Annotated in this window: 35 protein-coding genes (1 of these 35 only partly in view); 13 read left to right on the forward strand and 22 right to left on the reverse strand. The window is 75.8% G+C overall.

What is annotated here, in order from left to right:
- Window positions 1-469, reverse strand: the 5' portion of a protein-coding gene (locus ACIPYS_RS33165; protein ID WP_400753219.1) for a class I SAM-dependent methyltransferase. Its footprint begins 269 nt before the window's first position; the window shows 469 of its 738 coding nt (coding positions 1-469); its start codon is at window positions 467-469; its stop codon lies beyond the left edge, outside the window.
- Between the two features lie 309 nt (window positions 470-778).
- On the opposite strand from ACIPYS_RS33165, the gene ACIPYS_RS33170 reads away from it, so the two are divergent.
- The 3 genes from ACIPYS_RS33170 (at window position 779) to ACIPYS_RS33180 (ending at window position 4765) form a co-directional block, all read left to right on the forward strand.
- Window positions 779-2233: an MFS transporter gene (locus ACIPYS_RS33170; RefSeq protein WP_093859718.1), complete on the forward strand. Its 1455-nt coding sequence runs from the start codon at window positions 779-781 to the stop codon at window positions 2231-2233.
- A gap of 56 nt (window positions 2234-2289) precedes the next feature.
- On the forward strand, window positions 2290-3651 hold the full coding sequence (locus ACIPYS_RS33175) for a cytochrome P450 (RefSeq protein ID WP_093859719.1): 1362 nt from the start codon (window positions 2290-2292) through the stop codon (window positions 3649-3651).
- Window positions 3652-3766: 115 nt separating this feature from the next.
- A complete protein-coding gene (locus ACIPYS_RS33180; RefSeq protein WP_093859720.1) occupies window positions 3767-4765 on the forward strand; it encodes an L-tyrosine/L-tryptophan isonitrile synthase family protein in 999 nt (332 codons plus the stop codon).
- On the opposite strand, the gene ACIPYS_RS33185 is transcribed toward ACIPYS_RS33180, so the two are convergent.
- From ACIPYS_RS33185 to ACIPYS_RS33195, 3 genes are read right to left on the reverse strand one after another with little or no spacing between them, the layout of a single operon-like run.
- Window positions 4750-5703: an ABC transporter ATP-binding protein gene (locus ACIPYS_RS33185; protein ID WP_093859721.1), complete on the reverse strand. Its 954-nt coding sequence runs from the start codon at window positions 5701-5703 to the stop codon at window positions 4750-4752. The two genes, ACIPYS_RS33180 and ACIPYS_RS33185, sit on opposite strands and share 16 nt — an antisense overlap.
- Complete coding sequence (locus ACIPYS_RS33190) at window positions 5700-6797, reverse strand: iron ABC transporter permease (protein WP_093864771.1); 1098 nt, start codon at window positions 6795-6797, stop codon at window positions 5700-5702. The genes ACIPYS_RS33185 and ACIPYS_RS33190 overlap by 4 nt, the downstream gene beginning before the upstream one ends.
- 42 nt (window positions 6798-6839) lie before the next feature.
- The gene (locus ACIPYS_RS33195) at window positions 6840-7931 is read right to left on the reverse strand and encodes an ABC transporter substrate-binding protein (protein WP_400753225.1); all 1092 of its coding nucleotides are present in this window, start codon (window positions 7929-7931) and stop codon (window positions 6840-6842) included.
- 293 nt (window positions 7932-8224) lie between these two features.
- Here ACIPYS_RS33195 and ACIPYS_RS33200 point away from each other — a divergent pair, with 293 nt between their 5' ends.
- Entirely contained in the window at window positions 8225-8977 is a 753-nt protein-coding gene (locus ACIPYS_RS33200; RefSeq protein WP_400753286.1) for a helical backbone metal receptor, read from the forward strand.
- Between the two features lie 36 nt (window positions 8978-9013).
- Here ACIPYS_RS33200 and ACIPYS_RS33205 read toward each other — a convergent pair whose 3' ends face one another.
- The 4 genes from ACIPYS_RS33205 to ACIPYS_RS33220 all read right to left on the reverse strand — a co-directional run bounded on the left by ACIPYS_RS33205 (window position 9014) and on the right by ACIPYS_RS33220 (window position 15862).
- Window positions 9014-10021 (reverse strand): LD-carboxypeptidase, encoded by a 1008-nt coding sequence (locus ACIPYS_RS33205; RefSeq protein WP_400753228.1) that lies wholly within the window; start codon window positions 10019-10021, stop codon window positions 9014-9016.
- 205 nt (window positions 10022-10226) lie between these two features.
- Window positions 10227-12569, reverse strand: a complete 2343-nt coding sequence (locus tag ACIPYS_RS33210; RefSeq protein ID WP_400753231.1) for a hypothetical protein — start codon at window positions 12567-12569, stop codon at window positions 10227-10229.
- Between the two features lie 262 nt (window positions 12570-12831).
- The gene (locus ACIPYS_RS33215; protein ID WP_400753289.1) at window positions 12832-14349 is read right to left on the reverse strand and encodes a lipase maturation factor family protein; all 1518 of its coding nucleotides are present in this window, start codon (window positions 14347-14349) and stop codon (window positions 12832-12834) included.
- Window positions 14350-14785: 436 nt separating this feature from the next.
- Complete coding sequence (locus ACIPYS_RS33220; RefSeq protein ID WP_159424839.1) at window positions 14786-15862, reverse strand: GAF domain-containing protein; 1077 nt, start codon at window positions 15860-15862, stop codon at window positions 14786-14788.
- A gap of 547 nt (window positions 15863-16409) precedes the next feature.
- Between ACIPYS_RS33220 and ACIPYS_RS33225 the strand changes: the two genes are divergently transcribed.
- The 5 genes from ACIPYS_RS33225 (at window position 16410) to ACIPYS_RS33245 (ending at window position 22085) form a co-directional block, all read left to right on the forward strand.
- Entirely contained in the window at window positions 16410-17687 is a 1278-nt protein-coding gene (locus ACIPYS_RS33225; RefSeq protein ID WP_093864774.1) for an acyl-CoA dehydrogenase family protein, read from the forward strand.
- Between the two features lie 532 nt (window positions 17688-18219).
- On the forward strand, window positions 18220-20598 hold the full coding sequence (locus ACIPYS_RS33230) for a sensor histidine kinase (RefSeq protein WP_400753234.1): 2379 nt from the start codon (window positions 18220-18222) through the stop codon (window positions 20596-20598).
- Window positions 20598-21029 carry a roadblock/LC7 domain-containing protein gene (locus ACIPYS_RS33235; protein WP_030391836.1) on the forward strand — a complete coding sequence of 144 codons (432 nt, stop codon included), beginning with the start codon at window positions 20598-20600 and terminating at the stop codon, window positions 21027-21029. Before ACIPYS_RS33230 ends, ACIPYS_RS33235 begins: the two co-directional genes overlap by 1 nt.
- Window positions 21026-21406, forward strand: coding sequence for a DUF742 domain-containing protein (locus tag ACIPYS_RS33240; RefSeq protein ID WP_030391835.1), 381 nt, complete (start codon window positions 21026-21028; stop codon window positions 21404-21406). Before ACIPYS_RS33235 ends, ACIPYS_RS33240 begins: the two co-directional genes overlap by 4 nt.
- 106 nt (window positions 21407-21512) lie before the next feature.
- Window positions 21513-22085: an ATP/GTP-binding protein gene (locus ACIPYS_RS33245; RefSeq protein ID WP_231978505.1), complete on the forward strand. Its 573-nt coding sequence runs from the start codon at window positions 21513-21515 to the stop codon at window positions 22083-22085.
- Between the two features lie 54 nt (window positions 22086-22139).
- On the opposite strand, the gene ACIPYS_RS33250 is transcribed toward ACIPYS_RS33245, so the two are convergent.
- The 9 genes from ACIPYS_RS33250 to ACIPYS_RS33290 all read right to left on the reverse strand — a co-directional run bounded on the left by ACIPYS_RS33250 (window position 22140) and on the right by ACIPYS_RS33290 (window position 40243).
- Window positions 22140-22607, reverse strand: coding sequence for a MarR family winged helix-turn-helix transcriptional regulator (locus tag ACIPYS_RS33250; protein WP_093859727.1), 468 nt, complete (start codon window positions 22605-22607; stop codon window positions 22140-22142).
- A 221-nt stretch (window positions 22608-22828) separates the two neighbouring features.
- Window positions 22829-24868 (reverse strand): hypothetical protein, encoded by a 2040-nt coding sequence (locus ACIPYS_RS33255; RefSeq protein ID WP_400753241.1) that lies wholly within the window; start codon window positions 24866-24868, stop codon window positions 22829-22831.
- A complete protein-coding gene (locus ACIPYS_RS33260; protein WP_400753244.1) occupies window positions 24865-29178 on the reverse strand; it encodes a DUF5682 family protein in 4314 nt (1437 codons plus the stop codon). The genes ACIPYS_RS33255 and ACIPYS_RS33260 overlap by 4 nt, the downstream gene beginning before the upstream one ends.
- 116 nt (window positions 29179-29294) lie before the next feature.
- Window positions 29295-30479 (reverse strand): AAA family ATPase, encoded by a 1185-nt coding sequence (locus ACIPYS_RS33265; protein WP_400753247.1) that lies wholly within the window; start codon window positions 30477-30479, stop codon window positions 29295-29297.
- Entirely contained in the window at window positions 30476-35671 is a 5196-nt protein-coding gene (locus ACIPYS_RS33270; RefSeq protein ID WP_400753250.1) for a hypothetical protein, read from the reverse strand. The genes ACIPYS_RS33265 and ACIPYS_RS33270 overlap by 4 nt, the downstream gene beginning before the upstream one ends.
- Window positions 35668-36522, reverse strand: coding sequence for a DUF4132 domain-containing protein (locus ACIPYS_RS33275; protein ID WP_093859731.1), 855 nt, complete (start codon window positions 36520-36522; stop codon window positions 35668-35670). Before ACIPYS_RS33275 ends, ACIPYS_RS33270 begins: the two co-directional genes overlap by 4 nt.
- A gap of 159 nt (window positions 36523-36681) precedes the next feature.
- Complete coding sequence (locus ACIPYS_RS33280) at window positions 36682-37974, reverse strand: PQQ-dependent sugar dehydrogenase (protein ID WP_400753253.1); 1293 nt, start codon at window positions 37972-37974, stop codon at window positions 36682-36684.
- Window positions 37975-38139: 165 nt separating this feature from the next.
- Window positions 38140-38931 carry an ABC transporter ATP-binding protein gene (locus ACIPYS_RS33285; RefSeq protein ID WP_093859733.1) on the reverse strand — a complete coding sequence of 264 codons (792 nt, stop codon included), beginning with the start codon at window positions 38929-38931 and terminating at the stop codon, window positions 38140-38142.
- Between the two features lie 256 nt (window positions 38932-39187).
- Complete coding sequence (locus ACIPYS_RS33290) at window positions 39188-40243, reverse strand: ABC transporter substrate-binding protein (RefSeq protein WP_093859734.1); 1056 nt, start codon at window positions 40241-40243, stop codon at window positions 39188-39190.
- 164 nt (window positions 40244-40407) lie between these two features.
- On the opposite strand from ACIPYS_RS33290, the gene fhuB reads away from it, so the two are divergent.
- Both fhuB and fes read left to right on the forward strand, forming a co-directional pair.
- Window positions 40408-42579, forward strand: a complete 2172-nt coding sequence (gene fhuB / locus ACIPYS_RS33295; RefSeq protein ID WP_093859735.1) for a Fe(3+)-hydroxamate ABC transporter permease FhuB — start codon at window positions 40408-40410, stop codon at window positions 42577-42579.
- A gap of 19 nt (window positions 42580-42598) precedes the next feature.
- Window positions 42599-43771: an enterochelin esterase gene (gene fes / locus ACIPYS_RS33300; protein ID WP_400753257.1), complete on the forward strand. Its 1173-nt coding sequence runs from the start codon at window positions 42599-42601 to the stop codon at window positions 43769-43771.
- Between the two features lie 54 nt (window positions 43772-43825).
- Here fes and ACIPYS_RS33305 read toward each other — a convergent pair whose 3' ends face one another.
- Together ACIPYS_RS33305 and ACIPYS_RS33310 are read right to left on the reverse strand one after the other, a co-directional pair.
- Window positions 43826-44323 (reverse strand): carbonic anhydrase, encoded by a 498-nt coding sequence (locus ACIPYS_RS33305; RefSeq protein WP_093859737.1) that lies wholly within the window; start codon window positions 44321-44323, stop codon window positions 43826-43828.
- 426 nt (window positions 44324-44749) lie between these two features.
- Complete coding sequence (locus ACIPYS_RS33310) at window positions 44750-45307, reverse strand: hypothetical protein (protein ID WP_400753261.1); 558 nt, start codon at window positions 45305-45307, stop codon at window positions 44750-44752.
- A gap of 108 nt (window positions 45308-45415) precedes the next feature.
- Here ACIPYS_RS33310 and ACIPYS_RS33315 point away from each other — a divergent pair, with 108 nt between their 5' ends.
- Window positions 45416-46399 carry a GNAT family N-acetyltransferase gene (locus ACIPYS_RS33315; RefSeq protein ID WP_400753264.1) on the forward strand — a complete coding sequence of 328 codons (984 nt, stop codon included), beginning with the start codon at window positions 45416-45418 and terminating at the stop codon, window positions 46397-46399.
- A gap of 82 nt (window positions 46400-46481) precedes the next feature.
- On the opposite strand, the gene ACIPYS_RS33320 is transcribed toward ACIPYS_RS33315, so the two are convergent.
- Genes ACIPYS_RS33320 through ACIPYS_RS33330 form a run of 3 tightly spaced genes read right to left on the reverse strand, consistent with a single transcriptional unit; the run spans window position 46482 to window position 55416 of the window.
- Window positions 46482-47939 carry a DHA2 family efflux MFS transporter permease subunit gene (locus tag ACIPYS_RS33320; protein ID WP_093859740.1) on the reverse strand — a complete coding sequence of 486 codons (1458 nt, stop codon included), beginning with the start codon at window positions 47937-47939 and terminating at the stop codon, window positions 46482-46484.
- Window positions 47936-48133, reverse strand: coding sequence for an MbtH family protein (locus tag ACIPYS_RS33325; protein WP_030391819.1), 198 nt, complete (start codon window positions 48131-48133; stop codon window positions 47936-47938). Before ACIPYS_RS33325 ends, ACIPYS_RS33320 begins: the two co-directional genes overlap by 4 nt.
- 38 nt (window positions 48134-48171) lie before the next feature.
- Complete coding sequence (locus ACIPYS_RS33330) at window positions 48172-55416, reverse strand: amino acid adenylation domain-containing protein (protein ID WP_400753269.1); 7245 nt, start codon at window positions 55414-55416, stop codon at window positions 48172-48174.
- A 128-nt stretch (window positions 55417-55544) separates the two neighbouring features.
- Between ACIPYS_RS33330 and ACIPYS_RS33335 the strand changes: the two genes are divergently transcribed.
- A complete protein-coding gene (locus tag ACIPYS_RS33335) occupies window positions 55545-56729 on the forward strand; it encodes an amidohydrolase (protein WP_093859742.1) in 1185 nt (394 codons plus the stop codon).
- Window positions 56730-56841: the final 112 nt, after the last annotated feature.

Consider the following 56841-nt stretch of genomic DNA (forward strand, 5'->3'; position numbering starts at 1 on the left):
CCCGGTGGGACTTCTCCCGGGTCCAGTCCTCCCAGGCGCGCGCGGCCGGGTCACGGGTCTCGAAGAGCAGATGGCCGCCGGGCCGCAGTGCCTCGAAGGCCCCGTGCAGCGTGCGCCGCCAGGCCGCCGCACCCGCGATCGCCTGGGCGACGTTGGCGGTCATCGTCACCAGGTCGACCCGCAGTGGCGGGAGGTCCGCGGCGTCGCCGTGGAGCCAGCGCACCCGCCCGCCGCCCGGCTTGGCCCGGGCCACGTCCAGCGAGGCCCGGGCGGGATCGACACCGACCACCTCGACCCCGCGGTCGGCCAGGAGGAGCGCGAACACCCCCGTCCCGCAGCCGATGTCCAGCACCCGGCGGGCGCCCAGCTCTCCGGCCAGCCGGAGGTAGGGGCCGAGATCTCCCCGGTCGGGGTCGAGCGGGTCGTAGATCGCGGCCAGCCTGGGATGTCCGAAGCATTCGTCAGCCATGCACTCGAACATATGACGGTGCGGACCCGACGCGGGCGGCAACGGCACAGGCCGCCCGCCGGGAGCCGGCGGCGGGCCATGGGCAACGCCGCACAGCCGGCAGCCCACAGCCGGCAGCGCACAGCGGGCAGCGCACAGCGGGCAGCGCACAGCGGGCAGCGGGCAGGATCGGCCACCGTGGGCATGATCCGGCCAAGCCTGAAAAATCCCCCACTTGTTCGGAACTCGAGCCGGGGTGTCTCCGACTGCTGTACCGGACGCCGCCGCCGAGGTGGTGTCCGGACAGCGCGGGGGAACGGAGGATGACCGATGGCAGCGCAGCAGTCGCCCGCCACCAGTACGTCGGGTGACGGCCCGGTCCGGTCGGAGGACCGGTGGAGTCTGGTCCTCGCCGCAGGGCTGATCTCCTTCGTCGCGATGCTCGACATGAACGTGGTCAACCTCGCGCTCACCGACATCGCGGACGCCCTCGACGTCTCCCCGACCACCGCCCAGTGGGCCGTGCTCGGCTACCAGCTCCCCCTGGTGGCCCTGCTGCTGCCCGCCGGACGGTGGCTGGACCAGGTCGGCATGCGCGCCGCCCTGCTGCTGTCGGTCGGCGGCTTCGCGCTCTGCAGCGCGCTGGCCGCCGTCGCGCCCTGGGCGAGCTGGCTGATCGCCGCCCGCCTCGCCCAGGGGGCCTTCGGCGCCGTGCTGTTCGTCCTGATGCCGGTCCTCGCGGCCACCGCCGTCCGCCCCGAGCTGCGCGGCCGCGCGATGAGCGTGCCCGCCACGCTGGGACCGCTGGGCGCCGTCACCGGCCCGGTCGTCGGCGGACTGCTGCTCGACCACGTCGGCTGGCGGGCGATCTTCCTGGTCAAGCTGCCGATCTGCCTGGCCGCCTGGCTGATCGCCCGCAAGGACGCCCCGCGCGGCGGCAAGCGGCTGCGGCTGCCCGACCGCTCCTCGCTCGGCGACGCCGCGCTGATCGGTTCGGCCGTCGCCGCCGTACTGCTCGGCCTCACCCTCGCGCCGGACGCGCCGCTCTGGCTGCTGCTCACGCTGCCCTCCGTGCCGCTGGTGCTGTTCTGGCTGCGCCGCCCCGGCGGGCGGCCGGTCGCCGGAGTGCTGCGCGCCTCCGGCACCGCCGCCGTCAACGGCTCGGTGCTGGCCCTCGCGGCCGGCTTCGCCGCCAACCACTACCTGCTCGCCCAGTACCTGCGCCGCGACGACGGCGAGAGCGCCACCAACACGGCTCTCACGATGCTGGCGTTCCCGCTCGGCATGGTGCTGGCCGGCCGCTTCGGCGGGCGGCTCGCGGACCGCTGGGGCGCCCGCCCGACGGCGCTGACCGGCGCCGCCGTGACGGCGTTCGGCCTGCTGCTGCTCGTCCCGGTCGACACCGCCTGGTCCCCGCTCGACATCGCCTGGCGGCTCGCGGTCGCCGGCGTCGGCATGGGCCTCAACGGCGGTCCGGTCCAGGCCCTGGTGATGAGCTCCGCCCCGCCCGACCAGCTCGCCACCGCCGGCTCGGCCGTCCAGCTGGCCCGCAGCCTCGGCTTCGCGCTCGGCCCCGCGCTGGGCACCGCCGCCACGCTCTACGGCACCACCGAGGTCGCCGGCATCCGGGCCGGGCTCACCCTGGCCGGAATCGCCGCCGCCCTCGCCGTCGGCCTCCTGACCCTGCACCACCGCAACAACCGCACCAAGGACGCCGCACCCGGCGGCAGCACCGGCGGCGGGAGCACCACCGGAACCGACCGGACGATCCGCAGCCGCGTGTGACCCACCGTCACACCTCTCCCAACGCACGGCAGATCCTTACCGGAGGAACAACCGCAATGACCGACACCGTCCACGACCCGACCGCGGCGGGCGAGACGCCCGACGGGGCACGCTGCCCGTTCGGGTACGACGAACTTCCAGATCCGGTGCCGCTGTTCGGACCGGAGTACAAGAGCGACCCGTACCCGCTGTACCGGCAGATGCGGGCCGCGGGCCCCGTCCACCGGGTGACCTTCCCGAGCGGCGTCGGCGCCTGGCTGGTCACCGGCTACAAGGCGGCCCACGCGGCGCTCAACGACCCCAGGCTCGGCAAGAACCACTCACTGGGCAACGAGGACTGGCGCAAGCTCGCCTCGATCATGCCGGAGCCGCAGCACTCCCAGCTCCAGGTGCACCTGCTGCACCAGGACCCGCCGAAGCACACGACGATGCGCAAGCTCGTCCTGGACGCCTTCGCACCGCGCCGGGTGGAGTCGCTGCGCCCGCGCATCCAGGAGCTGGCCGACGCCCTGGTCGACGAACTCCCGCCGACCGCCCCGGCCGGCGGCACCGACCTGGTCGAGGGCTTCGCGGCCCACTACCCGTTCCGGGTGCTGGCGGCCGTGATCGGCCTGCCCCAGGAGCTCGCGGTGCGCTTCGACCGCGACTGGGGCAAGGTGGTGCAACCGGTCGGCCCGCAGGACCCGGGCCGACCGGCGTACGAGGGCCGGCTGCACGGCCTCCAGGGCTACATCGCCGACGTGGTCGCCCACAAGCGTGCCACCTACGACCCCGCCGGGCCCGACGTGGACCTGCTCGGCCGACTCGTCGCCGCCTGCGACGCCGGCGAGTTGAGCCCCGAGGAGCTCGACTCCATGGTGTTCCAGCTGCTGGTCGCCGGCCAGGAGCCGGTCACCAACCAGATCACCACCATGCTGATCACCCTGCTGCGCCACCCGGAGCAGCTCGACCGGCTGCGGGCGAGCCTCGACCCCGACGCACCCGGCGCCGAGCCGGGCCTGCTCACCCGGGCGATCGAGGAACTCCTCCGCTACGACGGCGCGTTCGAGCTCACCACCTGGCGGTTCTTCGGGGCCGACAGTGACCTGCACGGCACCACCGTGCCGGCCGGGGACTCGGTGATCGTCTCGCTCGGCGCCGCCAACCGCGACGAGGAGCAGTTCCCGGACACCGACGTCCTGGACTTCGACCGCTCCCCCAACGCCCATCTGGCCTTCGGCCACGGCATCCACTTCTGCCCCGGTGCCGCCCTGGCCCGCGCCGAACTCCAGATCGCCATCGGCACCCTGCTCACCCGGCTGCCCGGGCTGCGCCCGTCCGTCGCCGAGGGAGAGCGGATCGACTCGCTCGCCTGGGTGCCCGCCGTCCTCGCCCGTGGAGTGAACCGGCTCCCGGTCGCCTACGACCGGCGGCACTGACCGCCCCGAGGACGCAACGACGCGTCTCCCCGCACCACCACAGCGTCCCGGCGACCGCCGCCGGGGCGTGGCTCCGCCTGCCCGAAGCCCGTACACCGTTCCGTGGAGGACAACCATGCCGCCCGCCGGCACCACCGTCACCAGTGACTCCCAGGCCGACAGCAACGAGAGCACCGGCACCGCCCACACCGTCCCGGACCAGCAGACCGTGGCCCGGCTCTCCGCCGAGATCCTCGACCTGCTGCTCCCGCACCGCCGCGCGTCCGATCCGGACGCCGAGGCCACCCCCGCCGACTTCCCGCTCCAGCTGGAGCAGTTGGCGGACTTCATCACCGCCGGGGACCAGATCCTGTTCACCCTGCCCGGCTTCCCCTGCAAGTCGCCCAACCTCGCCAAGGTGCTCAGCCACCTGCCCGACGAGGGCGAGCGGCTGTCGCTCACCTTCCTCAACCGGCTCGCCGAGGAGATCGGCAAGATCTACGAGCCCGGCGCCAAGATCCTGATCTGCTCGGACGGCCACATCTTCGGCGACCTCATCCACGTCCCCGACGACCACATCGACCAGTACTCCGACGAGTTGTCCGCGCTCATCGAGCGCGAGGGCCTGACCAATCTCGACACCTTCGACCTGCGGGCCGTGCTCGGCGACCTGCCCTTCGACGAGAAGCGCGCCCGGGTGCACGCCAAGTACGCGCCGACCAAGGAGGAACTGCGCGAGCAGGTGCTGACCGACGAGGAGACCGCCAAGCTCTACCGCGGCATCACCCGCTTCCTCACCGAGGACACCTTCGGCTGGACCGGCACCAAGTCCGCCCTCCAGAAGGACTGCCGTCAGCGCGCCTACGGCGTGATCCAGCGCAGCCGCGCCTGGGGCGACCTGATCGCCGAGCAGCACCCCCGCTCGTTCCGGCTCTCCATCCACCCGCAGAAGGTCGGCGTGCTGAAGTTCGGCATCCGGCTGCTGGAGCACACGGACATGTGGATGACCCCGTGGCACTCCTCGGTGCTCCACCGCCCGGACGGCGAATGGGAGCTGATCCGCAGCGAGGAGGCGGCGAAGGTCGGCCGGCTGGTCGAGCGCAACGGCCGCCCGAGCCACTACGAGACCTCCTGACGTTCGACGGAGACCGGGGTGGGGAGAGCGGTCGGGACGGTGACTCCGGTGACAACCGGCTTCACCGGGGGCGGGGCGATCACGCCTGCCCTCGTACCCGCGGCACCCCCCACCCCCCTGCCCGACGGCGGCGCGACCGGACCCGGCACCCCCGGGTCCGGCGCGCCGACCGGCGCACGGTGGTCGAACGCGATCAACGGGTCCCCCGTGAGCGGATGTTCGATCACCGCCGCCCGCACCCCGAACACCTCGGCGAGCAGCTCGGCGGTCAGCACCTCCCTGGGCTCCCCGGAGGCGACCAGCGTGCCCCGGTGCAGCACGTGCAGCCGGTCGCACACCGAGGCCGCCGCGTTCAGGTCGTGCAGCGCGACCAGCGTCGTGCGGCGCTGCTCCCGCAGCAGCGCCAGCAGCTCCACCTGGTGCCGGACGTCCAGGTGATTGGTCGGTTCGTCCAGCACCAGGACGTCCGGCTGCTGCGCCAGCGCCCGCGCCAGCAGCACCCGTTGCCGCTCCCCTCCGGAGAGCTGGGCGAACCCCCGGTCCGGCGCGTGCGCCATGCCGACCCGGGTCAGCGCCTCGGCCACCAGCCGGTGGTCCTCGGCGTCGTCCTTGGCGAACGCCCGCTTGTACGGGGTCCGGCCCATCGCGACCACCTCGCGCACGGTCAGCTCGAAGTCGCCGCCGCGCTCCTGCGGCAGCGCCCCGATGTGCCGGGCCGACTGCGCCGGACTCAGCTCGGACAGCTCCCGCCCGGCCAGCAGCACCCGCCCGGCGCTCGGCCGCAGATGCCGGTAGACGGTGCGCAGCAGACTGGACTTGCCGCTGCCGTTGGGACCGACCAGGCCGGCGATCTCGCCCTCCTTGGCGACCAGGTGGACACCGGCCACCACGGTCCGCCCGGCGAGGGAGACGCTCAGGTCTTCGACGGCGATTCTCAATTCCGCTCCAGTCGTCGGTCCAGCAGGTAGAGCAGGGTGGGCGCGCCGAGCAACGCGGTGACCACGCCGATCGGCACCTCCTGGCCGTCGAGCGCGACCCGGGCGATCAGGTCGACGACGACCAGCAGGACGGCGCCGGTCAGGGCCGACAGCGGCAGCAGCCGCCGGTGGTCGCCCCCGACCAGCAGCCGGCACACGTGCGGCACCATCAGGCCGACGAAGCCGATCGCACCGGAGACGGCGACCAGCACCCCGGTGAGCACACTGGTCACGGCGAAGATCTCACGGCGCAGCCGGGCCACGTCGACCCCGAGGCCCGCCGCCGTCTCGTCGCCCATCAGCATCGCGTTCAGCCCCCGGGCGCGGCCCTGGAGCAGCACCAGCCCCAGGGCCACGGCGGCGGCAGGGACGGCGAGCTGTCCCCAGGTGGCGCCGCTGAGACTGCCCATCAGCCAGAACAGCACGCCCCTGGTCTGCTGCTCGTCGCCGGTCTGGAGCACGAGGTAGCTGGTCAGGCCGGTGAGGAACTGGCCGATGCCGATACCGGCCAGCACCAGGCGCAGCGGGGAGAACCCGCCGCCGCGCCGGGCCAGCAGCCACACCAGGGAGAACGCGGCGAGCGCGCCGAGGAAGGCCGCCACCGAGACGGTCAGTCCGGCGATCCCGCCGACGGACAGCGACAGGCCCAGGCCGGTGCCGAGCACGATCACGCCGACCGCTCCGAGCGAGGCCCCCGAGGAGATGCCGAGCAGGTAGGGGTCGGCGAGCGGGTTGCGGACCAGGGCCTGCACCGCCGTGCCGACCAGACCGAGCCCGGCCCCGACCGCCGCCGCCAGCAGCGCGCGCGGGACGCGCAGCTGCCAGACGATCAGGTCGCGGGTGCCGGGCGCCGGGTGCTGCCCGGTGAGCCGTCGGCCGACCACCGACCACACCTCGCCGGGCGGGATGTCCACCGAGCCGAGCGAGACGGCGGCGGTCAGCGCGACGAGCAGCGCCGCGGTCAGCAACGCGGCCAGCGGCCCGGGGCGCAGCGCCCGGGCCCGGCGCCGGGGCCGCGGCCCGGGGGCGGCCGGGTCGGCGCCGGGGCCGGGCACGGCCTCCGTGGCGTGGGTGGTGGTGGCGGCGCGGGCCACGGCCTACTGCCCGTTCTTGACGAGCGTCGGGTGGACGGTCGCGGCGATCTGCCGCACGGTGTCGGCGTTGCGGATCCCGGCGATCGTGGTGACCTCGGAGCCGATCCGCAGGAAGTGCCCCTCCTGCACGGCCTTGAGCCCCTGCGTCGCCGGGAAGCCCTTGAGGAACGCCTCGGCCTCGTCGAAGGCCTTGCGGTCGGCGTCCGCGCTGCCCCGGTTGCGCACGGCGAGCTGGATCCAGTCCGGGTTCTTCGCCACCACGTCCTCCCAGGAGACGGGCCGGAAGTCGGCGTCGCAGTCGGAGAACACGTTGCGCGCGCCGGCCAGGGTGATCACCGCGTTGGCGATCTGCTTGCCGCAGACGGCCATCGGTTGCTTTGTACCGGCGTCGAAGTCGAAGAGGAAGTACCCGGGACGCTGCGCCTCCGGTACGCCCGCGGTGGCGTTCTTGACCTCATTGATCTGCTGGTCCATCGCGGCGACCAGTTCTCCGGCCCGGGCGGCCGTCCCGGTGACCGCGCCCAGGCGGCGCACGTCCTCCGCCACCCCGGCCAGGTCGGTGCGCGGCCCGGCGGCGGCCTTCGGACCGGTCGCGCAGGCCGTGGAGAGCAGCAGCACGTGCTGCATGCCGACCGCCTTCAGCTCCTCCTCGGTCGGCCCGGCACCCGCGGCGCCCATCATCGGCATCGGTCCGAAGGTGTCCACGTAGAGGTCCGCGCCGGAGCCCAGCAGCTTCTCCTTGGGGATCAGGGTGTCACCGAGCACCGGCACCTTGGCGCCCTGCTCGGCCACGGCCGCCGGCAGGCTGCCCTTCCCGGGCGGGAACCCCGTCCCGATGACCCGGTCACCGGCCCCCAGCTGGAGCAGCATCTCCAGACCGGCGGCGTCGGTGGTGACGATCTTCTGCGGTGCCCGGGCGACCGTCGTCTCCTTGCCCGCGCAGTCGGCCACCTTCACCGGAAACGCGCCGGCGGCGGACGCCTGTGGGCTCCCGCCGCCGTTCGTGGTGTCGCCGCTCCCGTCACCGCCGCTGGAACAGCCCGTGGCGAACAGGGCGACGGCTGCCGCGATACCGCAGAAGACGCGAGGGCGCATCAGTAACTCTCCTGGTCAATGGTCGTGCTCGGGTTCGTCCTGTGAACCCGGACCAGTAGTCGGCCGCTGTGCCCGGACGGTTCCCGGAACTTTGCCCTCCCGGCCACCGGCGGGGCGGTTAGGGTTGCGCGGTGAGTTTCCATTCGACGGACGGGACGCCGGGGGACGGTGCGCCGGGGAACGGTGCGGCAGGGGACGGTACGGCGGGGCACGGTACGGGAGGTCGTCCGGTGGTCGACGATCTCGGGCTGGTCGTGCCGCTTCCCGGGGCAGGGGCGGGCGGCGAGGCCGGGGTGGTGCGGCGGGTGGTGTCGCTGGTGCCCTCGCTCACCGAGGCCGTGGCCGCCACCGCGCCCGAACTGCTGGCCGGAGTCACCGACTGGTGCAGCCATCCGGCCGACCTGGCCGTCCCCCGGATCGGCGGCACCAAGAACCCAGACCCGGCCCGGATCGTCGCGCTCGCGCCGGACCTCGTGATCGCCAACGACGAGGAGAACCGCCGGCCCGACCTCGACGCGCTGCGGGCGGCCGGACTGCCGGTCTGGGTCACCGACATCCGCACCCTCGACCAGGCGTTCCGCTCCCTGGACCGGCTGCTCACCGTCGGCTGCGGCCTGCCCCGCCCCGCCTGGCTGGACGCCGCCGAGGCCGCCTGGGCCGAGGTCCGGCCGCTGCCGGGCCCGGCCCGCCGGGCGGTCGTGCCGATCTGGCGCCGCCCGTGGATGGTGCTGGGCCACGACACCTTCGCCGGCGACCTGCTGCGCCGCCTCGGTCTGCTCCTCCCGCACGCCGAGGACCCGGCCCGGCCGGAGCGCTACCCCGCCGTCCCGCTGCCGGAACTGCTCGCCGGCCGCCCCGACCTGGTCGTCCTGCCCGACGAGCCCTACCGGTTCACCGCCGAGGACGGCCCGGAGGCCTTCCCGGGCGTCCCCGCCGCACTGGTGAGCGGACGCCACCTCACCTGGTACGGGCCGTCCCTGGTGGAGGCTCCGGCGGTCCTCGCGGAGCAGCTGGCACGCGCGCTCCCCGGCCGGTCCCCCGGGTAACCGGTCCCCCGCTCAAGGGGCGGGGCAGCCGGAGGGTCAGGACAGGGTGATGGCCGCCTCGTCCAGGGTGAGGGTACGGGCGGTGGCGTCGACGGTCGCCCGGACACCGAGCGGCAACGGCGGATTGGGACCGGCGTGGCCGAGTTCCACCCCGCCGAGCACCGGGATCGGCCGGGCACCGAGCACGTCGAGCACGACCTCGCGCAGCGACGGCGCCGGGACCCCCTCCCCGCAGCCCGCGGCGGTGACCCGGAGCGGCACCCCGACCACCATCGCCGAGATCCGGTCGAGCACTCCTGCCAGCCGGAGCAGGTGCAGGTCCTGCCAGACCGCCGACAGCGGACGGTCCACCTCCTCCCAGAACAGCACCGCACCGTCGAAGCGTTCGACCGGAAGCGCCAACGGCGTCGCCTGGAGCGCGGTCAGCCGGCCGAGCAGACCGCCGATCAGCGGCCCGCCGGCCCGGCCGGGCCGCCAGCACTCCCGGCCTCCGGGCGGCAGCCGGAGCCCGGGGAGCGGGCCCAGCGGCGCGGGGTCGGTGAGAACGCGGCGGTACAGGTCGGCCAGGACCTCGGCGCTGCCCCCGGAGGGTCCGGTGTGCCAGGAGCCGCCGAGCCCGTAGGTGGCCATGTCGCCGTGCAGACCGACGAGACCGGTCCTGGCATGCAGTGCGAGCAGGAGCAGGGACACGTCGCTGCATCCCAGTACCGGCTTGGGATCGGCGCGGACGGCGTCGAAGTCCAGTCGGTCCAGCCAGCCGGCCACCGCCTGCCCACCGGTGTGCGCGACGATCGCCCGGACCTCCCGGTCCCGCAGCAACCGGTTGAACTCCTCGGCCTGTTCCTCCGGCGCACCGGCCGCCCACCAGCGGCGGCGCCCGGGCTCCGTGAGCGGTGCGCGGCGGACCCGGAACCCCATCGCCGTGAGGGTCCCGACACCCCGGTCCAGCAATGGCAGGGCGTCACCCTCCAGCGGTCCGGCGGGCGCCGCTACCGCGACGAGGTCCCCCGGAGCGAGGGCACGGGGGCGCAGGACGTCCAGCACCAGCGGACTCCGGTCGGTCGAGGCGGGTCCGGCCGTACGGCGTCCGGACGGTCCGTCGGGGGGTTCCGGCGGATGTGCCGAGTCTCGATCTCGAACGTTTATTCGACAACTGGTTTTCCGGGGCCTTTGCCGCTTCGGGCAGCACGACGGCCCGGGCGGTCGCGGTCGGTGCCCCGCGCCCACCCGGGCCGTCGTCGTCCGGGCGTCAGGCTCGGGCGGCGGTCACGGCGGCGCCCAGCGCCTCCTTGATGCGCGGGCCCAGTCGGGCGAAGCCCAGCTCCTTCATCGCCGCACGGAGCAGCTCCTCGTCACTGCGCGCGACGCCGTCCGCGTCGATCCAGCGCACGACCGCGAGCAGTTCCTCCGCCGAGTACGCGGTCACCGGTCGGCCCGGCGTGAACTCCGGCTTCGCCGGGGGCACGGCCGCTGCGGTCTCGGCAGCAGGCTCCTCGACGACGACGGCCGGTGCCTCCGCAACCGGCTCGGCCTCGACGACGGGCTCGCTCTCGACGGCGACGACCTCGGTGACGACTGCCTCGACTGCCTCGACGGTCTCGGTCTCGGTCTCGGTCTCGGTCTCGGCAGCAGGCTCCTCGACGACGACGGCCGGCGCCTCCGCAACCGGCTCGGCCTCGGCGACGGGCTCGCTCTCGACGGCGACGACCTCGGAGACGACTGCCTCGACAGTCTCGGTCTGAACCTCGGCCTGGACCTCGGTCTGCGCCTCGGCGGGCGCGGGCACCTCGGCAACGACCTCCGCCTCCGGCTCGACCTCGGGCTCGACGGTCGGCGCGACCTCCGCGACCTCCGCGACCTCCGCGACCTCCGCGACCTCCGCGACCTCCGCGACCTCCGCGACCTCCGCGACCTCCGCGACCTCCGCGACCGGAGCCTCGTCCACCGTCTCGACGACCGGCTCCTCGACCACGGCCTCGGTAGTGGCGGTCGGCTCGGCGTCGACCGGGGCCTCGGCCACCGGCTCGATCTCGGCGGGAGCCTCCAGGACGGGCTCCTCCTCGACCTCGACCGTGGCCCCGGTGACGGCCTCGACCACGGGCTCGGGCTCGGCGATCGGCTCAGGGGCCTCTTCCACCGTGCTCGGCTCGGCCTCGGCCTCGATCTCCGGCGCGGTGGCCTCGACCACGGGCTCGACGACGACTGCCTCGGCCTCCGGCGCGGCCTCGACTGCGGCCTCGACTGCGGGCTCCGGCTCGACCACCGGCTCCGCCTCGGTCACGACCTCGGCCACAGCCTCGACCTCGGCGGGGGCGATGGCCTCCACCTCGGGGGCGGAGGGCTGGACCGGCGGGGCGGGGGTGGCGCCGAGGAGATCGTCGGCGGCGGGCGAGGGGGCCGGGAGGGCGACGACGAGCGGCTGCTCCTCGACCGGGGCCTCCGGGCTGTCCGCCTCGGCCACGGGCTCGGCGGTGACGGCCTCGACCTCGGCCTCGACCTCCGGCGTCTCGGTGTCCGCCTCGGTGCCCACCTCGGCGGCCGCCCCGGTCTCCTCCGTACCCGTCACATCGGCCGTCGTCCCGGCCGTCGTGTCGGCCGCCGCATCGGCGGCCTCCTCGACCGGCGGCACCAGACCGTCGCGCTGCCCGCCCGCGAGCGCCTGGCGGGCGGCGTAGGCGGCCTCGGCGGCGCGGCGGTCCGCGCGGGCGGCGGCGAGCTCGGTGAGGAGCTCGCCGAGCCCTGCCTCCTCCAGGGTGCCGCGCAGCCCGTTGACGGTGGGCAAGCGGTAGAGGGTGCCCTCGTCGGCGGCGAGGCGGTCGACCAGGTCGACGAGGTCCGGGAAGGACAGCGCGTCCAGGTCCTGGCCGGGCAGCAGGCGGGCGAGCTCCCGCACTCCGGTGTTGATCGCCTCGAAGGCCTGCGCCGTGCGGTGGGCGAGGGCGGCGTCCGACGGCGCGGTGGGCAGGGTGCCGGCCGGCGCGAGGGCGGCCCAGGCCCGGCGCTCGACCGCGGCGGAGGCGAGTGCCTCGTGCAGGTCCTGGCCGCGGGGGCGGCCGCTGGTGACGGCGAGGGCGGCGGCCTGCTTGCGCAGCGACCGGCCCCGCAGCCAGGACAGCTTGACGCCCTGCTCGCGCCGCCACGTCCGCTCGGCGGTGGCCGCGATCAGCGAGTCGAGGTCGGCCTCGTACGCGGCGGGGGCGAGCACGGTCGAGGTGCGGCGCAGGAGCTGGAGCATCTCGACGAGCACGGCGGTCTTGCCGACGGTGTCCGGCGCGTCGATCCGCACGTCGGCGGCGAGCGCGGTGACGTCGTCCCAGACCTGCTGGAGGTCGTGTCCGCGCAGCTCGGCGAGGACGGTCGACGCGGCGCGGGCGTCCTCGGGGGTGGCGACGGTGTCCAGGGCCGCGTACCAGGGATGCGTGTCGGCGGTCAGGGTGAAGGCACCGAGTTCGGCGTAGCGGCCGAGTTCCTCGCGGAGGTCGGTGTCGGTGGTGGTCGCGGCGGCCGCGGTGTCCGTGGCCGTGGTGTCCTTGACGTCTGCGGAGCCGGCTGCGTCGGCCGCGTCGGCGTTGCGGGAATGAAGCACTGTCATGTGAGGTCCGGTTCTGGGCGGCTGCGGCGGGGGCGTGGGCTGGCGGCGAGGGGGCGGCGGTCCGGGTGCGCGGTGCGGCCCCGGCGGATGGGGCTGAGGGGGCGCGCGGTAGGGCTGCCGGTCGGAGGCCAAGAATACGGGTGCCCGTTCGAGCCATGCACGCACCCACCGTCCCTCGGGGCGGTGTGGCGTGCCACGGCGCCCGGCCGGGCGCCACCGGGGAGGGCCGGTCGGGTGGTCGGCGTCACCGGCCGTCATCCGGTCATCGCCCGTTCGGGGCACGCCGGGAACGGCCGTCCGGGTCCGTACCGTCCGCCCCGGCCGTGCCCGGGGCCGGTGGCGGATGGTGTCCCGCGCGGGCGAGGGCGGCGAGGTCGACCGGCGCGAGGTACTCGGTCAGCGGTGTCCGGTGCCACCAGGCGCGGGTCTGCCGCAGTTCGCGCCAATCGGTGAACCGGTAGCGGTGGAGGGTCGCCCGGACGTGGGTCGGCGGGGTGTCCGGGAAGGGGTTGTGCCGGAGCAGTCGCAGGGTGTCCCGGTCGTTGACGAGCAGCCGGGCGACGAACGGCAGGAACCACGGCCGGGCGTACCCGGTGGAGATCGCGGCGAACCACATCAGCCAGTCCAGCCGCAGGTGGTAGGGGGCGTACTGGCGGGGGCGGCGGCGGACGTCGCCGGGTTTGCCCTTGAACCCGTACTCCTTCCACACGGTGTGCCGGGTGACCACCGCCTCGTCCGTCCCTTCGAGCACGACCTCCTGCCGGACGCGGCCGACGCTGCCGAACGCGCCGTACGTGTTGACCAGATGGAGGCGGTTGAAGGAACGGTTCATGACCTGCCGGGGCGAGACCATGTTGCGGACCGGCCAGTAGCTCAGGACGAGCACGGCGGCGGTGAGTGCCAGTGCCAGGGCCTCGAACCAGACCGGGGCGGCGGGGTAGGCGCGCGGGTGGACCGGCAGGCCGAGGCGGGCCGGGTCGACGGCGGCGAGGGCGAGCGCGACGGTGAGCCAGTTGAGCCAGGCGAAGTTGCCGGAGGCGACCAGCCAGAGCTGGGTGGCGACGACGACGCAGGCGGCGAAGGTCGCCACGGGCTGCGGGAGGAGCAGGCAGACCGGGACGAGGAGTTGGGTCAGGTGGTTGGCGGCCGCCTCGACGCGGTGCAGCGGCCCGGGCAGGTGGTGGAAGAACCAGCTGAGCGGACCGGGCATCGGCTGGGTCTCGTGGTGGTAGCGCAGGCAGGTCAGATCGCGCCAGCAGCTGTCGCCGCGCAGTTTGATCAGTCCGGCGCCGAACTCGACCCGGAAGACCAGCCACCGCAGCAGCCACAGGACGGGGGCGGGCGGTGCGGTGTCGGCGTTGCCGAGGAAGGCGGCCAGGAAGCCCGCTTCGAGCAGCAACGATTCCCATCCGAACGAGTACCAGGTCTGCCCGACGTTGACGATCGACAGGTAGAGGACCCAGAGCACCGCCCAGCAGAGCATCGACACCCCGAGCGGGACGGCGTCCCCGAGGCCGCCGAGGAGGGCGGCGGAGAGCGCCGCGCCGGTCAGGGCCGCGGCGGCGAAGAAGCGGTCGCTGTAGTGGAGGTGGAAGAGTCCGGGCGCCTGCCGGAACGGGACCCGGGCGGTGAACCGGGGGACGGGGAGCATGCCGCGGCTGCCGATCAGCGCGCGGAACTGCCGGGCGGCGGCCAGGAACGCGATCAGGTAGAGGGCGGCCAGCATCCGTTGCACGAGCAGTCTGCTGAGCCAGTACTCGGGGGCGGCGAACCACTGCATGCGGCCCATGCCTACCACCGGCGGCGGCCGCGGGGGCCGGTCCGGCGGGACGGCGGCGGGCGGTTCACCCGGACAGCAGCGCGGCGGGGAGCCTCTCCTCGGGGGTGAGAGGCGCCCCGCCACGGTGGGACGGCTCGCCGTCGCGGACGGCCGGCGCCGCGGTCCCGCCACGACGCGCGGTCGGGGCGCGTCCGGGACCTGGCCGGTGCGTGGTGGTCGGCGCTCGGTGGTCGGTGCTTGACGATGGGTGCTCGGTGGTCGGTGCGGCGGTCGGACTGTCTGGCTGTCTGGCTGTCTGGCTGTCTGGCTGTCTGGACATGGTCGGGGCGCGGTGCCGCCGCGGTGGCGGCCGGTGCTGCGCCGTACGGAACTCCGGTGGTGCGTGCGCGGTCCGGGGGGTGACCCGCACGCGGTCCGACGGCCGGGCCGGTGGTGATCAGCCCGGCAGGACGAGGCCGGTCTCCCCCGCTCCGAGGCCGGGGCGGCCGACCGGGGCGGTGCCGTTCTGCTGAAGGCGGTCCACCAGGAGGGCCGCGAGCGTGCCGAGTTCCTCCTCGGTGCGGGACTGCGCGGTGACGTCCATGCCGACCGTCAGCACGCCGGTGACCTGGCCGGTGCGGGCGGTGCGCAGCGGGGTGCAGGTGAAGCTGAAGATCTGCTGCCCGCGCTGGGCCTCGGGGCGCAGGGACTGGACCCGCACCTCGTTGAGGACGGTGGCGCGGCCGGTGTGGTAGGCCTCGGAGACAGCCTGCTGGAGACCGGCGGCGCCGAGCTGGGGGTAGGCCAGGCCGACGGCGCCGTACGCCGCCGGGGCGCCGAAGGTGTCGGCGTGCTGGGCGTTGGCGTAGCGGATCTCCTGGCCGGGCCCGTCGGTGAGCATGATCGGGAACGGCGAGCCGTCGAAGGCCGCGAACATCTCCTGCTGCTGGGCGAGCAGGTTGTCGCGCAGGCGGATCTCGGAGAGCAGCGCCTCGGCGAGGTGCTGGATGTCGCGGAGCCGCTCGCGGCCCCACTGGCGGGGTTCGCGGTCGAGCACGCAGACGGTGCCGATGACGGTGTTGGTGTCGTCGACGAGCGGGGCGCCGAGGTAGGCCCGGACACCCAGTTCGTCGACGACCGGGTTCCCCGCGAACCGGGGGTAGGCGAGGATGTCGTCGAGCGCGAGGGGGGAACGCTGCGCGACGACGTGGGGGCAGAAGCCGTGACTCAGCGGCATCTCCCGGGTCGGAAGGTCGAAGGCGATGCCGCGATCGGCCCACGAGGAGCCTTCTTCGGCCACCGCGTCGGTGGAGTTTGGCGGGATGTAGAGCCCCCGGAACATCTGGCGCTCGTCGTTGATGAAGTTGACCATCGCGATGGGGGCGCGGGTGATGCTGGCGGCCAGGTGGGCGAAGCGGTCGAAGGCCTCGTCCGCGGTGGGCTCGTTGAGTCCCAGGCTGCGCAGCCTGCGGGCCCTCTCGGACTCGCCGGCGGCACCCGGGAACTGGCCTTGAGTGCTCATCACATCAGTCATGGCGCACATGTAATCAGACATGCGGCGCCTTACGCGCTCCCGACCCCTCCCCTTACTCACTGCTGATGCTCAGTCAAAGCCGCATGTCGGCGGCGAGGCGGCGGGCGGCCCACCGGCGGGCGGCGGCGGACGGCCCGGCGGGCCGCCGGGCGGGAACGGATCGGGAACCGCCGGGCAACGGGCACGGGAAGCGGCGGACAACCGGAACGGGACCCGACGGAAACCCTGGATCCCAAAAGCGGGACAGGTCACTTCCCCGCCTCGCGTCCCTCTAATCCCCGACTGTCCGCGAACGGCCCGAATCGCGCCAATCCAAGATCCACTGTAGAGCGCTTCCGACGCACATATGACAATGAGCCCTGCCGAAAAACGGCGGTCCCCAAGGGCAGCGTGGGCCACCGCCGGCACATCCGCACGCACCGGCTGCAACTCAGGGGCAACCGGCCGCCACCGTCACTCCCCCACCCCTCGGCGGCCGAAGCGGATCGGCTGCACGGACGGAGGCACATCCACCGAACCACCCGAACCGAGAGGACCTGGCATGGCGATGGACTACTTCACCGACGAGCGACACGAGAGCCTCCGAGCGGAGGTACGCGAGTTCGCGGAGAAGGAAGTACGCCCTCAGGTGGCCAGAATGGAGGCCGAGCGCCAGGTCGAATTCGAGCTCGCGCGGGAGATCGCCCGCCGTGGCTGGATCGGCGTCACCATCCCGCGGGAATTCGGCGGACTGGGGCTGGGTCACCTGGCCAAAACCGTGATCGTCGAGGAACTCTCACGCGTCAGCGGCGCGATGGGTGCGATCGCGCAGGCCTCGCAGCTCGGTGTCGCCAAGGTCATCCACTTCGGCAGCGACTCCCAGCGCCGTCACTGGCTGCCCAGGTTCGCCAACGGGACGGCGCTGCCCACGATCGCCGTCACCGAACCGGAGTCCGGTGGCCATGTGCTCGGCATGAGCGGCACCGCCCGGCGCGAGGGCGACGAGTACGTGCTCAACGGCCGCAAGTGGTTCGTGGGCAACTCGCACATCGGCGACGTGCACGGCGTGGTGCTCCGCACCGGCGAGGGCAGCAAGGGGCTGTCCGCGTTCCTGGTGGAGAGCGACCGTCCGGGCTTCCGCACCGGCGAGCTGGGCTCGCAGAGCGGTCTGCACGGCTTCAGCTTCGGCGAACTCGTCTTCGAGGACTGCCGGATCCCGGTCTCCAACCGGCTCGGCCTGGAGAGCCAGGGCCTGGACGTGGCCTACTCGTCCTCGACCCTCTACGGGCGGCTGAACCTGGCGGCGGTCGCGCTCGGCATCCACCGGGCGATCGTCGAGGACACCGCGCGGTTCGCCGAGGAGCGCATCATGTACGGCAAGCCGCTGTCCCAACTGCCGAACATCGCGCTCAAGCTGGGCGAGATGCAGTCCCGGCTGATGACCGCCAAGCTCGCCGCGTACCACGCCTCGCACCTGCTGGACCACGGCCGGCCGTGCGACGCCGAGCTGATGAACGCCAAGCTGATCAACACCGAGTACACGCTGGACTCGGCGCGCAACGCGATGGAGATCCACGCCGCCCGCGGCCTGCACGCCGACTTCCACATCGAGCGCTACCTGCGCGACGCCACCCACGTCTACCCGCCGGCCGGCACCTCGGACGTCCAGCGGCTGCGGCTCGGCCAGGTGGCCTCGGGCACCTACGGGAAGCAGTGGTCGGCCGAACTCTCCGATCTGGCCAGTTGGGCGTGGACCGAGCTGGCCGAGCGCGAGAACCGGGCGGAGACGGAGGCGCAGGCGCAGGGTGCGTCGGCGTCCGTGCTGCGGATGCCGCTGGCGGGCTGAACCGGGCGGCGCCGGGACCTCCCCACGGGTCTCTCCGTCGTTCTCCCCCGGTTCCCCCGTTGATCCCCCGGCCGTTCCCCGGCGGTTCCCCAGCGATTCCCCGGCGCTGCGGCAGCGCTCCGGCGGCGGTCCTCCCGGTGCTTCCCGGTCGCTCCGACGTCGGGCGGCGTCCCGTGGAACCCTTGCTCTTGACACGTCCCTGACGGCTTTCCGGAGGCCGAACCCCGGCCTCCGGAAAGCCGTCAGGCCCGTCCCGCACCTCCTCCGACCTGCCGCGACGACCCCCGGCGTCCACCCCGGGCGGCCCCGCCTCCCCGTCATCGCCCGTTCACATATCGTCAGTTGATGTTGCCCAGAGGGCACCTGAGGCTGGTAGCGTGCCTGCAGTCGGCGGCCGTGCAGCATCCGTCCGGACGGTGACCACACGTCACCACCTCCGGCAACCCTCCGGGCACCGCCGGCCGTGGCGCCCCGCGACCGCGGTCGGACCGCACACGGACAACCGCCGTTCGGCCCTGCTACAAGGAATCAGATGCCAGGCATATCGGCCCCCCGGACGGGCCACCGCGCCGGCCGGTCCGGCTCCCTCCGCAGCTCGCTCCTCGCCCTCGCGGTGGTCCCCTGCCTCGGCCTCGCCGCCGCCTGGGGCTACGCCGCCTACCTGCTGCGCGACGCCGGGGAGCGCACCGCCGTCTACGGCGGCACCGCGGTGGTCGCCGCCGTCCTGCTCTGGAGCCTGGTCCGCGGCCTGCGCGCCGCGCGCACCCTCCCGGGCCGGCTCGCCGACCTCCACGCCGAGACCCTGTCCCTCGCGCAGCACGAGATCCCGCAGGTCGTCGGCCGGCTCCAGGCCGGCGAATCGGTCCCGACCCCGCCCGCCTGGACCCCGTCCCGGCGGATCGGCGACGAGGTCCAGCAGACCGCCGACGGCCTCGCCGCCGTCCGGCAGGCAGCCGTCGCCGCGATCGTCCACCAGGCCCAGGGCCGCGAGGGGACGAAGAAGGTCTTCCTCAACATCGCCCGGCGCACCCAGATCCTGATCCACCGCCAGATCAGCATGCTGGACGCGCTGGAGCGCGAGCACGAGGAACCCGAGCTGCTGCGCGAACTGTTCGCGGTCGACCACCTCGCCACCCGGATGCGGCGCAACGCCGAGAACCTGGTCATCCTGGGCGGCGCCCTGCCCGCCCGGCGCTGGCGAAACGCCGTCCCCATGGTCAACGTCCTGCGCAGCGCCGTCTCGGAGACCGAGAACTACTCGCGTGTCGTCGTCCAGGGCGTGCCCCGGGCCTCGCTCAGCGGCCAGGCCGTCGCCGACGTGATCCACCTCGTCGCCGAACTGATCGAGAACGGCACCACCTTCTCCCCGCCCTACACCCAGGTGCAGGTCTCCGCGCAGGAAGTGCCCAAGGGCCTGGCGGTGGAGGTCGAGGACCGCGGTCTCGGTATGGCCGAGGACGAGTACGAGCGGCTCAACGACTACCTGGCCAACCCGCCCGAGCTGGACGTCTCCGCGCTCGGCGACGACCTGCGGCTCGGCCTGTTCGTGGTCGCGCGGCTCGCCGCGCGGCACGACATCCAGGTCACCCTGCGGCCCTCCCCGTACGGCGGGACCAGGGCCGTGGTGCTGGTGCCCGCACTGCTGCTGGAGCAGGCCGGACAGCCGGCCGCCCTTCCCGGCCTGCCGTCCGGCGCCCGGGTCACCCGGACTCCCGTGCCCGACCTGCCGCCCGGCGGCGGGGCGGACGCGGACGCGGAGCTCGGCGAGATCGACCAGGAGCTGTCCGGCGCGCTCGCCGGGGTCCTGGGCGGGCTGCTGGGCACTCCCCGGCCGGGGGCGGAACAGGGGCCCGGGCAGGCGCAGGGTCCGGCGGGTGCCGGCGTCGACGCGGGGACCGAGTACCCCGCGGTCGGCCGGGCGGTGGCCGGACAGGCAGTGGCCGGGCAGGCGGTAGGCGGGCAGGCAGTGGGCGGTGGCGGCGAGGCCGCCGCGATCGAGGCCGCGGTGGGCGGGCTACCGGCCCTCGGTGCGGCGCCGGCTCCGGCCTTCGCTCCGGCTCCGGGCCAGGCCTTCGCTCCGGTACCCGCCGCGGACCCGGTGCCCTACGCCGACGACCCCGCCGGAGTGCTCGGCGGTACGGCGGACCGGTTCGACGGCAGCGTGGTGATCGGCGAGCTGCTCGCACGCTACCCCCAGGGCGGCACCCGCGACGAGGACGACCCGACGGTCAACGGCGGTCTGCCGGTGGGCTCGTCGATCCCCGGTCTGCCGGGCGCCGTGGTGGTGGCCCGACCGGCCATGCCCCGGCCCTACGGCGAGCCCGGGGACGAGCCCGGCCCGGACGGGGCCGCGGCGGCGCCCGGGACCCCGGAGCCGTCGACGGGCAGTGACGGGCCGGCGGCGACCGCACTCGCGGCCGCCACGGCGGCGGCAGCGACGCCCACGCACCAGCGCGCCGAGGAGACCGCGCCGGAGCACGGCCCCGACGGTGAGCTGCGCACCCCGCGCGTGCTGCCGCAGCGGGTCCGCAACGCCAGCCTCGCCGAGCAGCTGCGCGAGGCCAACGCGCCGGGCGCGGCGTTCGGCCACCCCGGCGCGTACGGACGGCCCGGCGCCCCCGCCCCCGCGCCGTACGGCCGCACCGGCCCGACGGCTCCCGACGGGACCGACGGCGTCGGCAGCGTCGGCGTCGGAGTCGGCGTCGGCGTCGGCGTCGGCGTCGGCGTCGGCGTCGGCGGAACCGGATCCCTCGGACCGGCCGCGGACGACCCCTCGCCGCAGCGCTCGCGGGCCACCATGGCCGCCATCCAGCGTGGCACCCGCACCGCCCGTGCGACGACACCCGACGCGGACGCGCCGGCCGCGCCGTCAGCGCCGGCCGCACCTTCCGCAGCTAAGGAACAGCAGTGATGACGCAGTACACCGATACCCAGCGCGACCTCAACTGGCTGCTGGACCAGCTGGTGGCGCGGGTCCCGGAGACCCGGCACGCCATCGTCCTCTCCGAGGACGGCCTGCTGATCGGGCTCTCCCAGGACCTCGACCGGGCCGACGCCGAGCACCTGTCGGCGGTGGCCTCCGGTCTGCAGAGCCTCGCCCGCGGCGCCGGCCACCGGTTCAACGGCGGGCGGGTCCGGCAGACCGTGATCGAGATGGACCAGCTGTTCCTGTTCGTCACGACCGCCGGCCAGGGCGCCCGGCTCGCCGTGCTCACCAGCGAGGCGGTCGACGCCGGGCTCATGGCCTACGAGATCAACATGCTGGTGAAGCAGGTCGGCCAGTACCTCACCGCGGCGCCGCGCAGCGACGCCGGCCAGCCGGGCGTGGGTGGCGGTGCGTGACCGTCGACGCCGACGAGGCCTGGTTCTTCGACAAGGACGCGGGCCATCTGGTCCGCCCTTACGCCATCACCAACGGGCGTACCGGACCGGTCCGTGACGGATTCGCGCTGATCACCCTGGTGGTCACCGCCGACCCGCGCACGGACACCAGCCGGTTGACGCCCGAACCGGCCGCGATCCTCGACCTCTGCCGCGAACGCCCGCTGGCGGTGGCCGAGATCGCGGCCACCATGGACCTCCCGGTGAGCGTGGTCAAGGTCTTACTGGACGACCTGGCCGAAGCCAGGATGATCCTCACCCGGGCACCCGTCCAGCTCGCCGAGGCACCGGACATCGCGTTGATCCGGGCCGTGATCGAGGGTGTCCGGCGGCTCTGACCGGCTCGGGCCGCTCCCAGCGCGTCGGGACCGTTCCGGCGCCCTCCGCTCCCCTGCTGTTCCGACTTTTCGCTCCTCCGCTCAGTTCCCCTCCAGGAGACCAGACGTGACGACCCAGAGCCTGGTGCCGGGCGCGGTCAAGATCCTCGTGGCCGGCGGCTTCGGCGTCGGCAAGACCACCATGGTCGGCTCGGTCAGCGAGATCGAACCGCTCCAGACCGAGGAACGGATGACCCGCGCCAGCATCGGGGTCGACAGCCTCGACGGCGTCCAGGGCAAGTCGACGACCACCGTCGCGATGGACTTCGGCCGGATCACCGTCCGGCAGGACCTGGTGCTCTACCTGTTCGGCACCCCGGGACAGTTCCGGTTCTGGTTCATGTGGGACGACCTCGCCCTCGGCGCGCTCGGCGCGATCGTGCTGGCCGACACCCGCCGACTGGAATCCAGCTTCGCCGCCGTCGACTTCTTCGAGCAGCGCGGCATCCCGTTCGCCATCGGTGTCAACTGCTTCCACGGGCGGCGCGACTGCACCCCCGACGACGTCCGGCGCGCGCTCGACCTCGACCCGGGTGTGCCGGTCGTGCTCTGCGACGTCCGGGAACGCGCGTCCAGCAAGGAACTGCTGCTCGCCCTGCTCGACCGGGTCCACGAGGACGCGCTCACCTCACGGCGCTGAGCGCGGCGCGGCGCGGCGCGGGGGAGCAGGGCGTTCCGCTCCCCCGCGCCGCGCTCAGGCGCCGGACGGGGCGGCGGAAGCCGGCTCCAGGTCGTGGAGGGCACGGACCAGCGGCGCCAGTTCGGGGACGTCGGCGGCCCCGGTGAGCGTCGCCTCCAGCGTCGCGTCGTGCAACGGCCGCGCCGCCCCGAGCAGTTCGCGGCCCTGCGCGGTCAGCTCGGTGTAGATGCCGCGCCGGTCGTCCGCACACAGGTAGCGGCAGAGCAGCCCGCGTTCCTCCAGCCGGCTCACCAACCGGGTGGTGGCGCTGCTGCTCAGCGCCGCCGCGCGGGCCAGCTGCTGCATGCGCATGTGCCAGCCGTCCTGCCTCGACAGCGCCTCCAGCACCGTGTACTCGACCACGGAGAGGCGGTACTCGGCCTGCAGCGCCTTCTCCAGGGCCGAGTCGATCAGCCCGTGCAGCGCGGCGAGCGTGCGCCAGCCGCTGGCACGGATCTCCGCGGCGTCGTCCTGGATCCCCATGGCTCGCGTCTCCCTGCTCGGGTCATGTGCTCGTACGGTGCTGCGGCCCGCAGCCCCCCGGTGCGGCAGTCCTGCGGTGCGGCAGTCCTGTGGTGCGGCAGTCCTGCGGGGTCCTGCCCCGGGGGCCGGCCCCCTCCGGCAGGCCACCGACCGTTCGAACGTTCCGCTTCGTTCAAGTATGCCATTCGGCGCGGCATATCTGCTTGTGCAAATAGTTCTCCTTATGGCTGATTGCCGGGAACCTCCAGGGTCCAGGCGGTCGCGCAGAGTGCCGAGGCCAACTCCTCCTCGTACCAGGCCGCCGCCGACCAGGCGGCCGCGAAGGCCCTGTGGTCGTCCGTGACCACCCGGCCGAAGACATCGCGCGGCTGGTCCATCGCCGCCCCGAGCAGACCCTCCAGCAGCGATGCGCCGGTGGCCAGCCCCGCCGACCGCAACCGGGCCCGGTCGGCCTGCGCCGCCCCGGTGCCCAGTGCCAGCACCGCCCGGCCGCCGGTCACCGCCTGCTCCACCCGCCGGGACAGCAGGTGCACCGGCGTGGTCGGCGGGAGCGGCCCCGCCGGCAGGGCCGTCAGCGGCGAGGCCGCTTCCTGGGGCGGGAGGGTCAGGTCCGCCGTCTGGAGCCGCTCCAGGCCGAGATTGACCCGGCCGGCGCGATCGGCGGGCAGGGCGAGGGAAGGGGAGGAGGACGGGGGTCGGGCCTCCATGGGTCCGGCGTCGGTGGGTCCGGCGTCCGTGGGTCCGACGTCCGTGGGTCCGGCGTCGGCGGGTCGGGTGGACGGGGGCTCGCCGACGGCCAGTAGGCGCAGCTCGGGACGGGCCGAGCGCTCCAGCCGGCCGATCACCCGCAGCCGCAGACCCGGGGCGGTCGCGAGCAGGGCGAGGTTGCCCCGGTGGGCTAGTCCCGGGTGGTCGTGCGCGGCGCGCAGCGCCACCACCGTTCCCCCGCAGTCCGCCAGCAGACTCGGCTCGCCGCCCGGCCTGTGCGGGACCGCCCCGAGCAGCGTCACGTCCAGGAACAGGAGTTCTCCCCCGGCGGGCCGGACCTCAGGGGGCAGTGCGGCCGCGCCGAGCGCCCGCGCCACCTGGGCGGCCGGCGGCTCGGTCCAGAGCCGGGCCGCCGGCTCTGCCGTCCAGGCCGCCCCCGCCGCGCGCACCGCCCGGACCGAGGCGCCCGCCCCGAGCCGCCCGGCCGCCGACCTGGTCGCACCCTGCACGACCAGCCCGGCCCGGGTGAACTCGCGGTGGCTGAGCATCGCGTCGCCCAGCCGGACCGCGCGGTTGCCGGCGCCGACCGCCTGCGGCGCCGCCGCGGCCGCGTCGCTGTGCGGCATGATCTCGGCCATCGTGTGCAGGCCGCCGCCCGCGTCGACCGCCCAGGTGAGCACCCCCGCGTGGGTGGCCGTCAGCACCGGTTCGGAGAACAGTCCGTAGAGCCGCAACCCGCCCGCTGCCGCGTACGCCTGGCGGGCCGTCCCGCGCAGGGCCGCGACGCCCGGACCGGCGGTGTCCGCCGCCGCCGCGGCGGTCAGGGCCGCGCCGAGGCCGAGCAGCTCGCGCAGACCGGCCACCAGGTCGGCGAGCCGGTGGTCCGGCTCGCCCGACCGGGCCGCCCGGATCCGGGTGACCACCGCCACCGCGGCGGCGGCCGGCCGGTGCAGCCCGGCCAGCCGGGCCCGGTGGGCCGCCCGCAACAGCTCCGCCTGGAGCACAGCGCCCGCACCGCCCACGCCAGCCGCGAGTGCGGCGGAGGCCACCCGGTGCAGTTGGTCGACGGCGGCGCGTTCGGCGGCGCCGAGCGTCCCGGCGGCCGCCACGGGCTCCGGCGGGCCGTCGGGGAGAGGGGCCGGGGCGGAGGTCGGGACGGAGGTCCGGGCTCCGCTGTCGGCCACCTCCGGTTCAGCCCGGCCGGCCGGGTCGGCCTGGTCGACCGGGGGTTCGCCGTCGGCCAGCGGGCAGACCGTGACCGCGGCCGCCCGGTGCACGCACGCGGGCGCCAGCAGGCAGCCGCAGCGCACATCGCCGGACGTGGCGACCACCCCGCCCGGCGCGTGCAGGACGAGCTCCGTCTCCTCGTCGACCGCGATCCGCCAGTCCTCGCCCGTCCGTTCCACCGGCCGCTCGGCCAGTTTGGCGGCGGCCCCGTCCAGGCGCTTCTGCAGGCGCGCCGACAGCCCCGCCACCACCTCGGCGACCACCTCCGGTCGCACCGCCGGCCACGGCACCCGCGTCCCCGTCATGTCCTGCACCGTCTCCGTCATCGGACCTTCTCCCCCACCCAGCGGGCCAGTTCGAGCGGGCTGAGCGCCGCCACCGGCATCCCGGCCGCGACCAGTCGGCTCGCGATCGCCTTCGAGTACCGGGCCGTCCCGGTGTCGTCCAGTGCGGCGCAGCCCAGCAGGTGGCACCCGGAGTCGACCAGCGCCCGGGTCTGCGCGAGCAGCCCGCCCACCGGACCGCCCTCCTCGAAGTCGCTGACCACCGCGATCAGCGTGCGGGAGGGCACCGTCACCAGCTCCCGCGCGTACTTCAGCCCGGCGGCGATATGGGTACCGCCGCCGATCCGGACCTCGAGCAGCAGGCCGAGCGGATCCGTCACCCGGTCGGTCAGGTCGACCACCTCGGTCGAGAAGGCGACGAAGTGCGTGCTCAGCGAGGGCACCCCGGCCAGGATCGACGCGGTCAGCGCCGCCCAGACCGTCGACGACTCCATCGAGCCGGAGACGTCCACGACCAGGATCAGGCGCCAGTCGGACGCCTGCTTGGCCCGGGTCCGGAACACCGGGCGCTCGGGCACGATCACCATCCGGCCCGACTCGGTGCCGCCGTCGGTGCCGCCGGTACCGGTGCCGGCGGCGGTGCCGCTGCCACCCTCGGCCCAGGGGGCCGCGGGGCGGGCGGTCGCCAGGTTGGCGCGGATGGTGCGGTGCAGGTCCAGGCCGCCGCCGGGGCGCCGGCTGGGCCTCGGCACGCTGATCCCGGTGAGGGCGGGGCGCAGCCTGGTCGCCAGCTCCCGGCTCAGCTCGTCGACCAGGCGCCGCACCAGCGGCCGCAGCGCGGCCAACCGGGCCTCGGGCAGACCGCCCGCGTGCTCCAGGACGGTGCGCAACAGGTCGACCGACGGCCGGACGGCACCCGGGTCGATCGCCTCCAGGGCATCGCCGCGCCCGTGCGCCACGGCCGCCGCCAGCACCTCCTCCCGGATGCCGGGTCCAAACAGGGCCGTCAGCTCCTCGGACCACTCGCGCACGCCCGGGTAGGGCGCCTCGCGGCCGCCCCGGTTGCCGCCCGCCCCGCCCCGGCCGTCCAGGCCGGGGCCGGAGCCCTCGCCCTGCCCGGTGCCGTAGAGCTCGTCCAGCGCGGCCGCGAGCCGCGAGGCACGGCCGCCGGGGCGGCCGCTGCCCGGGCGGCCGAGGAGCAGCCGCCAGCGCTCCGCCGCGCCGAGGGCGTGGGCGCCGGACGACTCGGGGGCGGGTTCGGGGGCGGCTGCGGGGACCGGTTCGGGTACGGGTGCCTCGTCGGCCCGGACCCTGTCGGTGCGGCGCGCCTCGGTGGGTGGTGCCTGGAGGGGTGGCGCCTGGACGGGTGGCGCCTCGGTGGGGGCCGGGAGGTCCGGTGGGAGCAGTCCCCGGCGGGCGAGCGCGGAACGGGCCGCGAGGTCGGCGCGGGACCAGTCCGCGAACAGGGCGGGCGGCACCTCCTCCGGCAGCGCGTCCAGCCGGGCTCCCAGCCGCTCCTCGACCAGGGTCAGCAGCCGGTCCCGGGCCGCCGGGCTGAGCGTGTCGAACCCGCCGCGCAGGGCGGGCAGCCGGTCCAGGAAGGCGCTGTCCGGGAGGGTGACGATCCGCTCCAGCAGCGGTTCGAGCACCTCGGGGGCGGTGGAGAGCAGTCCCTCGGCGGCCGTCAGCAGACCGACCAGCGACCGGCCCAGGGCGTGCCGGGCGTCGGGGCCGGTGGCGCCGTCGACCCAGGAGGCGGCCCGGTCCCCGAACACCACCGGGACCTCCTGCCGGAGCAGCACCCGCACCGCACCGGCCGCACCGCGCACCATCGGGCTTCCCCGGTCGGCGAGTTCGGCCAGCGCGTGGCGCAGTCGCAGGCCGCCGGAGAGGTCGGCCCGCCGGGCCAGCTCGACCAGCGCCCTGGCGTCGTCGGCCTCGTCCGATCCGCCCAGCCCCTCCAACTGCCGCACCGCCGCCACCGTCACCACCTCCGCGGCGGCTGCCACGGCCGTCAGGAAGGCGTCCCCGGAGCCGGTGGCGGCGGGGAGGTGGGGAGGGACGGCCACGGCGGAGGCACCGCCGGCGGCGGGGCGGTCCGCAGCGCCGGACCCCGGGGCCGAGGGACGGCCGGTGCCGCCCGCCCCTGACGCGAGATCGGCGGAACCACCACCGAGGGCCGACGGCGGAGCCGCCGGGCCCGCGGCCGGGACCAGGTCCGTGCCAGGGCGGTCGGACGGCTCGGGCGGGGTGACGCCCTGCGGAGCGCCAGCGGTGAGCTCGGCGCGGCCGGCGTCGGCAGGGACCGGCACAGCACACGGCACACCCGGGCTTCCACCGGCGCGCAGGGACGGGAGGGCCGCCGCGGGGGCGGCCACGGCAACAGCGGCGCCCGGGACCGGGCCGCCGGCGAGGTCGACGGGGCCGGACGCTCCGGGTGCGGAGCCCCCGGCGGGAGCCGGCGGCGTGGCCGCCGCACCCGGGCGGTGGGTGGCGGTGAGGCGGTCCAGCAGGGCGAGGCCGTCGAGGAGTTCGGGCAGGGTGCCGCTCTCCGGAAGGACGGCCGTGAGCTGAGTGAGACGGGTGGCGGTGAGGGCCGACAGGCCGCAGGCATCGGCGTCGGCGAGGCCCCGGAGGACCTCGCGGGCGGTCGGGCCGTCGGCCTGCCGCTCCCGCCGCAGCCGCTCGCGCAGGGCGCCCTCGGCGGCCTGGGCCGGGGTGACGCCCTGGGTCCCGGCAACGGTGAGCATCGCGGCGACGGTCGGGGTCCAGCGGACCCGCCAGCGGGTGGTGAGGGTCTCCGTGCCGCCCGCGCCGGTCGACTCGACCGGTTCGGCGTACGGGACGCCGCAGGCCGTGAGCCGGTGGAGCAGGAGCTCGCGGCGGCGGTCGAGGGCCGAGCGGAGCGGGTCGAGGCGCAGCTCGCGCGGGGCGGGCTCGGCGGTGTCGCCGGGGCCGGGCAGGCCCAGCTCGGCGAGGAGCCGCTCCACGGCGGGGGCGAGGCCGCTGCGCGGGGCGGCCGGGGTGGGCGCGCCGGTGCGGGTGCCGACCAGGACCCGTTCCAGTGCGCGGGCCACCGCCCGGCCCCGGCCGAGCGGTTCGCCCTGGGCGAGGGCGGTCTGGACGGCCTCGACCAGCTCGCCCCGGCCGGGCGCCGCGAGGCCGCGCAACCGGGCGAGGTCACCGGCGAGGCGGACGATCTCCCGGGCGTCGGCCGGGCCGGACGGGTGGTCCTGGCCGCGCAGGGCCTCGCAGATCCGCACGGCGGTGGTGATCAGCGCCTCGGCCAGCCGGTCCTGGTCCCCGGCGGCGTCGAGCACGGTGTGCTGCCACTCGGGGTCGCGGATGCCGGCCGGGTAGCCGGAGCGGGCGTCGAGCAGCGGGTAGGTGTAGGGGATCAGGGAGACGACGTGGCGGCCGGCCGGCACCCGGTCGGGGGCGAGGCCGGGGTCGGGGTCACGGCCTGGGTCGGGGTCACGGCCGGGATCGGGGTCACGGCCTGGGTCGTCGCCGGGCCCGGGTGTCCCGGTGGCGGAGGCCGCGGCCGGGACGAGCGCGGGCGCGTGGAAGGCTCCGACGACGGCGGCGACCCGGCGGCCGCCCTCGGCCGCCTCCTCGATGCGCGCCCGCATCCAGGCCTCGCGCCGCAGGTCGTACGGGTCGACGCCGGTGGCGTCCCGGGCGTCGCGGCGCAGCGCCCAGCCGACCAGCAGCGCGGCGCGGCGGACGGCCTCCGGGGTGGAGCCTGGGGCGGCGGTCTCGACGAGGCGGTCCCAGAGGTCCTCGTCGTCCTCGCGGCCGGTGAGGCGGTTGCGGAGGGCATCGGCGACACCGGGCCGGGGGACGCCCGGACCGGCGGTGTCCCGGTCGGCGCGGCCGGCGTGGTCGCCGCGGCCGGTGTACCGGTCGCGGACGGCGAGGGGCAGGTCGCAGGCGATCGTCTCGACGCCGTGCCGGCGGGCCCAGCGCAGGGCGGCGAGTTCGGGCGAGAAGTCGGCGAACGGGTAGAACGCGAGCCCGGCGCCGTCGCCCGCGTCGGTCGCGTCGTCCGGGCGGTCGGCGGCGGGTGCGGCGGCGAGGGCGACCGGGGCGCGGGTGGCCTCGTCCGCGAGCAGGTCCAGCCAGGGCTGGAACTCGGCGGGCAGTTCGACCAGCAGGACGTCGGGCCGGGCGGCGTCCAGCAGCGCGGGCACGACGACGCTGAGCGAAGGCGCGTGGTGACGCACCCCGATCAGGTAGGGCCCGGGTGCGTCGAGGCCGGAGGCGGCCAGTCGGTCCGCCTCGGTCGCGACCGCCCCTCGCGGGTCGTCGTGGCCGAGGTCCGCCCCGCCGGGCGGCACCGCGCTGCTCATCTGTTCACCTCTCGGTGGAAGTTCGGGAACGGGGAGGGTGGGGTGGGGTGGTGGGCGAGGGAGTGTGCGGGCCGGGGGCCGGCCCGCCGCCGTCGTGACGACGGGCCGGCCGGGCCTCAGTGGTCCAGGGCGGAGCGCAGCTCCCACAGGGTGCGCCAGGTGGCGGCGCCCTGTTCGGCACGGCGTCGGACCGGGCCGTCCCAGTAGCCGAGCAGCCGGGCGGCGTCGGCCGGGTCGTCCTTGCGCACGACGCCGATCAGCTGGCCGGGGAGCCGGCCGAGCAGGTCCCCGCCGTCGGGCAGGTACGCGGCGCCGACCCCGAGCGCGGTGGCCACCGACACCGCCTCGGCGGTGCTCATCACGGTGGACGGGCGTTCGACGTCCCAGCCCTCGGTGGAGCGGCCGGTCCGCAGGTCGCGGAAGGCCGTGACCAGGGCCTCCAGTACCGCGTCGTCGACCGCGAAGGCGGCCCCGGCGCGGGCGACAGCGGCGGTGGACTGGCGCCGGACCAGCTCGACCTCGGCCGCCAGGCTGCCGATCGGCCCGACCGTCTCGAAGTTGAACCGGCGCTTGAGCGCCGCGGACATCTCGCTGACCCCCTTGTCCCGCAGGTTGGCGGTGGCGATCAGGGTGAAGCCGGGGGCCGCGTGCAGTTGGCCGTCCGGGGTGCCGGCCAGCTCGGGGACGGCGATCCGCCGCTCGGAGAGCAGCGAGACCAGGGCGTCCTGGACCTCCGGGAGGCAGCGGGTGACCTCCTCGACCCGGGCGACCGCGCCGGTGCTCATCGCGCTGAGCACCGGGGAGGGCACCAGCGCCTCGCGGCTGGGGCCCTTGGCGAGCAGCAGGGCGTAGTTCCAGCCGTACTTGAGCTGGTCCTCGGTGGTGCCGGCGGTGCCCTGGACGGTGAGTGCGCTGGTGCCGCAGACGGCGGCGGCGAGGAGCTCGGACAGCATCGACTTGGCGGTGCCGGGCTCGCCGACGAGCAGCAGACCGCGCTCGCCGGCGAGGGTGACGACGCAGCGTTCGACGAGGGCCCGCTCGCCGACGAACTTCTGCTCGATCGCCAGGCTCCGGCGGCCCGCCTTGAGCTTCTCGCCGCCGCTGCCCATCACGAAGGTGACGACGGCGCGCGGGGTGAGCCGCCAGCCGGGCGGGCGCGGGCCGGAGTCGTGCGCGGCGAGGAACTCCAGTTCGGCGGCGAACCGCTCCTCCGGCGGCACGACCTGCCGGGCCGCGCTCTCAGTACCGGTGCTGGAGGTGTCGGCGGTGGAGGTACTCGTGGTGGTGGTCGTGGCGGTCATCGGCGGGCCTTCCTGCGCTTGCCGGTCCGGAGCTCTTCGAAGCCGGGGGCGTCCCCGTCGGTGACGCGCTGCCAGGCCCGGGCGAACAGCTCCGGGACGGCGGAGCGCGGCAGCACGTCGTGGTGGGTGGGGAGATCGTAGAGGGCGGCCTTCCAGGTCTCGACGGGCAGACCGGGCGCCTTGGCCTCCTGCCAGCCGCCGGGGAGGAAGAGGGTGCGCCCGGCGCGGGCCCGCTTGGCCTCCATGACCAGTCCGGAGGCGAGGAGTTCGGCGCGCGCCTTCTTCAGCCGGGCCGGCTTCCAGCCCGTCCAGCGCGCGACATTGCGGTCGGTCGGGTCGGGCAGGGCCAGCAGCTGGAGGTAGAGGACGGCGGCGTCCTCGCCGAGCTCGTGGGTCTTGGCGACCTCGGTGACCAGCTCGGGCACCGTGAGCAGCGGGTGGTGCGGCCAGACCTCGGCCCCCTCGGCCGGAGCACCGGCGGCACCCGCCGCACCGGCAGCACCCGCCGCACCGGCGGGACCCGTGGCGTCGGGCAGCTCCGGCAGGGCGACCAGCCGGTCCAGCTCCCCGCCCAGGAGCGCCGTGAGCACCGTCCGCTGACGGGCCAGCCAGTAGCTGTCACCGAGACCGGCCAGCTGGTCCAGCGCCTGGTCCTGCGGCCCGTCGAGGCCGGCCGGGCGCCACCAGATCTGCTCCGCCTCGTCGTGGCCGGGCGACAGCACCAGGGCCTCGCCGACGCGGACCAGCCCGTCCGCGTCGGCACCGCCCTCGGCGGGCAGGCCGTAGCGGGCGCGCAGCACCGGGGACAGCGGTTCGCCCTTGCTGTTGCGGCGCAGGTCGTAGGCGAGCAGCAGCCCCGGGTCCGCCAGGCGGGTGCGCAGGGCCTGGACGGCGGGCCCGAGCGAGGCGCGCAGCGGGCTGTTCCACGGCAGCCGGTAGGCGAGCCAGGCGATCGCGTCGGCGGCCTCGGACAGGGTGCTGTAGTCGAGCACCGCGAGCGGGTCGTCGGCCTGCAGCACGGGTGTGGCCGACTCGCCCAGCGGGAGCACCCGTTGACGGGTGGTGCGGCTCAGCCACGGGGTGGTGGCGTGGTTGAGGATCTCCTCGACCTTCTGGATCCTGGTGCCGCTGACGGTGGCCTGCTCGGCCTCGGGCAGGGTGACCAGCCGGCCGAGGCGGGCCGTCCAGTGCGCGGCACCGGCGGCGCTGTCGGGGCCGGTGCTCCAGAGCTCCTCCGGGTCGGCGGGCAGCAGGGCGGCCCAGACCTCGCCGAGGACCTCGCGCTCGCAGCCGCGCAGCCAGTCGCGGGCGGCCTTGGACTCGCCGGACTTGAGGCCGTACTCCTTGAGTGCCTCGGGGGGCAGCGGCGCCCCGTACCAGTGGATCAGGGCCTCGGTGGGGCTGAACAGCAGCGTGGAGCGGACGGCGCCGATGCCGGTGCGCGCGCCGAAGTCGGCGGCGCGGTCGGCGCGGTGGGTCGTGGCACCGTGCTCGCGCAGCAGTCCGGTGAAGCGGGCGACCCAGGCCGCGTCGACGGTCTCCTCGGTGCGGCGCTCCTGGGCGGTGCCGAAGTGGGCGACCGCGCCGAAGGCGCCGCTCGGGTCGTGGTCGACGGCGAGCCAGTGCGCCTTGTCCTCGTGGTGGTGGCTGCAGCCGAGCACGACGACGGTGCGGTCGCCGTGCCGCCAGACCTGGCCGGCCCGGCGCTCGTGCTTGCCCTTGGGGGCGTTCGGGTCGGTGAGCGGCTCGGTGAGGACGACCTCGCGCAGGGTGTCGCCCCGGTCGGCGAGCAGCCCGGCGGTGAGCTCGGTGAGCAGCAGCCCGAGCGAGTGGCGCTGCTCGGCGGAGGTGAGCGGGGCGGCGGCCGCGTAGGCGAGGGTGCCGAGCCGGCCGAGCACCTGCAGCCAGCCGTGGTGGTTGTCGTCGCCGTGCAGCTCGATCCGGTGCCGGGTGCTCCAGCCGTCGCCCTCGGCCGCGGGGGGCTCGGCGAGGACGGCGGTGACGGCCCTGAGGTTGTTGAGGACCCGGTACTCGGGGCCGCGCTCCCAGGAGCGGCCGAAGCCGCCGACACCGGGCAGCAGCAGGGAGACGGCCTGGCCGAGCTCGTAGTCGGTGCCGTGCTCGGGCCGGTGGGCGTAGCCGGTGGCGGCGGAGCCGCCGGCGGTGCGGCCGTCGTCCTCGGGCTGCGGGACGTAGCGGGCGACCCGGTCCAGCAGGTCGGCCGCGGTGCGGGCGAGGCCGGTGACGCCGGCCAGCAGCAGCCGGTGGGTGACGCCGGGCAGGACGCCGGCGACGGCGTCGACCGGCAGCCGCTCCTCGGCCTTGCCACTGCTGACGACCGGACGGCGCACGCCCTGGACGGTGATCCAGCGCTGCTGGGCGGCGGGCACGGGCTCGGCGTCGGCCGGCCAGGCGGCGTCGACGAGCCGGGCGGCCAGCTCGCGGTCGACGGCGCGAAGCTCGGTCGAGCCGCGCTCGTCGCGCGGACGCAGGACGTGCCAGTGGGCGAGCGGCAGCACCAGGGCGGTGCCGGCGGCGGCGAGGCCGCCGGGGCGGCCGGGCTCGAAGTCGGCGGTGAAACCGGTCGGGTCCGCGGCGACGGTGCCCTCGGCCGGGGAGTCCGCGGTGGGCAGGCCGAGGGCGAGCTGCCGCCCGTTGCCGTCCTGGACCACCGGGTGGCCGCCGCCGGGAAGGGCGAGCCGGCCGAGCGGGTGCAGGAGGTGACTGCTCCGGGTGTTGTCCACGACGAGGGTGGTGCCGTCGGCGGTCACGGTGGTGACCCGGGTGCCGTCCTTGCGGAGCCAGCTGCCGAGCACGGTGCCGTCGGTGCCGAGCGGCGTGTCCTCGAGACCGGGCTGGAACGGCAGCAGCTGGGTGCGGCGGAGGTCGAGGCTGCCCGCCGCGGCGTTGGCGGCGACCCGCGGCGGCTCCGAGGCGCGGCCGACGGTGCCGGTGGCGGGGTCGATCTCCTCCAGGACGGCGACGCCGGCGCTCCGGTGGGCCCTCCAGTGGCCGGTGCCGTCGCCGAGGACACGGCCCTCGGCGGGCAGCACGGTGTCGCCGACGTGCAGCGGCCGGTGGCCGCCGGTGCGGCCGCCGCCGGGCAGCGGCAGGGTCGGGGTCTCGATGTCGCCGCCGCCGTAGTAGTGGGCGATCCGCTCGCCGCCGAGCTCGAAGGTGTCGGCGGGCCGGCCGGACCAGTAGGCCCGCTGCTTGCCCTCGTGGGCCCAGGCGACCAGGAGTTCGCCGTCGACGAAGCGGAAGCGGGGGCGGTGCCAGGTGTCCAGCTTGTCGGGGATGCGCAGGGTGTGCTCGAGCACGATGCCCTGCGGGCCGGCCACCACGACCTGGTGGCCGCGGGCGAGCACGAGGTTCGGCCACGCCTCCTCCAGCAGCAGCCCCTCGGGGAGGTTGCGGCCGCTGCCGACGCCGGGGGTGTCGCCGGCCTCCACGCCGAGCCGGACGAGCGCCTCCTCCAGGGCGGGCCAGCCGAGTTCGTCGAGGATGCCGCCGCGCAGGGTGTCGGCGAGCAGCCCGGTCACGTCGAGGTCGGCGATCCGCCGGGCGGCGGCCGGGTTCTCGTCGCGGATGCCGGTGCGGTGGGCGCTCAGCTGGTGCAGGATCCCGCTGGCGCTCTCCAGACCGCGGGCCGCCGCGAGCTCGTCGGCGCGGGCGTCGGACCACTCGACGAAGAGCTCGCGCAGGACCGGGCGGGCGGCGAGGCGGCGGCTGTCGACGGTGTCCCAGACGGGCGGGACGGCGGCGCGCAGCGCGGACCGGAAGCGCGGGTCGGCGGCGATCGCGGCGAGGGTGCGGCCGTCGGGGTCGGAGGCGCCGACCCAGTCCTGGAGGTGGAAGCTGTGGCCCTCGGCCGGGTCGGCGACCGGGACGCCCTCGGCGAGCAGCAGGTCGAGGAGTTCGAGCTGGGTGGCGCTGCGGCGCACCCCGGTGAAGAGGTCGACCGGCACGCCCTCGGCACGCAGCCGGTCGAACATCCGCCCGGCCAGTGCGACGGTCTCGGTGCTGAGGCCCTGGGTGCGCCAGCCGCGGCCGAGGTGGTTGGTCCAGCGCTGGAGCCAGGCGGCGGCCGGCTCGGCGGCCGCCGCGCCGTCGGCGAGGTCTGCGGGCAGGTCGGTGAGCAGGCGCTCGGCGCCGCTCTCCGCCAGCACGGCGAGCCAGCCGGCGTCCTGCCGGGTGCGGTCGTCGTTGCCCGGCGGGTCGGGCATCAGCTCCAGCAGCCGGGCGCGCACGGCGGCGTCGCCCCGGCCGAGCTCGACGACGGCCTCGTGCCAGCTCTTCCAGAAGGTGCCGGGCGCGCGGTTCACGGCGGGTGAGGCGAGCAGTTCGAGCAGCAGGCCCCGCTCGTGCTCGTCCCGGTCCAGCCCGGCGGCCTTGAGCAGGGTGCGGGCGTCCTCGGCGACCCCGGCGTAGGGGGCCATGCCGGCCGCCGAGCGCTCGGTGCACAGCTGGCGGAACCGCTGCCAGGCGGTCAGCGGGTCGAGCCGGCCGCTCAGCTCCTTGACGTACTGGCGCAGCGCCTTGACCGTGAGGGCGCCGGCCAGCGCGAACTCCAGGAAGACGGCGCGCAGCCGCTCCTCGTCGACGGGGAGGCTGTGGGTGCGCTCGGCCTCGCGGGCCCGCCCGAAGAAGGTGCTCGCGTAGGTCTGGTTCTCCTGCTCGAGGAAGATCCGGCCGACCTGCTCGCAGAAGGTGGGCAGGAAGTGCGGGACGGCGCGGCCGAGCCGGCCGGCCAGCTCGTCGAAGCCGTCCTTGGCGTGGCCCGGCTTGGACTTGGCCTGGCGGGCGAGCCGCTCCATCTCCTTGACCAGGGCGAGCGCGTGGTGGCCGTTGGCCGGGTCGTGCACGAGCGCCCAGGCGGGGAAGCCCAGTGCCTCCTGGCGGACCTGGCCGACCTCGACCGGCTCCTCGGCGGGGACGAGCCCGAGGAAGTCGACGGCGAGGTCCTCGGCGGGGCCGAGCGCGCCGGGCACCAGCCGGACGATCCGCCGGCCGTCGAGCGCGGGGTGGGCGTAGCCGCGGGCGGTGAGGACGTCGGCGGCGCTGTCGGGGCCGCCGGCGCCGGGCAGGGTGCCGGGGGCGAGGATCGCCCCGGAGTCCAGCAGCCGCTGGTGGCGGTCGGCTCCGCCGGGGGCACCCGTGGCGGTGCGGTCGGGCCCGGTGGTGGTGCTCATGCGGCTTCCTCCCCTTCGATCGTGCGGCCGGCGTACAGTGCGGCGGCCATCCGCATCCCCTCGGACCAGGCGACCGGTCCGACCTCGGCCAGCGGCAGGACCTTGCCGTCCGGGCCGGTCCAGCTCAGCGAGCCGGTCTCGCACTCGTCGTACTCGTAGTAGTCGCCGACCCAGACCCGCGCCTCCAGGGCCCGGCCGTCCTCGACCACGGGCAGCACGGCGTGCCCGCCGCGGACCCGGTGGCCGAGCCTGGTGCAGCGGCCGAGCAGGTCGCGCAGCGCGGCGTAGCGGCCGCCCGCGTAGGTGTCGACCTGGGTGCCGGTGACGTCCGCCGGCCGGTGCCAGACCTCCCGGTACAGCTGCTGGACCTGCTGGGAGACGCCGAGTTCGACGGCGAACTCGCGCAGCTCGTCCAGCTCCTCCAGCAGGACCGGGTGGGGTATCCGCAGCTCGCTGCCGGTGAGCCGGACGGTGTCCCCGTCGAGGTCGACCAGGCCGATGCCGCGCTCGGCGTCGGCCCCGCGCAGGAAGCCGGCCACGGCGCCGTCGGCCCCCGTGACCACGAGGTCGCGCAGCACCTCGCGCCACGCCTCGTCCGCCCAGACGGCGGTGACGACGGCGGCGGGCACCGGCAGCGAGCGCACCATCCACCGCTCGGCGGTCTCCAGGCAGCCGCGCCGGTGCGCGTCCAGCCACTCGGTGAGCTGCCGGAGCCCGAGCACCACCGGATCGTCGTTCAGCTTCGGCGGGACGGCTTTCAGCTGACGGCCCGCCGCATTGCGGCAGACCACCTTGCCCTCCTCGTCGAAGGCGACGAAATAGCCGCCCGAACCCGTTTCAACCCACGCCACGGCCGCTCTCCTCCCAGCTGGTCGGTCAGTTGGGAGGAACGTAACGGGACACACTGACAACGCGACGGGCAGGGAGGGGTACTGAACGGTAGGAAGCGGCGGATCCCCGGCCGAACCACGTTCAAACCGCTCGAACGGGTGGTCGAGTGCGACCCTCCGTCACCCCCCGCTGACGTCCAGTCGCAGAATCCGGTCGTCGCCCGGCCGCGGCGAGCCCCGGCCGTCGGTGTTGTCGGTGACGAGGAGCAGGGTGCCGTCCCCGTCGGCCGCCACGGTGCGCAGACGGCCGTACTCGCCGCGGAGGAAGTCCTGCGGGGTGCCGGCCGCCCCGGCGCCGTCCACCGGGACCCGCCAGAGCCGGGTACCGCGCAGCGCGGCCACCCACACGGCGCCGTCGGCGAAGGCGATCCCGCTCGGCGAGGCGTCGGCGGTGTGCCACTGGGCGACCGGGTCGGTGACGCCCGCCCGTCCGGCGGTGCCCTCGACGGTGGGCCAGCCGCAGTTGCCGCCGGGGGTGATCAGGTTGAGCTCGTCCCAGGTGTCCTGGCCGAACTCCGAGGCCCAGAGCCGCCCCTGCGGGTCCCAGGCCAGCCCCTGGACGTTGCGGTGGCCGAGCGACCAGACCGGCGAGCCGGGGAACGGGTTGCCGGGCGCGGGGTCGCCGTCCCGGGTGAGGCGGAGGATCTTGCCGCCGAGGGAGTCGCGGTCCTGGGCGAGCGAGCGGTTGTCGGCGTCGCCGGTGCCCGCGTAGAGGAAGCCGTCCGGACCGAACGCGATCCGCCCGCCGTTGTGCCTGGGTCCGTGCGGGATGCCGCCGAACAGCACCGCGGGGGCGCCGAGTTGGGATCCGGCGGGCTTGGAGGGGTCGAGGTCGAGCCGGACGATCCGGTTGTCCGAGCCGGTGGAGAGGTAGGCGTACACCCGGTGGTCGGTGGCGTGGTCGGGCGAGAGGGCGAGCCCGAGCAGGCCGCCCTCGCCGCCGGAGGTGACGCCCGGGACGGTACCGGCCACCGTCCTGCTGCCGTCCTTCGCCGAGACGCGCAGGATCCGGGCGCTGTCGCGCTCGGAGACCAGCAGGTCGCCCCCGGGCAGGACGGCAAGGCCCCAGGGGGACTTGAGGCCGTCGGCGACGGTGCCCCGGACGGCCACCGAGGCGGGCGCCGAGGGCGCTGACGCGGACGACGCGGGGGCCGACGAGGCGGGCGCGGAGGACGCCGGAGCGGCGGACGTGGCCGGGGAGGGCGTGGCCGGGGAGGACGTGGGCACCTCGGACGCCGCGGAGGCCGTCGGATCCGAAGCGGTCGGCCCGGAGGCCGTCGGAACGGGGACGGAGGCCGCGGCGTCCGAGGACAACCCGCCGGCCCGGTCCGGGCCGGCGGCCGAGGAGCAGCCGACCGCGGCGGCCGGGCCGAGAGCGATGGCGACGAGCAGGGCGACGGTACGGCGGGGCATCGGTGACCCTCCCGGAAGGCGGCGCGGGCGCGGCGGCGCGGACGTCCGGCGGACGCCCGTCCAGCAGACCACACCGGCCCCGGCGCCCGCCCGGCAACCCGCCGCGCCGGTCCCGCAACCCCTCGCGCCCCCCGGTCCGTTCGGGGGCTCCCCCGGGCGGCCCGGTCAGGCCGCCTTCCGGCTCCCCGCACGCGGGACGATCACCGGCGCGCCGTCCCCGGGGGCCGCGAGCACATCGCTGTCGACGTCGTACAGCGCCCGCACCAGCGGCGCGTCCACCACCTCGCGCGGCGGACCGCAGGCGATCATCTCCCCGCCGCGCATCGCCACCACCAGGTCGGCGTAGCGGGCGGCGGCCGCGAGGTCGTGCAGCACCATGACGACGGTGCGCCCGCCCGCCGCGACCTCGCGCACCAGCTCCAGCACCTCGACGGCGTGGCCGAGGTCGAGGGCGCTGGTCGGCTCGTCGAGCAGGACCACCGGCGCGTCCTGGGCCAGCACCATGGCGAGCCAGCAGCGCTGCCGCTGCCCGCCGGAGAGCCGGTCGAGCCGGCGGTCGGCGAACTCCTCGACACCGGTCGCCCGCAGGGCCTCGCCGGTGAGCCGCTCGTCGTCGGCGGACCACTGCCGGAACAGACCCTGGTGCGGGTGGCGGCCGTAGCGGACCAGCCCCGCCACGGTGACCGCCTCCGGCGCCTGCGGGCTCTGCGGCAGCAGCGCGACCCGGTGGGCGGCCTGCCGCGGGCGCAGCTTCCAGACGTCCTCGCCGCCGACCAGCACCCGGCCGGAGTCGGGCCGGTGCAGCCGGGCGATCGCGCGCAGCAGGGTGGACTTGCCGCAGCCGTTCGGGCCGACGACGGCCACCACCTGCCCGCCGGGCACGGTGAGGTCGACGCCGCCGAGCACCGGGCGTCCGGGACCGTAGCCGGCCGTGAGGCCCTCGACCGTCAACTCCATGGCGGGTTCCTTCGATGGGAGAGCAGAAGGGGGACGGAACGGCGTGTCCGCCGCCCCCGGGAGCGGAACGGAGCGGGCGTCGCCCGGCCCTGTGGGCGGAACGGGCGTCGCCCGCCCCGGCGGACGGAGCGGGCGGCGGACGCCCCGGACACCGGAACGGGCGCCGCGCGCCCCGCCGGCGAAGCGGGCAGCGCACGCGCCGGAGAACGAAGCGGGCGGCGGGCGTCCCGTGAGGAGGGACGCCCGCCGCCTGCGGTCACTTGGCGCCGAGCGCCTTGCTGATGTCGCCGATCACGACGTCGGCCGCGAGCGGGCCGCCGCGGGTCGACCAGACCGAACCGTCCACGGTCACGGTGTGGTTGTTCTTCACCGCGCCGAGCTCCTGGTAGGCGGGCTTGGACTGGACGTCCTTCAGCGCGGCCTTGCCGTCGTCGGTGAGGGTGGACAGGAACAGCCAGTCGCCGTCGATCTCGTTGATCTTCTCCAGGCTCAGTGCCGGGGTGTGGGCGTTGCCGTCCTTGTCCTGGGCCTGCGGGCGGGTCAGACCCATGTCGAGGGCGACGCCGCTGGCGAACTGCTTCTTCTCCATCCAGCTGGGGCCGGTCGGGTTCCAGCGGACGATGGAGACGGCCTTGCCCTTGTTCTCGCCGAGCTCGCCGCCGGCCTTGGCGGCCTTGGCGTCGTAGTCGGCGATGACCTTGTTGGCCTGGTCCAGCTTGTTGACGGCGTTGCCGATGCCGCGGAAGGAGAGCTTCCAGTCGTCGGTCGGGGCCATGGTGACGACGGTGGCCGGGGTGATCTCGCGCAGCTGCTTGAGGACCTGCTGGTCCTGCATGTCGCCGGCCAGGATGAGGTCGGGCTTGGCGGCGATGACCTTGTCCATGACGGGCTGGAGCAGGTTGCCGACCACCGGGATGCCCTGGACCTTGTCCTTCAGGTACGCCGGCGGCTCGTTGAGGCCCTGGCCGTTGGTGATGCCGGCCGGCTTGAGGCCGAGGGCGAGCACCGCGTCGAGGTCCTCCTGGGTGAGGGTGACGATGCGCTTGGGCTCGGCGGGGATCTCGACGGCGGTGCCGGTGGCGTCCTTGACGGTCCGCTTGTCGCCGGCGGCCGGGGCGGCCGGGCTGCCCGCGGCGGCGGTCGTGGCGCCGGTGGTGGCGGCGGCGGACGGGGAGCCCTTGTCGGAGGACGCCTTGTCGGAGGAGCCCGACGAGCCGCAGCCGACGAGCAGGAGCGTGGCCGCCCCGGTGGCGGCCACCGCCTGGACCGCACGACGGCGGGCGAGGTGCAGCGGGCTCTGGGGGGTCGACATGGATGCCTCCGGGCAGGGGTGTTACGTACGGGCGGTACGGACGACAGTGCGGTGTGCGGCGGTGCAGCGGTGGTGCGTCGGAACGAACCAGGACGATCCGGACGGATGCGACCCCGGCTCGGACACCCGTCCGACCGCGCTGACCATTAGGTTAGCCTTACCTTATGACATTGTCGCAAGTGGGTGCCGTCGAAGCGGCCGGTGCGGACCCCTCCGTGCCCGCACCGCCGACGGCCGACCGGTCCCGCCGCACCGCCCGGATCGCCCTCGGCGGCATCCTCGCCGCGCTGCTCGCCCTGACGGCGCTCTCGCTGTCCGTCGGCGCCGGCGAGGTCGGCCCCGGCCGCGTGCTGGACTACCTGCTCGACACCGACGGCGCCCGCGCCGACAGTCACCTCGCCCTGGTCGTCGGCGACCTGCGCCTCCCCCGCACCCTGACCTCCCTGCTGGTCGGCGCCGCGCTCGGGGTGGCCGGCGCCCAGCTCCAGGCCGTCACCCGCAATCCGCTCGCCGAGACCGGCCTGCTAGGCGTCAACGCCGGCGCCTCGCTGGGCGTCGTCCTCGGCATCGCCGTGCTCGGCGTCCAGACCTCCTACGGCTACCTCGCCTTCGCCTTCGGCGGCGCCGTCCTGGCCAGCGGACTCGTCCTGGCGATCGCCGGCAGCCGGGGCGGCGGCTCCCCGATGCGACTCGTCCTCGGCGGCTCCGCCGTCGGTGCCACCTTCGGCGGCCTCACCGGCGTACTGATCGTCAACTCCCCCGAGGCGTACGACCGCTACCGGGTCTGGGTGCTCGGCTCGCTGGCCGGCGTGGAGGGCTGGACGACACTGAGCCAGCTCGCCCCGGTGCTCGGGGTCGGCTTCGTGGTCGCCCTGCTCACCACCCGGCCGCTGTCCGCGCTCGCGCTCGGCGACGACCTGGCCCGCGGCCTCGGCCACCGCCCCGGCGCCACCCGCGCCGCCGTCGCCCTCGCCGTCACCCTGCTCACCGCCTCCGCCGTCGCCCTCGCCGGGCCGATCTCCTTCCTCGGCCTGCTCGCCGGCTTCGTGGCCCGGGCCGCCGCCGGCCCCCGGGTCGGCCGGCTCACCCTGCTCGCCGGGCTGGTCGGCGCCGCCGTGCTGACCGGGGCGGACGTGCTCGCCCGAGTGGTCGCCCGCCCCTTCGAGGCCCCCGTCTCGGTCATCGTCGCGCTGATCGGCGCGCCCGCGCTGATCGCCATCGTGCGGTCCAGGAAGACCGCCGCGCTCGGCCTGACCGACACCGCCCCCGCCGAGTCCTCCGGCCGGAGCGGCCACCCGGAGGAGAAGCCGCCCAGGCCGGACGTGGTGCTCCGGCGCGGCGCGCTGTCCGTCCTGCTCCCGCGGCGCCCGGCGCTGGCGGCGCTCGGCCTCGCCGTCGCCCTGCTCGCCGCCGTGGTGGTCTCCGCGCACGCCGGACAGAGCGAACTCGACCTCGGCTCCACCTTCCGGGCCGTCTTCGGCTACGGCGACCGCCTGGACGTCCTGCTGGTGCAGAAGTTCCGGCTCGGCCGGATCGTCGCCGGCCTGGCCGCCGGCGCCGCGCTCGGCCTGGCCGGCTGCCTCACCCAGACCCTGGCCCGCAACCGGCTCGCCACCCCCGAACTGCTCGGTGTCAACGACGGAGCCACCGCCGCCGTACTGATCTCCGTCACCGCCACCGGCGCGTTCGGCGCCTGGTGGGCCGGACCGATCGGCGCGCTGGTCGCCGTCGCCGTGGTCACCGCCGTCTCCGGCGGCCTCGGCGCCCGCGGCTACCGGGTGCTCGTGGTCGGCCTCGCCATGTCGGCGCTCGCCTCCGCGGTCATCCAGGTCGCGATGGCCCGGCGCTCGCTCAGTTCCGCCTCCTCGCTGTACGTCTGGACCTCCGGCAGCCTCAACGGCCGGGACTACGAGGTCGCCACCCCGGTGCTGATCGGCCTCGCCGTGCTGGTGCCGGTCGCGCTGGTGGTGGCCCGCCGGCTCGCGGTGCTGCGCTTCGACGACAACGTGGCCTCCTCGCTCGGCGTCGACCCCGGCCGGGTCCGGCTCGTCTGCCTGCTGCTGGCGGTGGCACTCGCCGGACTCGCCGTCGGGATCTGCGGACCGGTCGGCTTCGTCGCGCTGGCCGCACCGGTCGTCGCCGGCCGGCTGGCCGGGCCGTCCCGCGTCCCGGTGCTCGGCTCGGCCCTGGTCGGCGCGGTGCTCATCGTGCTCGCCGACACCCTCGGCCGGGTACTGATCTCCGGTGTCGAGATCCCGGTCGGCATCGTCACCACCGTGCTCGGCGGCCCGTTCCTGCTCTGGGTGTTGCTCGGCCGCAAGGGCAACCCCGCCTGATCATCGAGGAGTTACCGCAGTGCAGAATGAACATCCTGTCGTCGACGACACGTTCTGGGCCCGGGTGGCCGCCGAGGGCGCCCCGCTGGTCGACGCCGACCCCGAGGACCCGGCCTACCGGCAGGTGACCTTCGTGCTGCGCGACGAGCCGGGCGAGGAGCCGTACGACGGCGTGCTCGCGCTCGTCCACACCGTCACCGACAAGGACCGGCACGCCGGCGACCTCACCCCGCACCTGATGGAGCGCCGGGCCGGCGGCTGGTCGCGCACCTACCGGCTGCGCGCCGACCACCGGGCGTCCTACCAGCTGTACCCGGTGCGCGGGGCCGTCCCCGGCACCCGGCGGGCGGACTGGCTGAAGGTCCTGGACGACGCCCGCCCCGACCCGCTCGACCGGGGCCCGCGGCTGCCCGGCCGCGACGGGCGCCACCCCTCCTCGGTGCTCGCCCTGCCCGAGGCGCTCGCCCAGCCGTACGCCGAGCGCCGCCCGGAGGTGCCGCGCGGGCGCACCGTGCGCGCCGAGGCGGCCGGGCGGACCATCGACGTCCACCTGCCCGCCGGGCACCGCCCGGACGGCGACCCCTACCCGGTGCTGGTCCTGCTGGACGGCGACGTGTGGGGCGGGCAGCTGTCGGTCGGCGACACCCTGGACAACCTGACCGCCGAGGGGCTGATCCCGCCGACCGTCGCGCTGCTCGTCCACACCCCGCCCCGGACCCGCCCGGAGGACCTCAGCTGCAACCCGGACTTCGTCGACCTGCTGGCCGACCGGGTGCTGCCCTGGGCCGGCGCCGAGTACCGGGTCACCGCCGACCCGGCCCGCACGGTCATCGCCGGCCAGAGCGCGGGCGGGCTGACCGCCGCCTTCGCCGCCTTCCACCGGCCGGCCCGGTTCGGCAACGCGCTCTCCCAGTCCGGCTCGTTCTGGTGGCCCGACGCGACCGAGCTCAACGACGGCAGTGAGTGGCTCACCCGTCAGTTCGCCGCCGCCGAGCGGCGCGACGCCCGCTTCTGGGTGGAGGCCGGCCTCCAGGAATGGCTGCTGCTCCCCCAGAACCGCAACCTGCGCGACGTGCTGCTCGACCGGGGCTACGACCTCGCCTACCGGGAGTTCAACGGCGGGCACGACTACGCCTGCTGGCGCGGGGGCCTGGCCGACGGCCTGGTCCACCTGCTGGGGCGGCGCGGCTGACGCCCGGGCTGCCGGGGGTGGTGGGCGCGGCCGCCGCGCCCACCACTCCCGCGCTCAGAGCTCGACCTCCGTGAGGACCCCGGTCGCGACGTCGAACACGAAGCCGCGCACGGACCGGGTGTGCGGGACGAACGGGCTGGTCCGGATCCGCGCGGCCGACTGCCGGACGTCGGTCTCCAGGTCGGCGAAGGCCTCCGCCGCCCACGGCGGCTTGACCCCGGTCTCCTTCCGGATCTCCTCGCGGAAGGCGTCGTCGCCGAAGGTGAGCATTCCGCAGTCGGTGTGGTGCACGAGGATGATCTCCTCGGTCCCGAGCAGTCGCTGGCTGATCGCCAGCGAGCGGATGGCGTCGTCCGTGGCGACGCCGCCGGCGTTGCGGATCACGTGCGAGTCGCCCTCGGCGAGACCGAGCGCGCCGTACACGTTGAGCCGGGCGTCCATGCAGGCCAGGACGGCCGTGCGGCGGGCGGGCGGGAGCGGCAGCGGACCCTCGAAGCCCGCGGCGTACTCGGAGTTGTTGCGGAGGTAGTGGTCGGTGGCGGTGTCGGTCATGGCGGACGGACGTCCCTTCGGTGCGGTCGGACCTTCGGTGCGGTCGGATCGTGGTCGTCCGGGACACGGGGCCGCCCGCCGGTGTGAGGGGGTCGGCCGGCGCGCCCGGGACGGCGCCGCGCGGGCGCGGACCGGCCCGCCCGGAGGCGGCGGACCGTGCGCGGCGGCGGACGACGGCCGTCGGGTGCGGCGCCGCCCTGCGGAGCGGCGCGGCCCGACCGGCCGGGGATCGATCGATCGATCAGAAGGTGACCGGACAGCCGGTGGAGTGGATGCGGCCGAAGTCGATGTGACGACGGCGGACGAGCACGGTCATGCGGGCACCGTACCGCCCACCGCACCCGCCCGCCGGGCGAATCCGGCATTCTCCACCCCCTCGGGCGACGGCGCCGGCGGCACGGGACCGCCGGGGCGCCCCACCCGCCGTCAGACCTGCCGCGGGGCGGCGTCGACGGCCGGTGCGCGCAGGCTCCGGGCCACCGAAGCGAGCAGCAGGCCCCCCGGGGCGATGCCCGCCACCACCGCGACGACGGCGGCCGGGGCGTCGGCCGCGGCGAGGACGACGCCCGCCGCGCCGCACACCGACATGGCGGCCGCCAGCACGTTGAGCGCGGGCCGCCGCCAGACCGCCGCCAGGCCGAAGAAGTGCAGACCGACCACCAGGGCGATCCAGCCGACGGTGGCCTTCGGTGCGTGCAGCACGGGGTTGACGACGACGAGGCCGGCCAGGCCGACGGCCACCTCGGCGGCCACCACCAGCCGGTAGTCGCGGCCGAACAGGGGTACCGCGGGAGCGGCGGAGCCACCCGCCGGGGCGGGGGCGACCGGACGACGGCGCATGACCAGGAACAGCCGCAGGAACACCAGGATCGCGAGGACCCGGAGCAGCGCGGCGGCGGCTCCGGGGAGGGCACCGGCGTTCGCCAGGACGAACGCGAGGCCGAAGGCGGCACCGATCAACGGGGCGGTCTGTTTGTTGTGCACAGCACAGAATCTCATCAATGTGGATCATGGAGCAAAACCCGGACGGGACACCGCCGGGACCAGTACGGTGTCACATGTGACGCACTCACATGTCTTCGGCGGCCGCGGATGATCCGCGCGTTCCGGCCCGACACCGACTACCCCGCGCTGGCGGAGCTCCTCTCCGCCGACGGGGCCGGGCCGCCCGTCACGGCCGCCGAACTGCGCGGCCGGGACGCGGCGCTGCCGGACCGGGACCGGTTGACCACCGACGGGCGGGGGCGACTCACCGGGCACGGCCGGGTCCGGCTGGTCCAGCCCGGGCCCACCGGGGACCTGCTCGGGTACGCCACCGCCTGGCGGGCCCCCTGGACGCCCCCCGGGGACCTCGCCTCGCGCGTCGTCAGCGCACCGGGGCGCGCGCCGGGCTGGCTGCTGCCGCTCTACGACGGGCTGGAGCGCTGGGGGCGCGAGGCCGGAGCCGGCCGGCTGCTCGGCGAACTGCCGGACGGGCAGGGCGGGTCGGCGGCCGTGGGGTGGGACTCCCCGGTCGACCTGACCGGACTGCTGCTCGGCCGCGGCTACCGGGTGGACGCCCATGTGCGGTCGGCGAGCGCCCCGTTGGGCCCGCACCTGCCCGCCCCGCAACCGCCGCCCGGCCTGCACCTGGACACCCTCGCCACCACCGGCGCCCCCGGGCCCGAGCGGCAGTTGCACCACCTCTACCGGGAGACCCTGCGCGACAACCCCGGATTCGTCGACGCCCTGCCGGAGTTCGACGACTGGCGGGGCGAGGCGCTGGGCGGTCCCGGCGGCCGCCCCGACTGGGTGTTCACGGCCGAGTGCGCCGGGCGGATCGTCGGCGCCACCGTCGTGCACGGGACGGACGACCCGCTGGCCTGCCGCGTCCACTACACGGCGGTGCTGCGGGCCTGGCGCGGGCGCGGGCTCGCCCGGGCGCTCAAACTGCACGCGGCGCGGCACCTCCGCGGACACGGTGTGCGGACGGTGCACACCGAGGTCGAGGCCGGCAACGTGCCGATGGTCGCGGTGAACACCGCCCTCGGGTACCGGTGGGGCGGCGGGCGGCGACGGCTGGTCAAGGAGCTCTGAGGCGCGCCCGTCCCCGGCCGCGAACGCCGCAGGACGGCACCCCGGGCGGGGTGCCGTCCTGCGGCGGTGCCGGGCCGGGCGCTCAGTCCATCGGCGGCGGTCCCGGGGCCTCCTTCGGCAGCCGGGCCGCGACCAGGGCGCCGAGGGCGACCGCCCCGGCCGTGGCCACCAGCGCGACCCGGTACGGCCCGGGTTCCGCGCCGTGCGTGCCGTCCTCGGCCAGCGCGCCGATCAGGGCCGCCGCGCCGGCGATGCCGAACGCGCCGCCGAGCGTGCGGACGATGGTGAACAGGCCCATCGCCCGGCCCATCGCGGGTCCGGGCACGTCCGCGAAGCCCGCGATCTGGACCGTCAGCACGGCGGTGCCCAGGATCAGGCCGACGCCGAACATCAGCGCCCGGACGGCCCAGGCGTTCCCGCCGACGCCCGGCAGGGCGAGGGCGGCCAGCACCAGGGCCGCGAGCAGCAGGGCCGGCAGCGCGAGCCGGCGCGGGCCGAGCCTCGGCAGCAGCCGGTCGACCACCTGGGAGGCGGCCATCAGGCCGATCGCCTCCGGGAACACGCTCAGGCCCGCGTCCAGCGCCGAGGCGCCCAGCGCCGCCTGGTAGAGCAGCGGGAAGGCGAACAGTGCGCCCATCAGCCCGGCGGCGGTCAGCAGGGCCAGCCAGCTGGCCGCGCCGAAGGTGCGGTCGGCGAGCAGCCGCAGGTCCACCAGCGGCTCCTCGGCCCGCAGCTGGTGCCGGACGGCGAGGCCGAGCAGCACCACGCCGAGGACCCCGGACAGGCCCACCGCCGGGGAGGTCCAGCCGTGCGCCGGGCCGAAGCCGAGCGCGTAGGTGAGCAGGCCCAGGCCCGGGGTGGCGAGCAGGAAGCCGGTGGTGTCGAAGCGCCCGGCCGGCGGCTCCTCCTGGTCGCGCAGGGCGAACACGCCGGTCAGGACGGCCGCGACGCCGATCGGCACATTGACCAGGAACAGCCAGTGCCAGGAGAGGTGCTCGGTCAGGAAGCCGCCGAGCGGCGGGCCGAGCGCGGGCATCAGGGCCGTCGGCACGATCAGCACCTTGCCGAGGCCGGCCCGCTCGTGCGGCTCGAAGGCCCGGAACAGCAGCGTCATGCCGACCGGGGTGAGCAGGCCGCCGGCGACGCCCTGGGCCGCCCGGGCGGCGGTGAGCGCGCCGAGGCCGGGGGCGGCCGCGCACAGGGCGCTGGCCAGGGTGAACACCGCGAGCGAGCCGAGGAAGACCCGCCGGACCCCGAACCGGTCGCCGAGCCAGCCGGCCGCCGGGAGTCCGACGGCGAGGCCGACCAGGAAGGCGGTCTCCACCGCGTTGGCGGCGGAGACCGGGCGGCCGAAGTCACCGGCGATGGTGAACAGGGCCGGGTTGACGATCGTCGAGTCCAGGCCGTTCATGCACATCGCGGCCGTGTAGACGAGCACCACGGCGAGGCGCCCCGCGAACAGGGGGCGGGCCGGGGCGCCGTCCCCGGCCCCGGCGGGGGTGCCGGGGCCGGGGACGGGCTTGGCGTCCGTGTCGGTCATCGGGCCGGACTCAGCTCGGTCCAGTGGGCGGTGATCCAGTCCAGCGCGGCGGCGCGCTCGCACGGCCCGTGGGCGACGGTCCAGCCGGCCGGGACAGCGGCGAAGTCCGGCCAGAGCGAGTGCTGGCCCTGGTCGTTGACGAGCGCGAGGAACTCGCCGTCGCCGTCGAAGGGGTTGGCGGGGGCGTCACTCATGGGGTGGGTTCTCCTGTCGGTTCGGACGGGGGCGGGGTTCAGCGGCCGGAGTCGAGGGCGGTGAGGTGCTCGGCGACGACGCCCGCGATGTGCGCGATCGGCTCCGGCAGCGTCATGTCCTTGTGCGAGCAGGCGACATCGGTGTTGTCGATCCGGCCGGCCACGTAGGGCGTCCACAGCTCGGGCACCAGGGTGTCGTCGATGGTGTCGACGATCGCGCGGAAGAACAGCACGTCGCCCGTGAGGCGGCGGTGGTCGTACTCGCGCACCAGGTGGTTGATGTGCAGGTAGATCCGGTTCAGCGCCTCGACGGTGGCGTCGTCGAGACCGGCCAGCGGACTGCCCTCGCGGCGCAGCACCTCGGTGACGTGGGCGAGTTCCAGCGGGCGGCCGTCGAGGTCCTCGGGGCCGAAGCCGCCCATGGTGAGCAGCGCCTCCAGGGCCTCGGCCTGGTCCGGCACCGGCAGGTCGCGGAAGCCCTCGGCCGGGTAGGCGTCGAGCACGGCCAGCAGTTCGACGACGTGGCCGAGCTCCTCCAGCCGGGCGGCCATGGCGTGGGCGATGATGCCGCCGGTGGACCAGCCGAGCAGCCGGTAGGGGCCCTCCGGCTGGACCTCGCGGAGCCGGTCGACGTAGTGCGCGGCCAGCTCCTCCATGGTGGCGGGCAGCGGCTCGTCGGCGGTGGCGGCGCCGACGCCCTGCGCCTGGAGGCCGTAGATCGGCACGTCCGCCGGGAGGTTGCGGATCAGTCCGGTGTAGCACCAGCTGAGGCCGCCGGCCGGGTGGACGGCGAACAGCGGGTTGCGGCGGCCGGGGGCGACGGGCCGCAGCGGCAGCAGGACGTCGAGCGCGTCGGCGCCGGGGGTGTCGGCGGACAGCGCGGTGTCGAGGGCGGCGACGGTCGGCGCCTGGAACAGGGTGCCGATGCCGACCTCCAGGCCGAGCACGGCCCGGATCCGCCCGGCGAGCCGGACCACCAGCAGGGAGTGGCCGCCGAGGGCGAAGAAGTCGTCCTCGACGCCGACCGCCGGCACGCCCAGGACCTCGGCGAACAGTTCGCAGAGCTGCTGCTCGCGCGGGTTGCGCGGCGGGCGGCCGCCACCGGCGGCGGGGGCGTCGGGGGCGGGCAGGGCGCGCCGGTCGAGCTTGCCGTTGGCGGTGAGCGGAAGCCGCTCGAGCAGCACGACGGCGGACGGCACCATGTGCACGGGCAGGTCGGCGGCGGCGCGGGTGCGCAGTTCGTCGCCGGTGGTGCCGTCGGCGCCGGGCGCGAGCACGGCGTAGCCGACCAGTCGCTTGTCGCCGGGCACGTCCTCGCGGACGACCACGGCGGCGTCGGCGACCGCCGGGTGGGCGGCCAGCACGGCCTCGATCTCGCCGAGTTCGATCCGGAAGCCGCGGATCTTGACCTGCTGGTCGGCCCGGCCGAAGTACTCCAGGCTTCCTCCCCCAGCCTCCGGCCGGGGGTGCCCCCATGCCCGGCGGCGGGCGAGGTCGCCGGAGCGGTACATCCGGGTGCCGCGCTCACCGAAGAGTTCGGCGTACGGGTCGGCGACGAAGCGCTCGGAGCTGAGGGCGGGGCGGCCGAGGTAGCCCCGGGCCAGGCCGGCGCCGGCCACGTACATCTCGCCGGTGACGCCGGGCGGGACCGGCTGAAGGTACTGGTCGAGGACGTAGATCCGCAGGTCGGGGATGTTGACGCCGATGGTGCTGCTGCTGCTCGCGGCGGCGCTCGCCCGGTCCAGGGCGACGTAGGAGACGTGCACGGTGGTCTCGGTGATGCCGTACATGTTGACCAGGGTGGGCGCGTCGTCGGCGTGCCGCTCGTACCAGTCGTCGAGGCGGCCGAGTTCGAGTGCCTCCCCGCCGAAGACCACGTAGCGCAGGGCGAGTTCGGTACCGGGCCGTTCCCGGTCGGCGGCGCTGAGCTGGTAGAAGGCGGACGGCGTCTGGTTGAGGACGGTCACCCGCTCGCGGGCGAGCAGGTCGAGGAAGGCCGCCGGGTCGCGGCTGACCAGGTGCGGGACGACGACGAGCCGCCCGCCGTGGAGCAGGGCGCCCCAGAGTTCCCAGACCGAGAAGTCGAAGGCGTAGGAGTGGAAGAGCGTCCACACGTCCTCGGCGCCGAAGCCGAACCAGTGGTCGGTGGCGGAGAACAGCCGGACCACGTTGTGGTGGGTGACCGGTACGCCCTTGGGGCGGCCGGTGGAGCCGGAGGTGTAGATGACGTACGCGGTGTCCTCGGCGGTCAGCGGCCGGGTGCGCTCGTGCTGGGCCAGCGGGACGGCCGGGTGGGCGTCCGCCTCGCCGCCGTCGACCAGGAGCTGCGGCACCCGGTGCTCGGGCATCCGGGGCGCGGTGGCCGTGTCGGTGAGCAGCGCGGCGGGGGCGGCGTCGGCCAGCATGTAGGCGAGCCGGTCGGCCGGGTACTCGGGGTCGAGCGGCAGGTAGGCGGCGCCGGACTTGGCGACCGCGAGCAGGCCGGTGACCAGGTCGAGCGAGCGCGGCAGGGCGAGGGCGACGATGGTGCCGGGGCCGATGCCGCGGGCGGCCAGCAGGCGGGCCAGCCGGTCGGCGCGGGCGCCGAGTTCGGCGTAGTCGAGCGTCTCGCCGTCGCAGCTGACGGCGACGGCCCCGGGGTGGGCGAGCGCGGCGGCCTCGAACAGCTCGGGCAGGGTGGCGCCGGGCACCGACCGGACGGGGGTGCCGTTCCAGTCGACCAGGGCGCGGCGCTGCTCCTCCGCGCCCATCAGCGGGAGCCGTCCGACGGTGGTGTCCGGCGCGGTGGCGGCGGCGGTGAGCAGCCGGGCCAGGCGCTCGGCGAGGGCCCGCACGGTGGCCTCGTCGAAGAGGTCGGTGCGGTACTCCAGGAAGCCGGCTATGCCGCCCTCGCGCAGTTCGCCCGCGTTGAGGGTGAGGTCGAACTTGGCGGTGCCGGAGGGGATCGCGGCGACGGTGGCGGTGAGGCCGCCGCCGAGCGCGAAGGCCCGGTCGGGCACGGACTGCCAGGCCAGCATGACCTGGAACAGCGGGTGCCGGGCGAGCGAGCGGCGCGGGTTGAGCTCCTCGACCAGGCGGTCGAAGGGCAGGTCGGCGTGGTCGTGGGCGCCGAGGACGGCGGTGCGGACGCGGCCGAGCAGTTCGCGGAAGGTCGGGTCGCCGGACGTGTCGGTGCGCAGGACCACGGAGTTGACGAAGTAGCCGACCAGGGCGGCGGTCTCGTCGGAGTCGCGGCCGGCGACGGGGGTGCCGACGGGGATGTCGGTGCCGCAGCCGTGCCGGGTGAGCAGGGCGGCCAGACCGGCCTGGACGGCGGTGAAGACGCTGGTGCCGGTGGTGCGGGCGAGCGCGGCCAGCGCGGCGTGGGCGTCGGCGTCGAGGCGGAACGGCACGGTGGCGCCCCGGTGGGCGGCGACGGCGGGCCGGGGGCGGTCGGTGGGCAGGTCGAGCTGGTCGGGCAGGCCGGCCAGGGTCTTGCGCCAGTGGTCGAGCTGGCGGACGGCGAGGGCGCTGGGTGCCTCGCCGGTGCCGAGGAGCTTCGCCTGCCAGTCCACGTGGTCGGCGAACTGCACCGTCAGCGGCGGCAGTTCGGGGGACGTTCCGGCGAGGCGGGCGGTGTGGGCGGCGGCCAGGTCGCGGGCCAGCGGGGTGGTGGAGGCGCCGTCGCCGGCGATGTGGTGGAGCAGCAGCAGGAGGGTGTGGGTGCCGTCCTCGTGGGCGAACAGGCTGGCCCGCAGCGGCGGTTCGGCGCCGAGGTCGAAGGCGTACCGGACGGCCTCGGTGATCTCCCCGGTGCCGGTGTGGAGTTCGACCGGGGCGGGCGGCAGGATCCGCTGGTAGGGCTCGCCGTCGGCGGACTCGCCGTAGACGGTGCGCAGGCTCTCGTGCCGGGCGACGAGGTCGCCGACGGCGAGCGCGAGGGCGTCGCGGTCCAGCGGGCCGGTGAGGGTGAGGGCGAGCGGGATGTTGTAGGTGGGGCTGGGGCCCTCGAGCCGGTAGTGGAACCAGAGACCGCGCTGGGCCGGGGAGAGCGGCAGCCGCTCGGTGCGCTCGACCGGCACCAGGGCGGGGCGGGGTTCGGGGGCGGAGCGCTCGCGCAGCAGGGCGGCGAGGGCGGCCGGGGTGGGGTGGCGGAAGACGTCGGCGAAGCCGACGGCCACGCCGAGGGCCTCGCGCAGCCGGGCGGCGAGGCGGCCGGCGAGCAGCGAGTGGCCGCCGAGGTCGAAGAAGCCGGCGTCGCGGGAGAGCGGTCCGGCCTGGTCGAGGAGGTCGGCGAAGAGCCCGCAGATGATCTCCTCCTGCGGGGTGGCGGGCGCGGCGCCGGCCTCCGTCGCGTCGGACTCCGGCTCGGGCAGGGCGCGGTGGTCGAGCTTGTCGTTGCCGGTGCGCGGGAGGTCGTCGAGCACGAGCACGGCGGCGGGCACCATGTGCTCGGGCAGCCGGGCGGCGAGGCCGGAGCGCAGCGCGGCCGGGTCGAGCACGGCTCCGGCGGCGGGCACGGCGTAGCCGAGCAGCCGCTTGCCGCTGGGGCCGGGGCGGGCGATCACCACGGCCCGGTCGACGCCGGGGAGTTCGCCGAGCACGGCGGCGATCTCGCCGGGCTCGATCCGGAAGCCGCGGATCTTCACCTGGTCGTCGGCGCGGCCGAGGAACTCCAGCGTCCCGTCGGCGCGGCGGCGGGCGAGGTCGCCGGTGCGGTACATCCGCGAGCCGGGCGGGCCGAAGGGGTCGGCGAGGAAGCGCTCGGCGGTGAGGTCGGGGCGGCCGAGGTAGCCGAGGGCGAGGCAGGCGCCGGCCACGTAGAGCTCACCGGCGGCGCCGTCGGGGGCGGGGCGCAGCGAGCCGTCGAGCACGTAGGCGCGCGAGCCGCGGACGACCCGGCCGACCGGGGCGCCGTCCGGACCGGGGGTCCAGGTGTAGGCGTCGACGGTGGTCTCGGTGGGGCCGTAGAGGTTGACGGGACTCAGGCCGTCGACGGCGGTGAGGCGGCGCCAGAGCGGCTCGGGGGTGGCCTCGCCGCCGACCGCGACCACGGCCGGGCGGTGGGCGTCCTCGGCGAGCAGGCCCTCGGCGATCAGCACGTCCAGGTAGGAGGGGGTGACGTCGAGGTAGTCGATCCGCTCGTCGCGGACGTGGCCGACGAGGGCGGCCGGGTCGCGGTAGGTCTCGTCGTCGAGCAGGTGGAGCTCGTGGCCGTGGAGCATCCACAGCACCGGGTCCCAGGAGGCGTCGAAGGCGAACGAGGCGCTGTGGGCGATGCGCAGCCGCTCGCGGCCGGTGCGGGCCAGGGCGGGGACGATGTGGTCCTCGTGGTGGCCGGCGGCGAGGTTCGCGAGCGAGGCGTGGGTGACCACGACGCCCTTGGGGCGGCCGGTGGAGCCGGAGGTGTGCAGCAGGTAGGCGGTGTGCGCCGGGTCGGGGGCAGGCAGCGGTCCGGCGGGCAGGGCGGCGAGCGCGGCGCGGACGGCGGGGTCGTCGAGGGCGACGGCGGGGCGGTCGGCGGCGCCGGGCAGGGCGGCGAGGGCCTCGGCGGTGCCGACGGCGCACACCGGGCGGGTGTCGTCGAGGATGTCGGCGGTCCGCTGCCGGGGGTGGGTGAGGTCCAGGGAGAGGCAGGCGCCGCCAGCCTTGAGCACGGCGAACATCGCGACCAGGGTGTCGGCGCCGCGCGGCATGGCGAGGGCGACGGGGGTGTCGGCGCGGACGCCGAGGGCGGTGAGGCGGTGCGCGAGGCGGCTGCTCGCGGCGTCCAGCTCGGCGAAGGTGAGGGTGGTGGCGCCGCTGCGCAGGGCGACCGCGTCCGGGGTGCGGGCGGCCAGGTCGGCGAGCAGTGCGGGCACGGTGCGGGTGGCGGGCGGCTCGGTGCGGCCGGCGGTGGCGCGGTCCAGCGCCTCCCGGTCGAGCAGGTCGATCCGGGCGATCGGGGTGTGCGGGGCGTCGAGCAGCAGCGTGGCGAGGCCGTCGAGGTAGCGCAGCAGACCGTCGCGGTGCGCGGCGAGGGCGTCGGCGCCGTACTGGTCGGGGTGGGCCTCCAGGCCGATCCGCAGGGCGCCGTCGGGGCCGGGCGAGACGGCGAGGGCGAGGTCGTCGACGGGGCCGGCGGCGAGGTTGCGCACGGTGCCGGGCAGGCCGGCGAGGTCGAGGTCGCGCTCGAAGGCCTTGATGTTGACCATCGGTCCGAACAGGGCGCGGCGGGTGCCGGTCAGTCCGAGGTCGCGGCGCAGGTCCTCCAGCGGGTAGCGCTGGTGGCGGCGGACGTCGCGGACCTCCAGGACGACCCGGCGCAGCAGTTCGGCGGCGGTGTCGCGGGGGCGGACGGCCAGGCGCAGCGGCAGCACGTTGGCGGTGGCGACGGGGGTGCGCAGGGCGGCGGGGCCGCGGCGGTTGGCGAGCGGCAGGCCGAGCACGACGTCCTCGGTGCCGGCGAGCCGGTGCAGGTAGCCGGCGGTGGCGGCGATGACGAGTTCGGCCCAGGTGGCGCGGGCGGCCTTGGCGGCGGCCTCCAGCCGGGGCAGGGTGCCGGCGGGGAGGGCCGCGGTCAGTCGGGGCAGTCCGGCGGGGCCGGCGGGGGTGCCGCCGGGGAGGGTGGCGGGGGCGTCGGCGCCGTCCAGGCGGTCGCGCCAGAAGGCGCGGTCGGCGGCGTGCTCGGCGCCGGCGCGGTAGGCGGCCTCCTCGGCGGCGACCTCGGCGGGGGTGGCGAAGGTGCGGTCGCTGGGGCGGGTGCCGGCCGCGAGCGCGGTGTAGAGCTCGGCGACCCGGCCGGTGAGGAGGGTGAGCGCGTAGGCGTCGACGGCGAGGTGGTGGACGCGCTGGTACCACCAGTGGCGGTCCTCGGCGAGGCGGACCAGGGCCTGGGTGAAGAGCGGGCCCTCGGCGAGGTCGACGGGGCGGGCCAGGTCGGCGCGCATCCAGGCCTCGGCGGCGGCCTCCGGGTCGGCCTCGGCGCTCAGGTCGAGGTGGTGCAGGGTCCAGGGGCGGCCGGGGAGGAGGCGCTGACGGGGCGCCGGGTCGGCGTCGGCCCCGGTGCCCTCCGGGTCGGCGGGGTCCTGGGCGACGACGACGGCGGAGAGCGCGTCGGCCTCGTCGACGGTGCGGCGCAGGGCGGACTCGAACAGCCCGGCGTCGAGCGGGCCGGTGATCTCCACGGCGTCGCCGGTGTTGTAGACCGGGCTGTCGGGGTCGAGCGCCTGGGCGTACCAGATCGCCGCCTGGGTGGCGAGCAGCGGTACGTCGGCTGCGGCGGGGACGGCGACGGGGTCGGACGCGGCCTGGTGGCGACGCATGGTTCTGAAAGCTCCTCGGGTCCGGCGAACGGCACGCCAATTGCCTGGTTAGGTTAGCCTAAGCTATCTGCATATTGTCTGGTCAACAGCCTGCCGATGGGCAGGCCCTGACAGCCCCGGAGGCGCCGATGTCCCCCTTGAACGCGAGCGTGCCCGCGCCCGGCCCGGCGGTCGCCGCCGGACCGGCCGACCCCGCGTCGAAGGAGGCCGTGCGCGAGCGCGTCCTCGCCCACCGGGACGAGCTGCTGGCGCTCAGCCGCCGCATCCACGCCCACCCGGAGGTCGCGTTCGAGGAGCACCGGGCCGCCGAGTGGTGCGCCGAACTGCTGCGCGCCCACGGCTACTCCGTCACCCCGGGCACCGCCGGACTGCCCACCGCGTTCAGCGCGAGCACCGGCGGCGGACCGGTCACCGTCGCGATCGTCTGCGAGTACGACGCCCTGCCCGGCCTCGGCCACGCCTGCGGCCACAACCTCATCGCCGCCGCCGGCCTCGGTGCCGCGCTCGGCCTCGCCCCGTACGCCGACCGGCTCGGACTCACCGTCCGGGTGATCGGCGCACCGGCCGAGGAGCGCGGCGCCGGAAAGGCGCTGCTGCTGGACGGGGGCGCGTTCGACGGCGTGGACGCCGCGATGATGGTCCACCCCTGCCCGGTGGAGGTGGCCGACTTCCACTCCTTCGCGCTCGGCACCCTGTCCGTCCGCTACACCGGCCGCGCCGCCCACCCCAGCCTCAATCCGCACGAGGGCCGCAACGCCGCCGACGCCCTCACCGTCGCCCAGGTCGCGCTCGGGCTGCTGCGCCAGCAACTGCCGCCGCAGTGGCGGGTGCACGGCATCACCACGGCCGCCGGCACGGCGCCCAACCTCATCCCCGACAGCGCCACCGCCGAGTACGAGATCCGGACCTCCGCCGCCGAGGACCTCGCGGCACTGCGCGCCCGGGTCGAGGACTGCTTCCGGGCCGGCGCGCTGGCCACCGGGTGCGAGGTCGAGCTGACCCGGCCGGAGCCGGACTACCTGGACTTCCGCAGCGACACCGGACTGCTCGCGCTGTGGCGGGCCAACGCCGCGGCGGCGGGGCGCCCGGAGCCGGTCGAGAGCGGGCCGTTCGCCTGCACCGACATGGGCAACGTCTCGCACGCCGTCCCCTCCATCCACCCGGTCCTGGACATCACCGGCGGCTCCTGCGGCCCGCACGAGGCCGCGTTCGTCGAGGCCGCCGTCTCACCGGAGGCGGACCGGGCGATCCTGGAGGGCGCGGTCGCGCTGGCCTGGACGGCGGCCGACTTCGCGGCGGCGCCGCGCGGGTGACGGGCCGCCGACGGCGGTCGGGGGGCCGCCGCCCCCCGCCCCCACCGGCCGCCGGCCGCCGGCCCCCCCCCCCCCCCCCGGGCCCCCCCGGGCCCCCCCCCCCCGGAACCCG

It is taken from the genome of Kitasatospora sp. NPDC089913, assembly GCF_044748625.1.
Taxonomy (GTDB): domain Bacteria; phylum Actinomycetota; class Actinomycetes; order Streptomycetales; family Streptomycetaceae; genus Kitasatospora.

Coding starts and splice junctions, on each gene's coding strand:
- ACIPYS_RS33180 (WP_093859720.1), top strand. CDS start 3,767: ATGCCGCCCGCCGGCACCACCGTCACCAGTGACTCCCAGGCCGACAGC.
- ACIPYS_RS33250 (WP_093859727.1), bottom strand. CDS start 22,607: ATGGGGATCCAGGACGACGCCGCGGAGATCCGTGCCAGCGGCTGGCGC.
- ACIPYS_RS33305 (WP_093859737.1), bottom strand. CDS start 44,323: ATGACCGACACCGCCACCGACCACTACCTCCGCAACAACTCCGAGTAC.
- ACIPYS_RS33320 (WP_093859740.1), bottom strand. CDS start 47,939: ATGACCGACACGGACGCCAAGCCCGTCCCCGGCCCCGGCACCCCCGCC.
- ACIPYS_RS33195 (WP_400753225.1), bottom strand. CDS start 7,931: ATGCGCCCTCGCGTCTTCTGCGGTATCGCGGCAGCCGTCGCCCTGTTC.
- fhuB (WP_093859735.1), top strand. CDS start 40,408: ATGACATTGTCGCAAGTGGGTGCCGTCGAAGCGGCCGGTGCGGACCCC.
- ACIPYS_RS33325 (WP_030391819.1), bottom strand. CDS start 48,133: ATGAGTGACGCCCCCGCCAACCCCTTCGACGGCGACGGCGAGTTCCTC.
- ACIPYS_RS33170 (WP_093859718.1), top strand. CDS start 779: ATGGCAGCGCAGCAGTCGCCCGCCACCAGTACGTCGGGTGACGGCCCG.
- ACIPYS_RS33255 (WP_400753241.1), bottom strand. CDS start 24,868: ATGACGGAGACGGTGCAGGACATGACGGGGACGCGGGTGCCGTGGCCG.
- ACIPYS_RS33260 (WP_400753244.1), bottom strand. CDS start 29,178: ATGAGCAGCGCGGTGCCGCCCGGCGGGGCGGACCTCGGCCACGACGAC.
- ACIPYS_RS33220 (WP_159424839.1), bottom strand. CDS start 15,862: ATGACTGATGTGATGAGCACTCAAGGCCAGTTCCCGGGTGCCGCCGGC.
- ACIPYS_RS33175 (WP_093859719.1), top strand. CDS start 2,290: ATGACCGACACCGTCCACGACCCGACCGCGGCGGGCGAGACGCCCGAC.
- ACIPYS_RS33215 (WP_400753289.1), bottom strand. CDS start 14,349: ATGCAGTGGTTCGCCGCCCCCGAGTACTGGCTCAGCAGACTGCTCGTG.
- ACIPYS_RS33230 (WP_400753234.1), top strand. CDS start 18,220: ATGCCAGGCATATCGGCCCCCCGGACGGGCCACCGCGCCGGCCGGTCC.
- ACIPYS_RS33270 (WP_400753250.1), bottom strand. CDS start 35,671: ATGAGCACCACCACCGGGCCCGACCGCACCGCCACGGGTGCCCCCGGC.
- ACIPYS_RS33285 (WP_093859733.1), bottom strand. CDS start 38,931: ATGGAGTTGACGGTCGAGGGCCTCACGGCCGGCTACGGTCCCGGACGC.
- ACIPYS_RS33265 (WP_400753247.1), bottom strand. CDS start 30,479: ATGACCGCCACGACCACCACCACGAGTACCTCCACCGCCGACACCTCC.
- ACIPYS_RS33235 (WP_030391836.1), top strand. CDS start 20,598: ATGACGCAGTACACCGATACCCAGCGCGACCTCAACTGGCTGCTGGAC.
- ACIPYS_RS33290 (WP_093859734.1), bottom strand. CDS start 40,243: ATGTCGACCCCCCAGAGCCCGCTGCACCTCGCCCGCCGTCGTGCGGTC.
- ACIPYS_RS33335 (WP_093859742.1), top strand. CDS start 55,545: ATGTCCCCCTTGAACGCGAGCGTGCCCGCGCCCGGCCCGGCGGTCGCC.
- ACIPYS_RS33330 (WP_400753269.1), bottom strand. CDS start 55,416: ATGCGTCGCCACCAGGCCGCGTCCGACCCCGTCGCCGTCCCCGCCGCA.
- ACIPYS_RS33315 (WP_400753264.1), top strand. CDS start 45,416: ATGATCCGCGCGTTCCGGCCCGACACCGACTACCCCGCGCTGGCGGAG.
- ACIPYS_RS33280 (WP_400753253.1), bottom strand. CDS start 37,974: ATGCCCCGCCGTACCGTCGCCCTGCTCGTCGCCATCGCTCTCGGCCCG.
- ACIPYS_RS33225 (WP_093864774.1), top strand. CDS start 16,410: ATGGACTACTTCACCGACGAGCGACACGAGAGCCTCCGAGCGGAGGTA.
- ACIPYS_RS33210 (WP_400753231.1), bottom strand. CDS start 12,569: ATGACAGTGCTTCATTCCCGCAACGCCGACGCGGCCGACGCAGCCGGC.